Source organism: Olsenella absiana, assembly GCF_036408855.1.
GTDB lineage: Bacteria > Actinomycetota > Coriobacteriia > Coriobacteriales > Atopobiaceae > Olsenella_K > Olsenella_K absiana.
On sequence record NZ_JAZGJQ010000012.1, the window covers coordinates 1 to 56766 of the forward strand.

46 protein-coding genes and 2 pseudogenes (1 of these 48 only partly in view) are annotated in these 56766 nt (G+C 68.0%); 18 read left to right on the forward strand and 30 right to left on the reverse strand.

All coding sequences use genetic code 11. The annotated features are described in order from the left end of the window. Positions 1-627: 627 nt before the first annotated feature. The 4 genes and pseudogenes from VXJ25_RS08620 to VXJ25_RS08635 form a co-directional block, all read right to left on the reverse strand. Positions 628-813, reverse strand: a complete 186-nt coding sequence (locus tag VXJ25_RS08620) for an integrase core domain-containing protein (RefSeq protein ID WP_330958807.1) — start codon at positions 811-813, stop codon at positions 628-630. Continuing rightward, positions 813-1903 (reverse strand): annotated as a pseudogene (locus VXJ25_RS08625) (transposase). Before VXJ25_RS08625 ends, VXJ25_RS08620 begins: the two are co-directional and overlap by 1 nt. A 79-nt stretch (positions 1904-1982) precedes the next feature. Then, positions 1983-2336 carry a DDE-type integrase/transposase/recombinase gene (locus VXJ25_RS08630; protein WP_330958808.1) on the reverse strand — a complete coding sequence of 118 codons (354 nt, stop codon included), beginning with the start codon at positions 2334-2336 and terminating at the stop codon, positions 1983-1985. Between the two features lie 175 nt (positions 2337-2511). Next, positions 2512-2736 (reverse strand): hypothetical protein, encoded by a 225-nt coding sequence (locus VXJ25_RS08635; protein WP_330958809.1) that lies wholly within the window; start codon positions 2734-2736, stop codon positions 2512-2514. A gap of 167 nt (positions 2737-2903) precedes the next feature. On the opposite strand from VXJ25_RS08635, the pseudogene VXJ25_RS09705 reads away from it, so the two are divergent. Continuing rightward, positions 2904-3047: pseudogene (locus VXJ25_RS09705) on the forward strand (hypothetical protein); the annotation flags it as partial. Between the two features lie 343 nt (positions 3048-3390). Here the strand turns inward: VXJ25_RS09705 and VXJ25_RS08645 are convergent. Continuing rightward, the gene (locus VXJ25_RS08645) at positions 3391-5103 is read right to left on the reverse strand and encodes a UDP-glucose--hexose-1-phosphate uridylyltransferase (protein WP_330958810.1); all 1713 of its coding nucleotides are present in this window, start codon (positions 5101-5103) and stop codon (positions 3391-3393) included. A gap of 779 nt (positions 5104-5882) precedes the next feature. Here VXJ25_RS08645 and VXJ25_RS08650 point away from each other — a divergent pair. Continuing rightward, positions 5883-6377 (forward strand): RNA polymerase sigma factor, encoded by a 495-nt coding sequence (locus VXJ25_RS08650; protein WP_330958811.1) that lies wholly within the window; start codon positions 5883-5885, stop codon positions 6375-6377. Beyond that, on the forward strand, positions 6370-7218 hold the full coding sequence (locus VXJ25_RS08655) for a PASTA domain-containing protein (protein ID WP_330958812.1): 849 nt from the start codon (positions 6370-6372) through the stop codon (positions 7216-7218). The genes VXJ25_RS08650 and VXJ25_RS08655 overlap by 8 nt, the downstream gene beginning before the upstream one ends. 95 nt (positions 7219-7313) lie before the next feature. Here the strand turns inward: VXJ25_RS08655 and VXJ25_RS08660 are convergent, their stop codons facing one another. Further along, positions 7314-8828: a hypothetical protein gene (locus VXJ25_RS08660; protein WP_330958813.1), complete on the reverse strand. Its 1515-nt coding sequence runs from the start codon at positions 8826-8828 to the stop codon at positions 7314-7316. Between VXJ25_RS08660 and VXJ25_RS08665 the strand changes: the two genes are divergently transcribed. After that, on the forward strand, positions 8827-8973 hold the full coding sequence (locus VXJ25_RS08665) for a hypothetical protein (protein WP_330958814.1): 147 nt from the start codon (positions 8827-8829) through the stop codon (positions 8971-8973). The two genes, VXJ25_RS08660 and VXJ25_RS08665, sit on opposite strands and share 2 nt — an antisense overlap. A 67-nt stretch (positions 8974-9040) precedes the next feature. Here the strand turns inward: VXJ25_RS08665 and VXJ25_RS08670 are convergent, their stop codons facing one another. The 4 genes from VXJ25_RS08670 to VXJ25_RS08685 form a co-directional block, all read right to left on the reverse strand. After that, entirely contained in the window at positions 9041-10741 is a 1701-nt protein-coding gene (locus VXJ25_RS08670; protein WP_330958815.1) for a hypothetical protein, read from the reverse strand. A 517-nt stretch (positions 10742-11258) separates the two neighbouring features. Beyond that, positions 11259-12107 carry a zinc ribbon domain-containing protein gene (locus VXJ25_RS08675; RefSeq protein WP_330958816.1) on the reverse strand — a complete coding sequence of 283 codons (849 nt, stop codon included), beginning with the start codon at positions 12105-12107 and terminating at the stop codon, positions 11259-11261. Positions 12108-12143: 36 nt separating this feature from the next. Further along, positions 12144-13031 (reverse strand): zinc ribbon domain-containing protein, encoded by an 888-nt coding sequence (locus VXJ25_RS08680; protein ID WP_330958817.1) that lies wholly within the window; start codon positions 13029-13031, stop codon positions 12144-12146. 69 nt (positions 13032-13100) lie between these two features. Further along, positions 13101-14390 (reverse strand): zinc ribbon domain-containing protein, encoded by a 1290-nt coding sequence (locus VXJ25_RS08685; protein ID WP_330958818.1) that lies wholly within the window; start codon positions 14388-14390, stop codon positions 13101-13103. 412 nt (positions 14391-14802) lie between these two features. On the opposite strand from VXJ25_RS08685, the gene VXJ25_RS08690 reads away from it, so the two are divergent. Beyond that, positions 14803-16449 carry a zinc ribbon domain-containing protein gene (locus tag VXJ25_RS08690; protein WP_330958819.1) on the forward strand — a complete coding sequence of 549 codons (1647 nt, stop codon included), beginning with the start codon at positions 14803-14805 and terminating at the stop codon, positions 16447-16449. Then, the gene (locus VXJ25_RS08695; RefSeq protein WP_330958820.1) at positions 16446-16682 is read left to right on the forward strand and encodes a hypothetical protein; all 237 of its coding nucleotides are present in this window, start codon (positions 16446-16448) and stop codon (positions 16680-16682) included. The genes VXJ25_RS08690 and VXJ25_RS08695 overlap by 4 nt, the downstream gene beginning before the upstream one ends. A gap of 172 nt (positions 16683-16854) precedes the next feature. Here the strand turns inward: VXJ25_RS08695 and VXJ25_RS08700 are convergent, their stop codons facing one another. From VXJ25_RS08700 to VXJ25_RS08715, 4 genes are all read right to left on the reverse strand, one after another. Then, a complete protein-coding gene (locus VXJ25_RS08700) occupies positions 16855-17052 on the reverse strand; it encodes a TM2 domain-containing protein (RefSeq protein WP_330958821.1) in 198 nt (65 codons plus the stop codon). A 519-nt stretch (positions 17053-17571) separates the two neighbouring features. Continuing rightward, the gene (locus VXJ25_RS08705) at positions 17572-18480 is read right to left on the reverse strand and encodes a CPBP family intramembrane glutamic endopeptidase (RefSeq protein WP_330958822.1); all 909 of its coding nucleotides are present in this window, start codon (positions 18478-18480) and stop codon (positions 17572-17574) included. 308 nt (positions 18481-18788) lie between these two features. Next, positions 18789-19721 carry an AEC family transporter gene (locus VXJ25_RS08710; RefSeq protein ID WP_330958823.1) on the reverse strand — a complete coding sequence of 311 codons (933 nt, stop codon included), beginning with the start codon at positions 19719-19721 and terminating at the stop codon, positions 18789-18791. Positions 19722-19858: 137 nt separating this feature from the next. Beyond that, on the reverse strand, positions 19859-20104 hold the full coding sequence (locus VXJ25_RS08715) for a Lar family restriction alleviation protein (RefSeq protein ID WP_330958824.1): 246 nt from the start codon (positions 20102-20104) through the stop codon (positions 19859-19861). A gap of 397 nt (positions 20105-20501) precedes the next feature. Between VXJ25_RS08715 and VXJ25_RS08720 the strand changes: the two genes are divergently transcribed. Next, positions 20502-20861 carry a twin-arginine translocase TatA/TatE family subunit gene (locus VXJ25_RS08720; protein WP_330958825.1) on the forward strand — a complete coding sequence of 120 codons (360 nt, stop codon included), beginning with the start codon at positions 20502-20504 and terminating at the stop codon, positions 20859-20861. A gap of 74 nt (positions 20862-20935) precedes the next feature. On the opposite strand, the gene VXJ25_RS08725 is transcribed toward VXJ25_RS08720, so the two are convergent. The 3 genes from VXJ25_RS08725 to VXJ25_RS08735 form a co-directional block, all read right to left on the reverse strand. Beyond that, the gene (locus tag VXJ25_RS08725; protein ID WP_330958826.1) at positions 20936-22774 is read right to left on the reverse strand and encodes a glycoside hydrolase family 36 protein; all 1839 of its coding nucleotides are present in this window, start codon (positions 22772-22774) and stop codon (positions 20936-20938) included. After that, the gene (locus tag VXJ25_RS08730) at positions 22774-24174 is read right to left on the reverse strand and encodes an MFS transporter (protein ID WP_330958827.1); all 1401 of its coding nucleotides are present in this window, start codon (positions 24172-24174) and stop codon (positions 22774-22776) included. Before VXJ25_RS08730 ends, VXJ25_RS08725 begins: the two co-directional genes overlap by 1 nt. 86 nt (positions 24175-24260) lie before the next feature. After that, positions 24261-24992, reverse strand: a complete 732-nt coding sequence (locus tag VXJ25_RS08735) for a TetR/AcrR family transcriptional regulator (RefSeq protein WP_330958828.1) — start codon at positions 24990-24992, stop codon at positions 24261-24263. A 97-nt stretch (positions 24993-25089) separates the two neighbouring features. Here VXJ25_RS08735 and VXJ25_RS08740 point away from each other — a divergent pair, with 97 nt between their 5' ends. Further along, entirely contained in the window at positions 25090-26691 is a 1602-nt protein-coding gene (locus VXJ25_RS08740; protein ID WP_330958829.1) for a DUF6937 domain-containing protein, read from the forward strand. 195 nt (positions 26692-26886) lie between these two features. Here the strand turns inward: VXJ25_RS08740 and VXJ25_RS08745 are convergent, their stop codons facing one another. From VXJ25_RS08745 to VXJ25_RS08780, 8 genes are all read right to left on the reverse strand, one after another. Continuing rightward, on the reverse strand, positions 26887-28212 hold the full coding sequence (locus tag VXJ25_RS08745) for an MFS transporter (protein ID WP_330958830.1): 1326 nt from the start codon (positions 28210-28212) through the stop codon (positions 26887-26889). 460 nt (positions 28213-28672) lie between these two features. Further along, positions 28673-29323 carry a DedA family protein gene (locus VXJ25_RS08750; RefSeq protein ID WP_330958831.1) on the reverse strand — a complete coding sequence of 217 codons (651 nt, stop codon included), beginning with the start codon at positions 29321-29323 and terminating at the stop codon, positions 28673-28675. A gap of 228 nt (positions 29324-29551) precedes the next feature. After that, entirely contained in the window at positions 29552-30259 is a 708-nt protein-coding gene (locus tag VXJ25_RS08755; RefSeq protein ID WP_330958832.1) for a response regulator transcription factor, read from the reverse strand. A gap of 4 nt (positions 30260-30263) precedes the next feature. Beyond that, positions 30264-31760: a sensor histidine kinase gene (locus VXJ25_RS08760; protein WP_330958833.1), complete on the reverse strand. Its 1497-nt coding sequence runs from the start codon at positions 31758-31760 to the stop codon at positions 30264-30266. A gap of 128 nt (positions 31761-31888) precedes the next feature. Further along, positions 31889-33013 carry an ACR3 family arsenite efflux transporter gene (gene arsB, locus VXJ25_RS08765; RefSeq protein ID WP_330958834.1) on the reverse strand — a complete coding sequence of 375 codons (1125 nt, stop codon included), beginning with the start codon at positions 33011-33013 and terminating at the stop codon, positions 31889-31891. 836 nt (positions 33014-33849) lie between these two features. After that, entirely contained in the window at positions 33850-35832 is a 1983-nt protein-coding gene (locus tag VXJ25_RS08770; RefSeq protein WP_330958835.1) for a Cna B-type domain-containing protein, read from the reverse strand. A 392-nt stretch (positions 35833-36224) separates the two neighbouring features. Continuing rightward, on the reverse strand, positions 36225-36764 hold the full coding sequence (locus VXJ25_RS08775) for a DUF1893 domain-containing protein (protein WP_330958836.1): 540 nt from the start codon (positions 36762-36764) through the stop codon (positions 36225-36227). 1 nt (position 36765) lies between these two features. Next, on the reverse strand, positions 36766-37368 hold the full coding sequence (locus VXJ25_RS08780; protein WP_330958838.1) for a hypothetical protein: 603 nt from the start codon (positions 37366-37368) through the stop codon (positions 36766-36768). A gap of 365 nt (positions 37369-37733) precedes the next feature. Here VXJ25_RS08780 and VXJ25_RS08785 point away from each other — a divergent pair, with 365 nt between their 5' ends. From VXJ25_RS08785 to VXJ25_RS08820, 8 genes are read left to right on the forward strand one after another with little or no spacing between them, the layout of a single operon-like run. Continuing rightward, positions 37734-39806 (forward strand): Firmicu-CTERM sorting domain-containing protein, encoded by a 2073-nt coding sequence (locus VXJ25_RS08785; RefSeq protein WP_330958840.1) that lies wholly within the window; start codon positions 37734-37736, stop codon positions 39804-39806. After that, the gene (gene xrtG, locus VXJ25_RS08790; protein ID WP_330958841.1) at positions 39797-40408 is read left to right on the forward strand and encodes an exosortase family protein XrtG; all 612 of its coding nucleotides are present in this window, start codon (positions 39797-39799) and stop codon (positions 40406-40408) included. The genes VXJ25_RS08785 and xrtG overlap by 10 nt, the downstream gene beginning before the upstream one ends. Continuing rightward, positions 40386-41783 (forward strand): TIGR03111 family XrtG-associated glycosyltransferase, encoded by a 1398-nt coding sequence (locus VXJ25_RS08795; RefSeq protein ID WP_330958842.1) that lies wholly within the window; start codon positions 40386-40388, stop codon positions 41781-41783. The genes xrtG and VXJ25_RS08795 overlap by 23 nt, the downstream gene beginning before the upstream one ends. Further along, a complete protein-coding gene (locus VXJ25_RS08800) occupies positions 41780-42892 on the forward strand; it encodes a hypothetical protein (RefSeq protein ID WP_330958843.1) in 1113 nt (370 codons plus the stop codon). The genes VXJ25_RS08795 and VXJ25_RS08800 overlap by 4 nt, the downstream gene beginning before the upstream one ends. Then, a complete protein-coding gene (locus VXJ25_RS08805; protein ID WP_330958844.1) occupies positions 42882-43361 on the forward strand; it encodes a 6-carboxytetrahydropterin synthase in 480 nt (159 codons plus the stop codon). The genes VXJ25_RS08800 and VXJ25_RS08805 overlap by 11 nt, the downstream gene beginning before the upstream one ends. Then, complete coding sequence (locus tag VXJ25_RS08810; RefSeq protein WP_330958845.1) at positions 43358-45853, forward strand: 6-pyruvoyl-tetrahydropterin synthase-related protein; 2496 nt, start codon at positions 43358-43360, stop codon at positions 45851-45853. Before VXJ25_RS08805 ends, VXJ25_RS08810 begins: the two co-directional genes overlap by 4 nt. Continuing rightward, positions 45840-46934, forward strand: coding sequence for a bifunctional glycosyltransferase family 2/GtrA family protein (locus VXJ25_RS08815; protein WP_330958846.1), 1095 nt, complete (start codon positions 45840-45842; stop codon positions 46932-46934). The genes VXJ25_RS08810 and VXJ25_RS08815 overlap by 14 nt, the downstream gene beginning before the upstream one ends. A 2-nt stretch (positions 46935-46936) precedes the next feature. Beyond that, positions 46937-47452: a pyridoxamine 5'-phosphate oxidase family protein gene (locus tag VXJ25_RS08820; protein ID WP_330958847.1), complete on the forward strand. Its 516-nt coding sequence runs from the start codon at positions 46937-46939 to the stop codon at positions 47450-47452. A gap of 315 nt (positions 47453-47767) precedes the next feature. On the opposite strand, the gene VXJ25_RS08825 is transcribed toward VXJ25_RS08820, so the two are convergent. The 5 genes from VXJ25_RS08825 to VXJ25_RS08845 form a co-directional block, all read right to left on the reverse strand. Then, on the reverse strand, positions 47768-48346 hold the full coding sequence (locus VXJ25_RS08825; protein WP_330958848.1) for a GNAT family N-acetyltransferase: 579 nt from the start codon (positions 48344-48346) through the stop codon (positions 47768-47770). 382 nt (positions 48347-48728) lie between these two features. Then, entirely contained in the window at positions 48729-50816 is a 2088-nt protein-coding gene (locus VXJ25_RS08830; RefSeq protein ID WP_330958849.1) for a clostripain-related cysteine peptidase, read from the reverse strand. 102 nt (positions 50817-50918) lie between these two features. Then, positions 50919-51347, reverse strand: a complete 429-nt coding sequence (locus VXJ25_RS08835; RefSeq protein ID WP_330958850.1) for a hypothetical protein — start codon at positions 51345-51347, stop codon at positions 50919-50921. 301 nt (positions 51348-51648) lie between these two features. Then, a complete protein-coding gene (locus tag VXJ25_RS08840) occupies positions 51649-53022 on the reverse strand; it encodes an SPFH domain-containing protein (RefSeq protein WP_330958851.1) in 1374 nt (457 codons plus the stop codon). A 31-nt stretch (positions 53023-53053) separates the two neighbouring features. Then, entirely contained in the window at positions 53054-53632 is a 579-nt protein-coding gene (locus VXJ25_RS08845) for a hypothetical protein (protein ID WP_330958852.1), read from the reverse strand. 235 nt (positions 53633-53867) lie between these two features. Here VXJ25_RS08845 and VXJ25_RS08850 point away from each other — a divergent pair, with 235 nt between their 5' ends. Together VXJ25_RS08850 and VXJ25_RS08855 are read left to right on the forward strand one after the other, a co-directional pair. Then, positions 53868-54242: a hypothetical protein gene (locus VXJ25_RS08850; protein WP_330958853.1), complete on the forward strand. Its 375-nt coding sequence runs from the start codon at positions 53868-53870 to the stop codon at positions 54240-54242. Positions 54243-54438: 196 nt separating this feature from the next. Next, on the forward strand, positions 54439-56766 hold the 5' portion of the coding sequence (locus VXJ25_RS08855) for a LuxR C-terminal-related transcriptional regulator (protein ID WP_330958861.1). Its footprint extends 30 nt past the window's final position; the window shows 2328 of its 2358 coding nt (coding positions 1-2328); the start codon lies at positions 54439-54441; the stop codon falls past the right edge of the window.

A 56766-nucleotide genomic window follows, 5' to 3' on the forward strand; every position in this document is an offset into this window, starting at 1 on the left:
AGGCGAGCTTGGAGCTTGCCGACGAGCTGGAGGCGGCATAGGATAGGCAACTGATCTCAGGTCCAGGACGGCGTCCGCCCCTCAGAGCAATGAGGCCGTTACACCAACATCCCCGACACTACCACGCGGTAGGCTCGGGAGTGGAGTCCAGGCCAACGTCTTAGATGACCGGCTCATCTACGAGGTCGCGCACTTCGACCTCGGCGACTTCAACATGAAGAGGCTGCCGTCAGGAAAGAGACGATACGCAACCCGCGAAACGGGTGATACGGAAACGGCGTGGGCACTGGTACGGAAACCGCGAAACGTGCGGTGCACACGTCGCGAAATACTCACAGGCTCCCGAGCCGAAATTCTCTCCGTCTTGGTCGGGGTGCCCGAACTCAATAGACCGGTGCAAGTTCACGTGCCGTTTGTCGAAGCAAGTCGTGACAGTCTTTCTAATCACACGTTCCAGCAGATACCGTTCACACATCCCAAGGTGGAGGGCCGTCTCCAGTCGATGACCGAGAAGTGGCTCACACTCCCGGACGATGTCCGCCGTGCAGCCTGAAGTGGCAGAGAGTTTGAGACAGAAGGGCCCTCGCTCTTCCGAATCCCTGACCGTCGTTACCCCTTCATCCTAGCCTACGCCGCCTCCGCTATACCGCTGAAGTACCACGACGAGGGCGTCGCGTAGCCGAGGGACTGGTGGGGCCTCCTTGAGTTGTACTCGTCCACGAACCTCCGGATTATGTCCTCGAGCTGCGCTGGCGTCTCGTACTCCTCGTTCCTCAGGCACTCCGACTTCAGCGTCCCGGACCACCTCTCCATCAGGGTACCGTCAAGTTTCTTGCGCACTTTCTGACAGGTGGGTGGCCCGCCGTCCGGTACGGCCACTCGTGCAGCAGTGACACGTCCAGGTAGCGGCGCGACCCCCACTCGCTCTCGGCGACGTACTCGGGTCTGGCGGTCACCTGCATGAGCGCGCTCCTCCCGTCGGGGAAGGTGCCGACCACCCTCGTGCGGCGCCCGGTCTCGCGGTTGATGCGCTCGATGGCGTTGTTGGTGCGGATGCGGCGCCAGTGCTCCTGCGGGAATCTCGTGTACGCGAGCGTCTCCGCGTAGCCCTCGCGCACCACCTTCGCGGCCTCCCCCGGCCCCATCCGTTCCAGCTCGTCCGCCACTGCCAGCGCCTTGGCCTCCGAGGCCTCGCGGGACTCCATCGCGTGGATGGCCCTCGGCATCGCGGCGACCTTCGCGCGCCTCGACTTCGGGACCTTCGACAGGACGTTACGGTAGAAGTGCACGGTGCACCTCTGGTACGCAGCCTCCGGGCGGCGCCTATCACCTCCCCGTGTCCGTCGTCGTCCGCCCCGATGGCCACCATGACGGCCACGTTCTCGTAGGAGCTTCCCCAGCTATGCTTCAGGTAGATGCCGTCCACGCAGGCGTAGAGGCAGGCGCGCTCGAGGGGCCGGCTGCGCCACGCCTCCACCGCCTCGAAGGCCTTCTCGTTGAGGTTGGACGAGGTGGACGCGGACACGCTGAAACCCCAGAGGATCTCGCCCGCGTCCTCGATCCTGCGTGTCGAGACACCCGCTAGGTACATCTCGATCATCGCCTCCTCGACGGAGGTCTCGCGCCTGCGGTAGCGCTCGACGATTGCGGTGGTGAACCGCATGCCCTTCAGCTTGGGCATGTGGAGGGCCGCCTCGCCCGAAGTCGTGGCGAGCCTGCGGTCGTAGTGACCCGCCCGGTAGGCCTCGCGGTCGGCGGTGCGCTCGTACCGCTCCGCGCCGACCAGGTCGTCGGCCTCCTCCTCGAGCAGTCCGTCCGGCGTGTCCTCGACCGTCTGGCGGACCAGCTCTCTCAGATCCCCCTTCAGGCTCTCCTCGTCCGGTGTTACGATTGGCTCGGGCATGGTCTTCCTCCTGCATGCTTCTTGTCTCGACAACTCGAATCATACCGTGACGGGCCATGCCCTCCTTGCTACCTGGGCACTATGCTGCTGTCAAAGTGCGCAAAGAATTGTACGTTACCTCCATCAGCACGTTGTCCCTCCACCTGGCCCTTCCGTCCATGCTCTGCGCCACGTGGCGGGACTCCAGGAGCGTGACGTACTCCTCCGAGCCGAAGACGCTGACCTGGTCGCTGTTCATCACGGACGGCGTGCCGCGGGCCTCGAAGGCGTTCCTGGCGCAGGCGACGACCTCGCGCGCCCTCATCGTGTCCGAGAGCCTCCACGAGACTATGTAGCGGCTGTACCAGTCGATCACGGCGGTGAGGTACATGTGCCGTCCCCCTATCTGCACGTAGGTTACGTCCGTGGACCACACCTGGTTGGGGAACCTCACGACCTTGTCGCGCAGCAGGTACGGGAAGCGCCTTGAGGCCCTCGAGAGCGTCGAGAGCGACTAATGTGGCTGGCGTCTTTGAGACACCGCGTTGACCTCCCCTCCGAATCCCGCGATGATGTGCCGAGAGGGCACGGATTGAGAGGCTCGGTTTGTCAAAGACGACGAGTAAGACCTACCCGCCGAAGTTCAAGATGGCGGTCGCGATCGACGTGGCGAGGGGCGAGAAGACCCTCTCCCAGGTCGCCGCGGAGCACGGCGTGAGCCCGTCCTTGGCCGCGGAGTGGCGCGACGAGCTGCTCGACGGCGCCGACGACGTGTTCGGCAGGACCCAGCAGGAGCGCGAGAGGAAGAGGTCGGAGGAGGCCGCGCGAAGGAGGTGCGACGAGGCGCTGCGCAAGATCGGACAGCCCGCCGTCGAGCGCGACTTCCTCCGCCGGTATTGCGACGACAACGGCTACGACCACCCCGAGGAGGCGCGCGGCGGCAGGCGGGCTGCCCGGGGGGCTGCCGCGCGAAAGGGCATGCGATCTGCTGGGAGTGAGCAGGGCGACCGCCTACCGCGACATGGGGCGCCCCGGGACGGGCGGCGACGACGCGCCCTGGTCGGCCGACGACGAGCGCCTGGCGGCCCTGGTCGACCGCGAGCACGTCGACCACCCCGCCTACGGCGCCAGGAAGATCGCCCACGTGCTGCGCGAGTCCGGCGAGCCGCGCGCCACCAGGTGGCGCGTCACGAGGCTGATGGGGCTCATGGGCATACGCCCCTACTACCCGCTGTTAGCGCCGGGCGACTTTAGCCACAAGGGACTGCGGTGCGCGGGACGCTGGGCGCGTGCGGTGCAGGCGCAGGCCCGCGGCAAGGCTCGTGGGAGCTGCGCACGGCAGGCATCCACAAGACATAATCCCAACAAGGACTCATTCTATTGTTCGCCGCGCCCAAATGCCAATGGCAGTTTGATTTCACGACTCTGGCACAAGGCGCGCGGCACGGCGGGGGCTGGGGCGGGCAGGGGTGCCGATGCCAGCCAGCTGCCAGACGGCCGGCAGCTGGCTACCTGCCGAGCGCAGCCAGGAAGCGACCGAGGGAGCGCCGGCCCTTCTCGTCCCACGCGAAGACGCCGGCGTCCTCGAGGACCGAGGCGAAGACGAGGCCCACCTCGCGGCGCAGGAGCCGGTCGGCCTCGGCCTCCCCCATCCCGAAGAGCTCCGGGTGGCTCGCGGCGAGCCCGCGCGCCCACGTTGCATGCGGCGACGCGAGCGGGTCGGACTCGAGCCCGTCGAGGTCGCCCGAGACGAGGTACTCGCGCACGGCGCGGACCTCCGCCTCAAGGCGGGCGGGCAGGATCGCCAGTCCCATGACCTCGATGAGGCCGATGTTCTCCTTCTTGACGTGCCACTTGTCCTCGTGGGGGCAGAAGAGCCCGAGCGGGTGCGCCTCCGTCGTGACGTTGCAGCGAAGCGCCAGGTAGAGCTCGTAGACGTCCCCCCTCTTGCGGCAGATCGGCGTCACTGTGTTGTGGCGCGTGCCGTCGGGGTCGTGCGAGACGACGCCGGACGCGGGGTCATCCCAGCCGCGCCACAGCTCGAGCACCCGGACAGCCGCAGCAAGGAGCTGGCTGCGGTCTGCGCTGGCGAGCCTGAGGGCGGTTATCGGCCACTCGAGCACCGCGGCAGAGACCCCGGGCGCGTCCGCGATGCGGAAACGCTCCGACTCCCTCGCCCTCATCATCGCGAACTCGTGCCTGCCCCCCTGGAAGTGGTCGTGGGAGAGGATGGAGCCACCCACGAGCGGCAGGTCCGCATTGGAGCCCACGAAGTAGTGCGGAAGGAGGTCGACGAAGTCCAGCAGGCAGCCGAGGGACGCCGCGTCGACGTGCATGGGGCGGTGAACGTCGCTCATCACGATGCAGTGCTCCTCGAAGTAGGCGTAGGGGCTGTACTGCAACCCGTAGCCCTCGCCGCCAAGCCGGATCGGGACGATGCGCAGGTTCTGGCGGGCAGCGTGCCCGCCGGCGTCAGCGGCCGCGCGGCCGCTGTAGCCCTCGTTCTCGCGGCAGAGCGCGCAGGCCGGGTAGCTCGCCGAGACGGAGGCGCCCGCGGCGGCGATGTCGCGCGGGTCCTTCTCGGGCTTGGACTTGTTTATCGTGATCTCGAGCGCGCCCCAGCGCGTGTCTGTCGTCCAGGCGAGGTTGCGCGCGATCGCGGAGCGTCGGACGTAGTCCGCGTCGCAGCAGAGCCGGTAGAACCAGTCCGTCGCCGCCCGGGCGCCCCGCGAGCGGAGAAGGTCGCGGAAGGTCCGCGCAACCTCGGACGGCCGCGGCGTCAGCTCGCCCATGAGCCTCATGGCAAGCCGGTCGCGGCCGGTCGCCGTGTCCTCCGCGAGCCCGCGCGCGACGCCCGCCTCCGCGAGGAGGGCGAGGTCGGCCTCGAAGTCGTAGCCCTCGGCCGCCTCCTGGCCCGCGGCGGAGGGGTCGGGCTCCGGGCCGCTCAGCCCCACGGCCTCGAGCAGGCGGTTGTAGGCCCAACGGGCGTCGTCGCCCTCGATGAGCTGGGTGGCGAGCCCGTAGGCGACGAGCCGCGACGCGGCCTGGCCGAGGGCGGGGCCGGACGCCGGGCCGGGGCCGGACGCCGGGGCGGGCGCGGACGTGGCGGGTGCGGCTGCCGGCGAGGTCACGGAGCCCGGAGCGGTCTCCGTGCCGCCCGCGCCGTGCGATGCCGTGGTGGCGACGCCCTTGCAGGAACCCGCGCTTGCCTCTCGTCCCATACCGAACGCGCCCCCTCTGATCGATCCTCTGGACACCCACCCGGACACTCGATGCGAGCGCCCCTGGCTATCCTACAGCGCTTGCGGCGCAGGCAGGCCCGGCATGCCGCCGAACCCGCCTGCGCCGTCGGCTGGACTGCAGGTTGCTAGAAAAAACCTTTGGCGAGGTGCACGGATTCGGCCCTCCCAATCGTTCTGTAGGTAAAGGCGCCACGGGCGCAGGACCGCGAGGAAGGGAACGGCTATGTCACGCGAACGCGGAACGGCAAGGAGCATCGGCAGGAAGGTCGCCCTGGCACTGGTCGCGGCAGGGATCGTGGGCTCGGTGGTCGCGGGCACCGCGTTCGCAGCAGAGCCTCTGGTCGCCCGCAGCTGCGACGACTCGGGCGTAGTCGCGAGGGTCTGCACCCAGACGAGGGCGAGAGCCATGCTGCGGGACGGCACCTGCGACGGCACCGGCCCATGCGCCAACGGTGGTGCCTGCGACGGAACGGGTCCGGCCGGTCGCATGCGGGGAGACGCGACGCGCGGACAGGCACGCCGGCAGCGGGTCGCGGCACACGACGGCAGCTGCCGTGGCGGCCAGTGCGCATGCCGCGGCGGCGCGTCTGCGTAAGGTAGACTCTACGGACCGGCTCCGCAGGGCGATGGGCGCTGCTCGGTAGCGCCCTGGGGTGCGCCCCGACTTCGCTCGGCGCTGGTGGCCCGAGCGCGCGAGCGCACCCGAACAGGAGCCGCGCAGCCGTCACGTTTACTCACCTCTACCGGAGGGCGGATGGGTGCGACCTCAACAGGACATAGAGGAGGCCTTCGACCGATACGGCGACGCGGTTCTGCGGGCCTGCATCGCCGCCGGCCTCAGCAGGGCCGACGCGGAGGACGCCCTGCAGGAGACGTTCCTCAAGTACGCCACAGGCAGGACGCCGTTCCTCACGGAGTCCCACCGGAAGGCATGGCTCCTGAGGGTCGCGATCAACGGGGCGCGCGACCTACAGAGGCGCGCCTCCAACCAGGACGTGCCCCTCGAATACGCCGACTGTCCCAGGCCATCCCGCCCGGAGGACGAGGTCTCGAGCGGAGTCTGCACACGCATGGACGTGGCGGAGGCGCTCAGGGCACTCTCGGACGATCAGCGGGTCGCGGTCCTTCTCGCCCTGGGCGAGGGCTACACCGCGCCGGAGGTCGCCCGCATCATGCGAAAGCCCACGAACACGGTGTACTCGCTCATCACGCGAGGGAAGCGCAAGCTCAGGGAGGTGCTAGGCGATGAGTGAGGCCCACGACGGCTACGACGGGCGGGACCGCGAGGCCGGAGGCGGCCCAGGCGGGTGCTACGGCGGGAGGAGCCGCGACGACGTCGAGCTCGGCCCAGAGGTGACCCAGGCCGTCAGGGACGCCTGGAAGTCCGAGCGCGTGGGCGCGGACCTTCGCGCGAGGGTGCTCTCGAGCGTCGCGAGGGAGCGAGCCGAGCGGGAGCGCGGGCATGGCCTGCTCCAGGGCCGGCCTGCGCGCATGCGCCTCGCGGTGGCGGTCGCGGCGGTGGCGCTCGTGGCTGCCGTCGCCGTCCCAGCTGGCAGCAACCTGTACTTCACCACGACGGCATACGCGCGCATTGCGTCCGAGAGCCAGATCACCCTGGGCGTGAACCGCTTCGGCCGCGTCGTGAACGCCTCGCAGGAAGCTGGCACGACAAACGTCGTGGGGATGACGTACGAGGAGGCGCTGGAGGCGCTCTCGGCAGAGGGGCTCCTGGGCGACGCGAGCGTGGACGTGGAGGTCTCCTCCCAGGACCCCGACCAGCAGGAGGAGCTCGCGCGGCAGTCGACGGCGTGCCTGGGGCGGGCCGGCCACCACGGGACGTGCAACGGCCACCGCTACGGGCAGGAGGGCTCCGCGACGGGCGAGGACGAAGAGGTCGGGGAAGACGGCGAGCCCGGCTCGACCGCCGAAGCCGCCGGGGACGACGCGGGCGACCACGCACCCGCAGGAGGAGACGGAATGCAGGCGGACACGGCATGCGGGGGCTCCGCGAACGGAGGTGGGGCGCAGCACAGGCACGCAATGGGAGCGGGCTCGCAGGGCGGACATCACGCGAGCGGCGAGGCGCACGACTAGGCGCGCTCGACAGGCGCGCCTGCTCGAAGGGTCGGGCCTGCAGGAGGGAGGCCCGACTGGCGGAGGCACGGGCGACTCTTGGCTCGGGCCCGTCCCTACCAGGAGGTCCTGTGCTCGTCCGTCACGGCGAGCGTCCGGTGGTCCACCAGGTAGAAGCCCAGGAGCTGCACGTCGGACTCCCCGTCGGGATACGCTCGCTCGAGCACGAACTCCTCGGCCGTGCCGGCGGGCTCTCGTGACTCCCCGTTGTCTCGCAGCAGGTACTCGACCCTGACGGTCCTGCCGTCCACGGTCGCGTCCTCGGTGCCCAGGCTCGCATAGGGATGACCCTTCGCGTCGTAGGAGGGCGTGGGGTCATCCGCACCGAGCACGACGCCGCTCTGCCGCAGGTACTGCGCGACGGCGCGCACCTGGTCCTCGAGCGCGGCGTACGCATCGCCGCCTTCGCCCGCGTCGGAGGTCGCTCCGTCGGAAGCGCTGGCAGCCGCGCCCGCGTCGGACGTCGCTTCGTCGGGCGCTTCGACGTCTGCACCCGCGTCGGAGGTCGCCTCGTCGGACGCACCGGCACCCGGACCTCCGTCGCCCGTCGACCCACTGTGGACCGTCTTTGTGTCGAGCGCCCGCGCCGACGGCCATTCCCGCATCACGATGGGGTCGCTCGCGAGCCAGTACGTGGTCAGGGTGCCCCCGGCGTAGTTGCTCATGTCCACCGCGACGCACTCGTACGGGCCGCCCGCGAGGCCGTCCACAGAGTCGCCCCTCACGCCGCGCGCCAGCACGCGCTCCGTCCCGTCCGTCGCGAGCACCGCGCCGAGCGCCACCACGAGCGCGAGGAGGGATACGGCCAACGCCGAGAGGCACGACGCCGCGGCGCACGCGACCCTTCGGCCCCGCGAGGCCGGCTCGCCCCGCCGCCTCCGCCATCGGGCGAGAAGGGCCACGCCCACGACGGCGAGCGCCACCATGGACCCCGACGCCAGCAGGCCGGCCGCGAGCTCGTAGCCCAGCCGTAGGCGCCAGCCGTCCGCGCCGTCGACCCCGGCCGCGACCGAAAGGAAGAACAGACAGTGCGCGAGCATCGCAGAGCAGCCGGCAATGAGGAGCGGCCGGCGCCGACGCGGCGGCAGCGCCTTCGCGCAGGCCTCGCGCATCCCCAAGCCATCGGGGGCGCGGCCCTCCGCCGCGGCGCGCGCCCACCCGCTCACCACGTCCTCGGACGGGAAGCCCGCGTCCTTCTCGCCCGCGATGCCGGCGTAGCGGATAGCGGCTTCGCGGGCGTCCCGTCGCAGCTGAATCGCGGTGACCGCCTGCAGCAGGTACAGGAGCTTGAGGCGGCTCGGGTCGAGGCGGGCCGTGTCCACGTGCGCGAGCGCGCAGGCGGCGAGGAGGGGCTCTCCCCTCCCGACGTCCAGCCGGGCGAGCTCCAGCAGGAGCCTCGGCGTGGCGCCGGCGGCACGCCTCCCCCTGCGGAGCACGCGCAGCACGTAGTCATGGCGGGCTGTGGGGTCGAGGCGGAGCGACGCGCGCCCGAACGCGGCCGACGCCGCGAGGGCGAGGCCGCATCCGAGGACGACGGCGGAGAGCCCCAGGCACAGGGCGCATGCCAGCATGCCTCCGGGCGAGACCGCCGGCAGCCACGTCCTCGCGGACCACAGGAGGGCCGCGATCGCGAGGGCGACGGTCGCCAGGCGCAGGACGGCGCTCGTCTTGAGGGCGGCGTCCGCGAGCCTGCGGCCGCGGGGGTCCCAGGGGTAGTCGCCCGGAAGCGGGGAGCCGAGGTCATAGGGATCCCGCTCAGGGCACGCGTCGCCGCGACCTGCGGCTACCCCACGGCGAGGACCTCCACGCTCGAGCAGCTCGGGCTCTTGCCCAGGGGGTTGGACTGGGAGGCCCAGGCGCTCCGGCTGTTGTCGAAGGCCGCCGTCACGTGCTGGCCGTCGTAGGAGCCCAGGTCGGACCCCAGACTGACGACGTAGGTCTTCCGGCCGTCGGTGCTCAGCCCCTCGCCCGGCTCACCCCACGCGATCTCCTGCGGCTCGTCGAGCACGAAGACCGTGTACGTCTCGGTCAGCGCCTTGGGGTAGGTGGAGGAGAAGAAGCTCCTCGTCGCAGCAGCCTCGGACGAGCTCATGGCGCCGACGCTCTCGCAGAGGTCGATCGCGTCGCTCCCCGACACCGTGCGGACGGTGCCGGCGAGCACGACGAGGCCCCTCGCCTTGGCGTCGGAAATTGCCGCGTCGCTGGCGGCGCCCGCCGACTGTCCCTGCGCGCCCGACGCCTGGCCCTGCGCCTGCGACGGGTCCTGGCCCTTCTCGCCGCTCGGAGCCGCGACCTCCCCGTCCTTGGCGTACGACTCCAGGGGCGAGCGGTCGCTCACGTCGACGAAGGCGAGCTCGACGCTCTCCGCCAGCACCTCGGACGCGAGCTGGGTGGTCGACTGCGACAGGATCGGGTCGCCCTCGGCCACGAGCGCCCCGTCCCTCACGACGTAGCGCTGCGTCGTGGGAATGGCCGCGCCCGAGCCCAGAACCTGGGAGTACAGCAGCCCGTCGCCCACGTTCGACCCGCTGAGGAGGAACTGGAGGGAGCTCGCGTAGCCCTTCCTCGTGACGAGGTCCTCTGGGACCTCAACCTGCGTCACCCCCGAGCCGTCCGGCGAGCCGACCCACGCGCAGTAGTGCTGGATGCCGTCCTTGTCCCCCGAGACCAGGAGGTCGGGAGCCCCGTCGCCGTTGATGTCCTGGAGCGCGTACGCGAAGGCCTGGGGGGCAAAGCCGTCCTTCGCGCCCGAGGAGAAGTCCACGTCCCGGACGTTGTCGAGGATGCCCCCGTAGAGAGCCGCGACCTGCCTCCTCACCACCGTACTCGCGAGGTCCTCGACGCGCCCGGCATCGAAGCCGCTCGCCTGCGCGGCGGCCTTCGCGGCGTCGACGTCCTCCTTGGTGACGTCCTCTGCGGGCTTCACCTCGAAGGCGACCTCCGGTGCGGCCGCGCCGTCGCCGGCGACGGCCTTCGTGTCGAGGGCCACGGGCTCGGGCAGGACGTAGACGTCGCCGGTCGCCAGCAGCGGGCTCGCCGGAAGCGACAGCTCGTAGGTGCCGGCGGGGACCTCGAGCTGGGGCGTTGAGGGCGACACGTAGAACGTCTCGTCGTACTCCGCGTCCGCAGCGGTCCTCCCCCTCACCTCGAGGGGAATCTTGGAGTCCGTGCTCTCGTCGTAGTTGGGCGTCACGAACTTCACGGTGATCGGCTGCGCCTCCGGCTCGGAGGTGGCGGGGGCCTGCCCGGAGCCCCGCGGCATCAGCGCGACCACGGCAAGCACCACGGCGAGCAGGAGGGCGACAAGGACGCCTACCAGCACCCGCGTCCTTCTCCCCTTCTTGCCCGCGTGCGGCTGCCCCTCCGCGGCCGCGTGCGGCTCGGCCACCTGCGGCTCGGCCGCCTGCGGCTCGGCCGCCTGCGACCCGTCGGAGCCCTCGCGCCCCCCGAGCGAGGCGTCGCGCCTGGAGTCTTCGTCTGCCATCTGAGACCCACCCCGTCCTCTCCGCCAAGCGTGGCGCGCGGGGCCAGCCTCCGGGGCGAGCGCCGCGCGCCACGAAAACAGTGCGATCGAAGTCACGAAACCAGTGCTCCCGAATGTACCACAAGCCCGGTCCCGTCCCCTGGGCCGGCTGCCCTACGGGCGGCGAGGGTCGCGACGCACCGCGCGCCCTGCCGGAGGCCTCGGCCGACCGCCCCAGGCCCACGTGCAGCCCTAGGCGCAACTCTTCTTTCGCTTTGTGCATTTCCGCGACTTAGGGACGGGTCGAGGCTTCCTCGAAGGGGAGCCGCACGCTGGAGGAGGCTCTCTGGCGAAGGCGAGGCCCATGGGATCCTGGGCAAACGCGCGCAGGCGAAGACGTGGTGGCCGACGGGCGCGCCCCGACGCCCCTCCGACCCGTCCCTAACCTCTCAAAATGCACAATCCCATGTAGGAAACTGCGTCGGACCCGTCGCAGGACGCGGCGGGCGGGATCGGACGGACCCGGGCCGCGTCGGAGCTATTCGTACGCCTTGAAGGATGCGGTCCCCTGGAGGTTCCCGCTCGCGTCGTATAAGCCAAAGCCCGCGCTGCCGTCGTCGTTGGCGCGCCACGTCATCGTCTGCTGGGCGTCGTCGTCGGACCAGCTGCCGTTGGCGATCGAGTCGAAGATGTCGTTGGGCTCCCCGGACGAGCCGCCGGATGAGTACGAGTTTAAATAGACGTTGCCGTCGTCCCCGAGCCGGAGCCAGACCACCTGGGCAAGGGAATTCGAGCTCTTGGTGCCGCTCATGCGGAAGGCGTAGTCCCCCGCATAGGACCCCTTGTCCAATCCGCTGGGAAGAATCAGGCTGACGCTGAGGTCGCTGACGTCGCTCGCGCTTGTGCCCGGAATCGCAAAGTTCGGGTCGCTCAGCTCGATCACCAGGTGCCCGTTGGACCTCTTGGCCTTGCTCCTGCCCTCGAAGGTTCCCGTCCCGGCTATTGTGACGCCCACGACCCCATCGCCATGCACGGAGAGCATCATCTCCCTGTCGCTGGAGTCCCTCAGGTAGTAGGTGCCGGCCTTCAGCCCGCTACCCGCCAGGCCGAACCAGCGCGTCGCGAGGCCGACCACCAGCACCGCGGCGATCGTCACCACGACGGCAACTACCGGGACCCTCGCCTTGACCCGTGGCTTCTCGGCAGCCTCCTGCGCCGGGCCGGGAGCAGGCGCAGCCCCGGCCAACGGCGACGGGGCGGACGCGGGTGCCGCGCCGGTCACCCCCGCATGCGGACCCGTAGCGGACTGGGCGCCTAGCGGGGCGCCGCACCCCTTGCAGAACTTGGAGCCGTCCGGGTTCTGCGTGCCGCACTTCGGACAGAACATGAGTCTTCCCCTTCCCTCGCGTCTCTTATCACCCATCTACTTGAAGGGCTCGAATGACCCAGACATCCCCTGGCGCCCGCTCGTGTCGTAGATGTCGAAGCCTGCGTCGCCGGAGTCGTCGGCGCGCCAGGTCGCCTTTTTGGCCTGGTCGTCGGACCAGGTACCGTTAGCGATCGAGCCGATGAGGACGTTGGGGTCCTTGTCGCTCAAGGAGTCGCCGTAGGCAATCGCGTTCAAGGCATCGTCAAAGCCATTTCCGCCAGAGGATACGCCGCAGACGTACTGCTTATAGCTCGCGCTGCCGTCGTCTCTGAGCTGGAACCACGACACCTCGCCACGCGATTTGTCCGAACCGGCAAAGACGGCAAGCGCATAGTCCCCGACGTAGGACCCCTCGCCCAGCCCGCTGGGGAGAATCACAGTGACGCCGATGCCGCTAAGATCGGCCCCACCGCCGCTTGAACCGCGCAGGTCGCTCAGCTTCATCACCAAGTGCCCGTTGGAGTTCGTGACCTCGCTCTTGCCCTCGATGGTCATGCTCCCGGCTTCCGAGACGTCCACGATTCCGTCCTTGTGCACGGAGAGCATGAGCGCCGTGCTGCCGTCAGAGTTCCTAAGGTAGTAGGTGCCGGCTTTCAGCCCCTTGCTCCCTGCCAGGCCGAACCAGCTCGTCGCGAGGCCGATCGCCAGCACCGCGACGATCGCGACCACGGCGATCGCCAGCGGCTTGACCTTGGGCCGCGGCTTCCCCGCGCCCATCGGCACGGCACCAGGCATCGTCCCGGGCATTGTCGACGGACTAGGCGTCGCACCGGGCGCGCCCGCATACGGCGCCGTCGCGGGCCGGCTGCCCAACGGGGCGCCGCACCCCTTGCAGAACTTGGCGCCGTCGGGGTTCTGTGCGCCGCACTTCGGACAAAACATGAGGTTCTCCTTTCCTCGTGCTCTTATCGCCTTGGATGCTCGCTGCCAGCTCGTGTGGCAAAGGATCTGCTATTGGCCGTAGCGAGCTGAAATCACGCGGTTGTCATCGTCGAGGGTGATTACGAGGACGGAGGCGTAGTCGCTCCCCGTCGACCAGCCGGTGTTCTGGCTCCACGTGGTGACCTCGTACTCCACGTAATACTTGTCGCCGTCGACCTTCAAGATCCTGGGGTCATGCGCGCGCTGCATGAGCTTCCTGTCGGACGGGCCCATGAAGCCATGCTCGAGCTCGTGCCCCGCGGTCGAGCCGATGAGGGGCTCGACCTTGCCGAACCACTCGCTGTCGGACATCAGGACGGCGTCGTCCGTGGACGTGTAGCTGCCGCTGGGGCTCACGGCGGTGGTCTCGTACGCGACCGCGAAGTCCTTTGCGACCTCCTGGCGCTTGTCCTGCGTCGCCTGCGCCTCCGCCTGGCGCGCCGCCTCCTCGGCCGCCGCCTTCTCCTCCTCGGCAGCCTTCTTGGCGGCCACGGCGTCGTCGCGCCGCGCGACCGCCGACTGCGCCAGCGACTCCGCCCTCCCGTCGTCCTGCGGGTCCGCCTCGGCAGCCGCCTTCGCGGCGGCGATCTGCTCGTCCGTCACGCTCGCCGGGTCGTCCACTGCCGCGAGCTCGATCGTCCCGTCGGCGGTGGCCTCGTCGTCATCCCCGACGGTAACGCCCACCGGGCCCTCCGGCAGCGAGTAGAGCGAGCCGTCCTCGAGGATGGGCGAGGCCGTCACGCGAATCTCGTAGGAACCTTGCTGGAGGGAGATGCTGGGGTCGTCGGCGCCCACGTACTCCGTGCGCGTCACTGCGTCGCCGTCCAGGTCCGTGCCAGTGACCTCGAGCGGGATGCGCGTCGCGGCGGAGGTGTAGCCGGGCGCCACGATCGTGAGGCGGACGCTGCGCTCCGCATGGGCCGCGTCCCACGCCGCCTGCGCTGCCTGCGCCGCGGCCTGCCTGTCCTGCTCGGACTTCCACCACACGACGCCACCGGCGGCCGCGATGGCAGCGACGAGCGCCACCACGACAAGGACCACGGGCCTTCTGCCGCGCCGGCCCGCCTTCCCGGAGCGCGGCGCCGGGCTCGCTCCCTTGTCGGCCGCGGTGGGCGCGGCAGGGGCGGCATCGGGCGCGGGCGCGGGCGCGGCCCCGGGCGCGTCGGCAGGCTTCGGCCCGGGCGCGTCGGCAGCGCCGGTGGGCGCGGCATCGGATGCCGACGGGTCGTCGGGTGGCGCGGCGTCGAGCGGCGCGCCACAGTACGGGCAGAACGACGACCCGTCGCGCTCGATCCTCGCTCCGCAGTTGTTGCAGTACATAGGCATTCCCTTCGCGCATGGAGTGGCGTAATCGGCAGGACGGGACGGGATGCCACCGCCAGCCGCCCCCTCGGGAGCCGGGGCGTCGGCCCCCACCAGCTCACGCGTCGCACGGCCAGCGCACGTCCGAGCCGCAACGCAAATGGTATGCCAGGGTATTTTTATATTGTTGCGCAACAACTGAAGGAGACCTCGGCGCTACCCTGCTGGAAGCTGGGTGCGACCGTGTCGGAAGGCGCCGTCGCACGCTCGCAAAAATGCATAAACCTTCGAATCTGAGGCCATGCTTGCCGAAGCCCCGTGGCCGGCGAAGGACTGGCGTGGCGTGCGAGTTGCTGCCCGCGTGCAGGCCGCTGCCCGCGTGCAGGCCAAGGCCCTCGGCACAGGCCCACGTACGATCTGGAGGACGCCCATGATTTGTCCCAACTGCAACTCCGAGATTCGCGACGACGCGCTCTTCTGCCCCCTGTGCGGCAAGCCGACAGGGCTGGACGCGACTGGGACGGATACGTCGCTGCCAGACGAGTCTCAGGCGGACGCGACTCAGGTGCTCGAGCCGGCGGCAGACGCGACGCAAGCGGATGCGGCACAGGTGGAAGCCGCCAGCGGAGCGCCCGCAGGCGGCAAGGCGCGCAAGCACCGCGGTCCTTCTCGGAAGGCGATCGTCGCGATCGTGGTCGCGGGCGTCGTCGCGGCGGGAGCCGTGGGAGGCGGACTGTACTACCACCAGCAGCAGGTCGAGCTGGCCGAGCGCGAGCGGCAGGAGGAGCTCGAGCGGGAGCAGCAGCGCGCCGCGGCGCTGGACGCGCTGCGCCACCAGGACCACCCCGTGACGTTCACCATCCAAGCGGACGGCTACGAGGCGGAGGACGGCCCCATCCCCGTGCGGATAACTGGCACGGACCTGGACGGCACCTCCGTGGACACGACCTGCTACGTCTCGCAGGACGGCTCAGGCACGACGCTGAAGTCGGGCAGCTACGAGGCGACCGTGGTGGCGTCGCCGCTCACCAAGTCGGGGACGCTGTACGCGACGCCGGACTCCCCCATCTCGTTCGAGATCCCCGTAGCCGAGGAGGCGGACGGCGGGTCGGCAGGTGCCGCCTCGGATTCCGGCGACTCCGCGGACGCGGGCGGATCCGGCGCCGCCGCGACGCCGACCGAGGGCGGCACGATCCAGCTCGCCGCGCTCGACCCGCTCGACCAGACCGACGACGTCATCGACGCGGCCTACCAGGCCGCGCTCGACGGCGGCCTCGACGCCGGCACCGCCGACGCCTACCGCCAGGCCGCGGTCGACGTGCGCACCGCAGCCGAGAAGGCGAAGGAGGAAGCGGAGGCCAAGGCCGCCGCCGAGAGGAGGGCGCAGGACGCGCACGCAGCGTACTCGACCTTCCTCCAGGGCACCTACGACTGGGGCAGCGACAAGGGCACGGACCTCGGCAAGTGCAAGTTCGCCCTCGTCGACCTGGACGGGGACGGGGTCGACGAGCTCTTGGTGCAGAACCCCAACGCGTCCCACGCCACAGGCTACGAGCGCCTCTTCGGGTACAACGGCGGACAGGTGGTCGAGCTCGCGGCCGGGCGCGACGGCTTCAAGATCTTCAGGAGCGGGGCGATCCTGAGCCTGAGCGTCGGCAGGGGGGTCGTGGGAAGGCACCTACCGCACCCTCCAGAACGGCAAGATGTCCGAGGTGGCGAGCTTCAAGACGGGCGACACCCCCGGCTCGTCGGACATCACGCAGACGTTCTCCGACCCCGGCGGAGAGTCCGCACCGTACTGCAGGAGCCTGAAGGTAAACGGCACGGACGCGGACCTCGACACCTACCTCGCAACGGCCCGCAAGCTCGCGGACCAGGAGGTCGCCCCCAACCTGGTGGACAACACCGCCGCCAACCGCAGCCAGCTTCTGGGCTGATGCCGTGCGGGTGGGACCGCGGAGAAGGACCGCGGGTTACGCGTCCAGGGCGCGGGGCGCTGCGCCGGCGGCTGCGCACGGCGACGCGGGCCGTACCGCCGTTGGCCGACGACGCCGCCCGGCGGAGGCGCCCCCTATGAAGCATGGTATCTTTTCGGGAAGGGCAAACCACGTGCGGGAGGTCATCATGGGTCTCTTCTTCGGCAAGAAGAAGCGCAAGCACACCAACCCCAACGTCTGGGTGGACCCCACCTCGGACGAGTTCATGATGAGGTACGTGCTGGACCAGGACAGGAAGAACCGCGACATGAACCGGGCCCAGGTACACGACAACGCCCCGCAGGACAGCTGGGGCGACGGCTGGGACAAGTAGCCGGACGCACGCCCTTCTCGGTGCGGACGCACGCCCTTCTCGGTGCGGGCGCACGCCCTTCTCGCCCGGGGGCATCATGAGTCGCGCCTGCCTCCCAGGGGAGGCAGGCGCGATATTGCTGCCTTGAATGCCCGCCTGCCCGCAGCCGGACGTCGGGGCGGACACGGACGTCCTACTTCGTGTACTTCCCGTCGACGAACGTGAAGTCGTGCTCGTCCTTGTACGAGCTGCCGTACGCCTTCGTCATCGCGACGATCCAGTCGACGAGCGACCACACGCCGATGCCGCCGCAGGTCACGAGCTTCAGAATCCCGAGCCCGATCTGCCTAAGGAGGGGATGGCCCACGAGCGTGCGCGCCGGACGTGCCATCCGGAGGCTGCCGCGGGACGCCCGTGCCCCTTCGCGTGGGCCCCGCCCGCGTATGGGACCCCGCCCGCGTGGAACTCCGCCCACGAAGGTCCCCGCCGCGATGCCCAGCGCGAGGTGGTGCAGATTTTGGAGTTATTCACGGCTCCCGGTCGCTCGGGCGACGGTCAGCTTGCCACGTCGCGTTGGCGGCTTACGCGGCCAACGGCCCCACCAGGCATTCTGTCCACATTGGATTGGCATGGACAGACCCCGGGCGAGGTCCGTACGCGCTTCGACGCGACCGAAGCGTCCATAAGTCTCGGAAATGCACCGTCGTATCGCCAGGGTTGCGCCGGACGCGGCATCTGCGCCCAGGCGAGCACTCCCAAGCGGCAACGGGTCCGTCCGAAGGGAGGCCGGGCCACGGCGGAGCACTTCGGCGGCGGGGACTCATGCCTCTCTCCACGCCCGGCTACGCCCCGCTCAGCCAGGGTCCGAGACGAGCGGGGCCGCCCTACTCCCCGGTCCTACTCCCCGGTCCTACTCCCCGGCACTCCTTGCGCGTCCGCGCCCGCCCGCGGCGATCCAGGCGCACAGCAGCAGGGTGGGGATGCAGCCGATGAGCCCCAGCGGCATGGGCCCGAGGATGCCGACGCCGCCGTGCGAGAACCACACGGGCAGCCCAGCCACGGCGTTGAGGGCGCCGTGCGCGATGGCGCAGGGCCACACGCTCTGGGTGACGTCCCGAAGCAGGCAGAGCAGGGCTCCGAACCCCACGCAGAACACGGTCATCGCAAGGACGCCCACGCCCGGGAAGCCCAGGTACGACGCACCGTAGTTGTATCCCATCGCGATGAGCGGGGCGTGCCACAGTCCCCAGACCGCCCCGGTTGCGAGCATCGCGGCGGGACGGGGGAGCCAGCCGCTGAGGGCCGGGTACAGGAAGCCTCGCCAGCCCGCCTCCTCCCCGATGGCGAAGAGGGCGTTCAGGAACGGGGCGAGAAGGACCGCGGACGCGAACTGTGCGGCCAACAGCATGGGGACCTGGGCGGAGTCTGCGCCCAGCTGCGCCGCGGCGGCCTGGGCGTAGGCGGTGGCCTCGGGGTCGAAGTCGCCCGGCACGAGCGCGAAGTATGCGAGGGCGCCGAGCAGCGTGAGGGCAGTCGGCGCGAGAAGCGCCACCACGTACCAGCGCAGGTTCCCCCTGACGCGCGGACGCCAGCCCCGGGGCACGTCGGCCCCCGGCACGCGCCCCACCACGAGAGCTGCGACGAGCGGGCCGAACATCGTGAGCGGCAGGATGGCCGACCACTCGGCGGTGCCCGCGGCCACGGCCCAGCCGGTCTGCGACCCCGCCCAGAGCCAACACGCCCAGTCGATGGCGACTGCGAGGGCGACGAAGAGCGCCACCCTCCCCCGCGACACCCTGCCAGACATCCTGTCGTCCATGTGAGAGCCTCCCATCACGAGTTCGCAGCGACGCGACGGCGACGCCGACAGCAGCGCGAGCGCCGCCGGACCCCTCCGGCCCGAGGCGGGGGTTACGCACGGGTGAAATCGGCGCTCCTCGCCAGCTGGGACTTTGTTCCCGGAGAGCTCAGCCGTGCGTAACTCCGCTTCGCCGCCCAGGTCGAAAAGGGCGGATTCGTAGTCCGGGGTTTCCGAGTCTGACTTTCGAGCGACGACCGGGCCAAGCTCGTCGCCCGTTCGGATCTCCCCTGCGCCAACCCGCGGGGCGGCGTCGCATGTCGATACCCCTACGCCCAGACCATGTTAGCGAGTCCCACCACCAAGGGCACGGTCACGATCGACAGCAGCACGGACACCACGACGGTCTCGACGGCGTACGCGTAGTCCGCGTCATGAAGCTGCGCGTACACGGCGACGTTTGCGCCCACAGGGCAAGCCGCAGCAATCAGCAGGGCCATGCGCATCTGGTACGGCATGCCCGGGACAACGGAAAGCAGCGCGAGCGAGAGGAGCGGCGAGACCACGATACGCGCCAGTGCCACACGGTAGTTCGCGACGCGCACAAGCATCCGTCGCACGTTCGTCTGCGCGAGGTAGACGCCGATCATGAACATGGCGAGCGGCGTGTTCAGCGCCGCGATATCGTCCAGGCATGTGGTTACGACGTCCGGCAGGGGTGGCTGCGTGCAAAACAGCACGATGCCCAAGAGCGACGCGATCATGAACGGTGCCGTGGCCACGTCGTGCAGCACCTGGCGCGGAGTGGGCGATGGTTCGCCGTTCTGGCGGGTCAAGAGCGACACGCCATACGTCCACTGCCCAATGTTCATGAGCGCGATGAACCCCACGTTATAGAACACGCTCTTCGCGCCGACCGTCGCGACCACGAGCGGTATGCCAAAGAAGCTCGGGTTGCTGAACGTGCCCGCGAAGTTGCCGATGGCGTCTTTGCCGCAGACCACGCGCGCGACGACGGCTGCCAGCACGAGCAACGCCAGCGCGACCGCGGCGCCCAAAGCCAGCGCGACCGCATGCTCTGCCGTGCGCTCCACGATGAAGCTCTTCACGATAACCGCGGGAAGGGAGAGGTAGATGAGCACGTTGCCCAAGACACGGTTGCCCTCCATCGATATCTTGTGCGTCCTGAACATGGCGAACCCTATGCCCACCAGCAAGAACATCACGAGGACCTGCTTCGCGAGCACGATTGACATCTGCATGGGCGATTCCCTCCGCCAGAGCGCGGCACCAGCTCACCAACGGTTACACATGATAGGGGCATCGGTACGAGCAGGGCGTCGAAACCCGGACCCATGCAGATCCAGTCGTGGGGGTCTAGCGGCCACAGACGAAATCTCTACTCGTCCTTGCGGTCGCAGTACCTGCCCCGCTCGCCGCCGTTCCAGGCGTCGATGGCCTCCCACGGGTGCCTGAACCGCCCCGACTCCACGCTCGCCGAGCAGCTCGCGCACCTGACGCCGTAGCGCGTCGCCCTGCCCTCTGCTCTGGTCTCCGCAAGATAGACCTTCCTCCCGCCGCAGAACGGGCACTCCCTCGCGACGTCGTGGAGCGCCGTCGCCTTGCATACCTCGCCGTTTGCCATAGCAAGTCCAATCCGAAATCGTCCTACACGGGCGGCACGAAGGAACTAGCAAGTCCCACTCCTTGCCTGGGACGCTAGCTTCGGCAGAGCGCCCGAGGCCGCCCGGGTTAATTGCCGGGGAAGGGAGCGCCGGCGCTCCCAAGGCCCCAGGACAGCAGGCACTCATCCGTTGGCACGGGGATGGTATCACGCACACCCAGCCCTTCCTGTACCGCAACGAGGACAGCCGAGGGTTTCGGCACCCGGGGATGCGCCGCTTGGATTCTGACTCCTCCAGGTATCCAACAGCTGTATAGGTCACCATGGAAATGTGTATTTTTCTTTTCTTGCACCCGAGTCTACAGTCTCTTGCGGTTGGCATTGCCCCTGGCTTGGGAGGTACATCATGTTTCTTGGAATGGGCGCACCGGAACTCATCGTAATCCTGCTCGTCGCGTTGGTGCTGTTCGGGCCGAAGAACCTGCCGAAGCTCGGCACGGCACTCGGCCAGACCGTCAAGAGCGTGCGCGAGGGCATGGAGGGCGCGGACGAGCCCTCCGGCAGGAAGGAGGCCGAGACGTCCGAGGCCGCCGCGTCGCAGGACGCCACCTCCGACGCCGACGCGGCGAGCCCCGCCGCGGGCGCGGACACCGCCGCATCCGCTGACGACAGCGCTGCCGGCGCCGAGCCGGCGAGGACGAGGGCCTGCCCCGAGTGCGGCGCCATGAACGAGCAGGAGGCCGCGTTCTGCTCGCGCTGCGGCGCCAGGCTCGCGTAAGCGCACGGACCAGGGCGCCCCTGGGTCTGCCACCAGCCCTACTTCTTCCCGCGCGTCCCCACGATCTCGCCGGGTCAGACGGAGTAGCGCGCGGCGCGCGCCTCGAGCTCGGCCAGCGCCCGGCCGAAGGCGGCGCGCTGGCCGGCGTCCCAAGCGCCCATGTCGTCCGACGTGAGGAGCATCCCCGCCAGGTGCGCGTCGGTGAGGAGGAGCTCCTGGCGCTGGTCTGCCGTCAGCCTGACGTCGTCCCTGAGGAAGAAGACGTCGGGGTCGTTGAGGAAGGCCCTCCCGTCGAGGTGCGCGCGGCCGCGGGTGTTGGCGAGCGAGTTGCGCGTGCTCACCCGCTCGCGGCCCGTGATGCGCATGTAGCGCCGGCCGTCCCAGTCCAGCCCCACGTCGCAGCCGACGCGGCAGTACTCGCAGCGCCCCAGCGCGCTCATCACGGGGACCCCGCACAGGTCGAAGAGGGTGCCCTCGGGCACGCTCGCGCGCAGCAGGCCCAGCGCGTCCGCCATCAGCTGCCCGCGGTTCATGCCGCCGTGCGGCAGCAGCGCCGCCGCGTAAAGGAAGTCGAGCTTGAGCAGCCGGAAGCCCCAGGTCTCCGTCGCCATCCGGAGGGACGCGCGCACGTGCTCCCTGACCTCGGGGTTCAGCGTGTCGAGCGCGTAGCCGCCGCTCCAGTGCGACCCGCTCATGACGGGGCGGCCTGAGTCGTCGCGCAGCAGCCAGCCCGGGTGCTCGGAGAAGAGCCGCGAGTCCCGCTCGCACACGAAGGGCGCCATCCAGAGCCCGGGCACGAGGCCGGCAGTGCGGATCGCGTCCGCCATCGCGCCCATGCCCTCGGGGAAGCGCGCGGGGTCGGGCGTCGCCCAGTCGCCGACCCTGGCGTATCCGTCGTCGATCTGGAAGACGGGGACCACGGGCGAGAAGGACGCGCTGGCAGCGGCGCCCCCGTCGGCGAGGATGGCCGAGACTCCCGCCAGGTCGTGCAGGATCTTCTCCGCGTCGATGTCGCCGTAGTGGCGGTACCAGCTCGAGAAGCCGACGAGCGGCCGGGCCGGACGACGGGAGACGCCCATGGCGGAGAGGTAGCGCGAGAAGGCGTCCTCGAGCGTGCCGGTGGCGAAGAAGAGGTCGAGCGCGCATGTCCAGCCGCCTTGCTGCGAGCTGGCGCCGACCTCGCCGGAGCCTTGCCACGAGCTGGGGGCAACCTCGCCCGCGCCCTCCTTCTCGAAGGTCAGGGTGCCCTGGGGCAGGTCCTCCAGGATGGTCGTCACGCCCCCGTCCGGATCGCACTCGCCGAAGAGCGTGACGACGTCGCCCTTCCGCACGTAGCCGTAGCCGATGCCGTGCTGGTGCCCCGGCCGCGGGTCCTGGGGCGCGAAGCGGTAGTCGCCCGACGCGTCGAGCACCCAGTGGGCCACGACCGCGCGGGGCGTGCGGGCCAGGCCCACCATCGCGTCCCGAGGACTGTGCTCGACCGAGTCGGTCCAGGAGTTGTAGCCGTTGAGGTAGAGCCGGTCGGAGCCGGCCAGGTCGACGGCCACGCGCACCCGCGCGCAAAGGACCTCCGCGCGCTCGCGGGCGCGCACGAGGATGCGGCAGCGCCCTCCCCTCGCGTCGAGAAGGACCTCGAGGGGCGCGGTCTCCGAGGCCGTCGGGTCGGGGGCCGCCGGCTCGGGGGCCAACGGGTCGGGGGCCGTCTGTGCGAGCCCGCCGCCTGCGCCGGGCACGAGCGCGGAAGCAAAGCGCTCGCCCGCCTCCCCCGGGAGCCTCCAGGCGACCTCCGCCGCAAGGACCGTGCAGGCACCGGCGCCCGTCGTCCGGTCCGCGCGGCGCCCGGGGCGCAGGTCCTTCTCGCCCGCCGGGTCCTTCTCGCCCGCCGGGTCCTTCTCGCCCGAGGAACGTGCCATCAGCGCTGCCCTCCCTCTCGCGACGAGATGGCGGAGAGCACGTCGCGCTCGCGATAGCGCGTGAACACCAGGCCCGCCACCAGGCAGAACGCCGTCGCGACCACGGCCGTCAGGCGGTAGCCGACGCCGCCGCCCGCCGCAGCGGAGAGCGAGGTGAACAGGATCATCGCAAGCGTCTGTCCCAGCGTCATGCTGAAGGTGCGCGCCGCGTAGAACATGCCCTCGCGGCGCTCGCCCGTCTCAATCGCGTCGGCCTCGGCGATGTCGGCCAGCACCGCCTGCGGGAGGATGCCCAGGATGGCCATGGGCACGGCGGCGAGCACGGCGACGAGGCAACCCCAGACGACGCCGGGCACGCCGAACAGGCCGCAGACGGCCGTCACGGCGAAGGCGAGGCAGAAGGCGAAGAACGCGAACGCCACGAGCCGCTTCTTGCCGAGCCGCTTGGCGAGCAGGTTCACCGGCGCGTAGAACAGCAGCGACACCACGGTCATCGCGGCGAAGAACACGAAGGTCCAGGAGTCGTCGAAGCCCATGAGCTCCGTCACGTAGTACGGCAGCCCCGTCTGGAACATCGTTATCGAGACCCAGTACAGCACGTCGGAGCCCTCGAAGACCTGGAACTGCCGGTTCTTGAAGGTCTTCGCGACCGACCTGCCCATCGGGGTGGAGCTGGGCTGGGTGTCCGCGTAGCGCGTCTCGTCGATGCCGAGGGCGGCCACCAGCATGCAGGCGAGCGCGACCAGCGCGAGGGCGGCGACCGTCACGCGGAAGGCGGCGACCGGGCCGAGCGCGGGCTCGAGGGCGCCGGCGACCGCCGTGACCAGGTAGGCCATGGCCGTGCCGAGGAAGTAGGTCACGGAGATGTAGGTCGAAAGGTTGATCCTCAGCTCCTGCGTGCGCCCCAGCTCGGGAATCAGCGCGTTGAAGGGCGTGCAGTAGAGCGAGAGCGTGACGTAGAACAGCATCAGGCAGACGAAGAGGAGAAGGTCGTTGGCCAGCGCGCTGGACGTGCCGGGCAGGACGAAGACGAGCACGGTCATCGCGGCGAAGGGCAGCGCCGCCGCGCGCATGAAGGGGATGCGGCGGCCGCGCGGGCTCGCGAGGGAGTCCGATCGGGAGGCGATGAAGGGGTCGATGAAGCCGTCGAGCAGCCGGCCGCAGCCGGTGATGACGCCGATCACCGTCAGCCCGGCGAAGACGATGCCCTGGGTGATGAACAGCGGCATGCCGGCGGCGACCTGGGAGTCCGACGGCATGTAGTAGTAGACCAGCCAGTTGCTGATGATGCCGGACAGGATCGCCCAGCCCAGCTGGCCGATCGCGAAGCGCCGGAGCACCCTTCCGTCCGCAAGCTCCTTCTCCCGCACGCGCTTCTCGCCCATGTCCTTCTCGCCCATGTCCTTCTCCCCTCGCCCTCTCCTGCCGATAAGGACCTCTTGCCGCAGGCCGGCCGCCGCGGGCCGGACGCCGCAGGCCGGCCCGCCTATAGCCTGATGTAGCGCACGGCCATGTCCACCAGACAGTCGAGCTCCTTCGACGCCTGCCGGAAGTCGTCGGAGGGTATGACGTCGCCGCGGAAGAGCTTCTCCGCCAGCCCCATGAGGGAGTGCGCCACGCTCCGGTAGAAGGTCCGGAAGTCGCCGATCGCCCGCACGGAGCCGTCGGCCACGCCGAGGCGGTAGGCGTCCTCGAAGATGAGGTAGAACGAGTCGACCTCGCGGCCGTACGCCGCGAGCTGCTCCGGCGTCAGCCCCTCCTTGAGGACCAGGTGGTCGAACTCGTCGACGAAGGAGACGAACGCGCGGTTGGCGACGTAGTGGGCCGCGTACTCCGCGAGCAGCGTCTCGAGCCGCTCGGCGCCGTCCATGGCGAGGAAGCGGTCGGACTCCACGAGGTCCACGATGCGCTCGTTGAACCGGTGCCAGAGGAGGGTAGCCGCCTCCACCGCGATGCGGGTCTTGGTGGAGAAGCGCCGGTAGAGCGTGGCGACGCCCACGCCCGCGGCCTCTGCGATGTCGGTCATGCGCACCGCCTGGAGGCCATAGGAGAGGAAGAGGTCCGCGGCGCAGGCGACCACGCGGGCGTCGCGGGCCGCGGCGGCGTCGGCGGGCGCGGGTGCGGCGGACGCAGCGGCGGGCGCGAGCGCGGCGGCGGGCGCGGGTGCGGCGTCGCCGGCCTCCGGGCCTTGCGCCGCGACTGCACGTTCCTCTCGCATGTCCTTCTCCTTGACTGGGTTGCAAAAGCTGATAGTCTGGCTATCAGTCTGATAGTCAGACTATCAACTACGAAGCTTCCCCGTCAAGGAGGAATCGATGGACAACGGCGAGGACCGGGCGCGCAGCGCCTTCGGCAACGACCAGGGCTCCAGGACCTACCGCAAGGCGGTGCGCACGAAGGAGCGCTACCTCCGGAGGTTCGGCGACGACTCGCGGACGAGCTATCACCTGGCCAGCGCGGACGTGCCCGTAATCTCGCACGCGCTCGGCGTCAGGAACCTGGTGCTCGCCGGGGCCGGGGCGACCGGCGCAGCCGGGGCCGGCGCGGCCGGGGCCGGGGCCGGGGCCCAGGCGGACGCCCGCCCGTTCGACATCCGCGCGGACGCCCGCACGGCACCACGCCCGCCCGCGACCGAGCGCACGGTGCCGGGATCCGACGGCTCGCCGGTCGTCGTCGGCAACATCCGCATGGGGTTCGGCCACTACCGGATCTCGATGGCGATCGCGTCGGCGGCGCACGCGATGGGCTACACCCCCTACTGGTTCGACCTCGCCTCCTTCGCGGGGAGCACCGGCTCCAAGGTGATAGCGCACCAGAACGACCTCTACTCGCTCGGCTCGCGGCTCTCGCAGCGGTTTGCGCCGTTCAACCGCCTCGTCTGGGAGCCGCTCAACAGCGAGGGCTTCCGCAGGCTCAGCTACAACGCCGGCGACCAGAAGGTCTCCGAGCTGTGCGTCCCCCTCTTCGCGGACCTCGACCGCGACGTGCCCTTCGTGGGCACGCACGTCTGGCCGGCCCAGGCCGCCGTGCACGCGGGGATGACCCACGTCGTGAACGCCATCCCGGACAACTGGCCGATGGCGCTCCACCTGGCCGAGGGCGCGATCCATGCGGTCCAGACGCCGAGCGCCTACCTCGGCTACCACCAGCTGCGCGGCATGGACCCCAGCCGGCAGCTCAGGCCGATGCCGGAGGGCTCGCTCGTCTACACCGGCCACTACGTGGACCACGAGCTCGCGAGCAACGTCGGCGCCGACTGCGCCGCCCGCAGGGCGCGCGTCCTCGGCGGCGGGCCCGTCCGCTACCTGCTCTCCGTCGGCGGGGCGGGCGCGCAGCAGGGCCTCTTCGCGGCCATCGTCGCCCACCTCCTCCCCTACGTGCGGCGCGGCGAGGCGGTGGTCTTCCTGAACGTGGGCGACCACCGCGACGTCTGGGAGGGGCTTGCCAGCTCGGTCGACGGGCTCGCCACGCTCGCGCAGACCCACTTCGACGACTTCGCCGACGTGGCGCGCTTCGCCGAGGCCGCGCGCGCCGGCGACGCCAGCGGCGTGCACGCCTTCTGCGACAAGGACATCTTCTCGGCCGTGTACAGCTCGAACGTGCTCATGCGCTGCTCGGACGTGCTCGTCACCAAGCCGAGCGAGTTCTCGTTCTACCCGGTCCCCAAGCTGATGATCCACCGCGTCGGCGGGCACGAGGCGTGGGGGGCGATAAGGGCCGCGGAGGTCGGCGACGGCACCTACGAGATGGGCCGCGACGACGAGGTGCTCGCGATGGTCGACTCGCTGCAGGCGGACCGCGAGCTCGTGGGGTTCATGTGCGACCGGATCGAGGACGCGTGGCGCGCGGGCGTATACGACGGCGCCTACCGCGTCGTGGACCTCGCGGTGCGGGGGATCGCGGCCGCCGGCCGATAGCCCGCAGCGTTCCGCCCCCCCCGCTCGAGGCCGCGTACGAACCTTAGGCCAACCCCATAAAAGAGCGCCCCTCGGCGAAGCCGAGGGGCGACTCATGAAGGATCTCGTTGCGAGCCTTGCCGCGAGCCTTGCCGCGGGCCTTGGCTGCGCTCCCGGGTCGCGAACCGCCGCGCGGGCGGCTCGGATCCGCTGCAACTACGCCTCGAAGCTCACGTCCTTGCCCTCCTTGATGAGGAGCAGGGCGACGAGGGCGACCACGGACATCGCGGCGAGGTACCAGCCCACGCCCTGGATGCCGAAGGCGAGCACGAGCGCCGTGGCGATCGTGGGGGCGAAGGCGCCGCCGAGGATCGAGGCCAGGTTGTACGCCAGGCCGGATCCGGAGTAGCGCACCTTGGCCGGGAAGAGCTCGGGCAGGTAGGCGCCGCACGGCCCGAAGAGGGTGCCCATCAGGCAGAAGCCGACGGAGAGGAAGAGGAAGACGTTGGCCACGTTCTGGGTCGCAAGCAGCTGCGGCGCGAAGAAGCTGAAGACCACGGTGAGCACCGTCGCGAGCAGCACCGTCGGGCGACGACCGTACCTGTCGGCGGCCAGGCACCCCACGACCACGAAGGCGGCGAAGAAGAACACGGCGCCGAGCTCGAGCTTGAGGTAGTCGGTCTGGGCGAACCCGAGGGTCTTCACGCCGTAAGCGAGCGACCAGGTGCCGAGCAGGTAGAAGAGGGTGTAGGTGATGCCCATCGCGCAGGTGCCGAGCACGACCTGCTTCCAGTACTTGGCGAGCTCTCGCAGCGGGCTCTTGACGACGCGGTCCTCCCGGACGGCCTTCTGGAACACGGGCGTCTCGCTCATACGCTCACGGACGAGCAGGCCGACGACCACGAGCACCGCGGAGAGCAGAAACGGGATGCGCCAGCCCCACGCGACCATGGTCTCCTCGGAGAGGTTGGTCTCCAGCAGCAGGTTCACGCCATACGCGAAGAAGAACCCGATGGGTGCGCCCAGGTTGGGGAAGGACCCCCACAGCGCGCGCTTGTCGGCAGGCGCGTTCTCGGTCGCCACGAGCGCGGCGCCGGACCACTCGCCCGCGAGCCCGAGGCCCTGGCAGGCGCGGCAGACGCACAGCAGCACGACGGCCATGGGCCCGAGCACCTCGTAGCCGGGCAGGAGGCCGACGACGAAGGTCGAGATGCCCATCATCAGCAGGGCCGCGACCAGGGTCCTCTTGCGGCCGAGCTTGTCACCGAAGTGGCCGAACAGCAGCGAGCCGAAGGGGCGCGCCAGAAACGAGACGGCGAAGGTCACGAACGAGAGCAGCGTCGCCAGGAAGGGGTTCTGCTTGGCCACGCTCGTGAAGAACACGAGGCCGAAGTAGCTCGCCGCGGCGATGGAGTAGCAGTAGTTGTCGTAGAACTCGATTGCGGTGCCGATCATCGAGGCCGCCATGACCTCGAGCACCGAGTCTCGGTGAGGCGCCTCGGTCGCCGTCGGGGCGGCCAGTGTTGCAGCTTGCGTGGACATTGGGTCTCCTCTCTCCTTCGATGTCCCGCCTCGGTCGGGTCGGCGGCATCGAAACGAGAAGGGCCCGGTGCCGCCAGTCTTGACAGCCCGGGCCCCGAGGGTCCACGGCCGTCCGCGGTGCGGACGGCCCGTTGAGTCAGCCACCCGCACCTACCTAATGCCGGTAATCTCGATTCGTGCGATCTTGGTGGCCTGGAACATCTTGTCTCCCTTGCTTCCTGCGCTTGGGCGTGCCCATGCACGTCGCCGGGGGCGCTTGCGCACGTCCCCTTCGCGCGGCGCCCATGATGCTCCCCAGAAGTTCACCGAGAGCCACAAATTCATGACCCTTAACACGCGAGTAACACTCGACAGACGGCATGTTTTTGTCGGTAGATGCACCATATGCAACGTTAGACGGAGAGATTGCAGCTAGAGGAGAAAAACGCGTCACGACCTTATGCGAGAGGGATGACAGGCCCTACCCCTCGGCACCGCCCTCGACGCCCTGGCCCTTGATGCGCGGCAGAATCCTGCGGCAGAACCACACCAGCGCGGCGACCCCGAGGGCGGCGACCACGGCGTAGGTCGCGAGGTCGATCGCGCTCGCGGCGCCGGAGGCGGCCTCGCGCCAGGCGCCGCCCGCCCAGAAGCCGAGCGAGCAGAGCACCGTGTTCCACGCGAGCGACCCCGCGAAGGTCATGAGGGAGAACCTGCCCAGGCCCATGCGGGACATGCCGGCGGGGACGGAGATCAGGCTCCTCACCACGGGGATGCAGCGGCATATGAGCACCGTCGCCTGCCCCTTGGTCTCGAACCATCCGAACGCCGCGCGCACGTCGGACTCCTCGAAGCCGAGGGCGCGGGCCGGCCTGGATGCGAGCAGGCGCGAGAGCCTCGCCTCGTCGAGTGCGGTGCCGGCCGCGTAGAGCACGTACGCGCCGGCGAGCGACCCCACGGTCGCCGCCAGGACCGCGAGCGGGAGCCACAGGGCGCCCGTGCTGGAGAAGAAGCCGGCGAGCGGCAGGATAAGTTCGCTCGGAATCGGCGGGAAGACGTTCTCGAGGAAGATCAGCGCCCCGACGGCCAGGTAGCCGAACTGCGAGATGAATGCGAAGATCGCGTCCTGCATGGGATACCTCCAGGATGGGTCCGCACCGGCGCGGGCCGGCGCCCTCGTAATAGGTCCCCATCCTAGGAAGCCGCCCTAAAGCCCTCCCAACGGCAGGATAAACTCTGGATAAACTCGAGCGCGCCATCCGGGCGCGGGCGCGGCGGGACGGCCGGCCGCGTACGCGCACCGCCGGGCGCGACGGCCGGACGCCGGGCGCGGCGGCCGGACGCCGGCCGCGGCCCGGCGTCACTCGTCGCGCACGATGTAGCCCGCGCCCCGCACCGTCTGGATGACGGCAGGGTGCCCCGGGTCCTTCTCGACCTTCTCGCGCAGGCGGTTGACGTGGACGGTCACCGTCGCCGAGTCGCCGACGGCGTCGAGCCCCCAGACCCGCTCGTACAGGGCGTCGCGCGAGAAGACCGTGCCCTTGTGCGAGAGCAGGAAGACGAGAAGCCCGTACTCTCGGTTGGTGAGCTCGACCAGCCTGCCGCGAGCCCACACCTCGTGGCTGCTGGTGTCGACGACGAGGCCGTCAGCGCCGAGGAGCCGCCGCGCCTCCCTGTCTGCCGTGCCGGCACCGTCGCGCCCGTGGCGCTCGGCCGTGGCGATCGCGGCCTTGACCTTGGCCACGAGCACCGAGGGCGAGAAGGGCTTGGTCACGTAGTCGTCCGCGCCGAGCCCCAGGCCGCGGATCTGGTCGATGTCCTCGGAGCGCGCGGTCACGAGCAGCACCGGCACCGCGCTGCGCTCCCGCAGGCGGCGCAGCACATCGAAGCCGCTCATGCCCGGCAGCATTACGTCGAGGAGAACGGCCGCGAAGCCGCCGGCGAGCGCGCGGGCGAGGCCGTCGTCGCCACTCGTCGCGATCTGGGTCTCGAAGCCGGAGACCTCGAGGTAGTCCCGCTCCAGGAGGGCGATGTCCTCGTCGTCCTCCACTATCAGGATGCGTTGCATCGGATCACTCCCCTGCCGTGTCGTCCTCCCGAGCCAGCGAGGTCGCGGGGAAGTGCAGGAGGATGGCAAGCCCGCCCGAGGGGGACTCGGCCGCCTCCGCCGTCCCGCCCATCCGCCGCATCGCGCGCGCCACGATCGCAAGCCCGAGCCCGGAGCCCGAGCCGGTGTGCTGGCGTGCGGGGTCGCTCCGGTAGAAGACGTCGAACAGGCGCGCTCGCTCCTCCGCCGGGACCCCCGCCCCATCGTCGCACAGCGAGACCGTGGCGACGCCGTCCTTCTCGCCCACCGAGACGCTGAGGGTGCCGCCGGCCGCGTACTTGGCGGCGTTGGACACGACGTTGGCGATGCAGCGCTGGAGAAGGGCGCGGTCGACCCGGCATCCGACGGCGGGGGCGGCTCCGCTGGCGGCGGGGGCGGCGGGCGTCTCCACGATCCGGATCGCAGGCTCGTCGTAGCTCGGTGACAGGTCCTCGATGATCTGGTGCACGGTGGTCGCAAGGTCGGTCGTGGCGAGGTCGCAGGGATAGTCGTCCAGGTCGAGCTTGGAGAACAGGAAGAGGTCCTCCACCAGGCGCGACAGCTCCTGGGTCTTGCGGCGGATGGTCCTGAGGTAGCGGTCGCGCTGCTCGGGCGTTGATGCGACCCCGTCGAGCAGGCCCTCCACGTAGCCCTGGATCGAGGTGAGCGGCGAGCGCAGGTCGTGGCTGACGCCCGCGACGAGCTCGCGCCGGCGCCGCTCGTCGGCGACGCCGCTCCTCTCGGCCTCCTCGAGGCGCTCGGCCATCTCGTCGAAGTCGTCGCAGATGGGGGCGAACTCGTCCTGGCCCGGGTAGTCGATCCGGTACGCGAGGTCGCCGTCGGCGACGCGGTCGACGCCGTCGGCGAGCAGCGACAGCCCGTCGGTCAGTCGGTCGTAGACGAGGCGGCGGCCCAGCCGGTCCATCGCGAGCGTGGAGACTACGGCTGCCACGAGGATGACCAAGGCGGACATGAGGGCGGCGGTCTTGATCGCGTCTCCCCTGGCCTCGGTGTAGCTACCGAAGAGCGCGACGTGGTAGGCGCCCTCGGCGTGCAGGTAGAGGCTCGTCCCGGCGGCGGACACGAGCGCGCCGTTCTTGTCGTCCAGGGGTCGCGTCGCGGCGAGAAGGGCCTGCTCCTGGCTGGGCTCACCCGAGCCGAAGACGACGTCGCCCGCCTGGTCGTACACCTTGAGGGTCATGCCGCTGCCCTCGACCTGCTGGGCGAGCACCGAGAGGGCGGAGTCGCGCGCAGGCTCGTCCGAGCTTGCCGCCAGGATGCCGCCAGCGGACTCGGAGACGACGCGGCCGAGGGTGGTCATGTCCTCGGCGTCGGATATCCCCAGGTCGAGGCCACCGTGCACCTGCGCGAGGAAGACGCCTACGCAGGCGAGGCCCACCAGGACGCAGACCACGAGGGGCACGACCAGCGTGAGGACGTTGGAGAGGCGGAGGCGCTGCCGGATGGTGGTGAGTCGCGGCATCACGAGCTCCTTTCGCGCGGGGTCGGTCACGCGACGCGGCGGCACCGACGGCCCTGCGTGGGGCCGCTGGCGCCGCTGGCGCCGTGCTGGAGAAGTGACGCTCGCACGAGCCTAGCACGAACGTGCTGCTAGGCGGACTCCCGAGCGAACCAGCCCTTCGTCCGGTTGGCGATCCTGACGAGGGTCAGCATCACGGGAACCTCCGTGAGCACGCCCACCGTGGTGGCAAGCGCCGCCGGACTCGTCGTGCCGAAGAGCGCGATCGCGACGGCGACCGCGAGCTCGAAGAAGTTGGAGGCGCCGATCATGCCCGCGGGCGCGGCGACGTCGAAGGGAAGCCGCACCAGCCTCGCCGCGCCATAGGCGACGAAGAAGATCAGGAAGGTCTGGATGACGAGGGGCACCGCGATGAGCACGATGTGCAGCGGGTTGTCCAGGATGACCTCCGCCTGCGAGCTGAAGATGATCACCAGCGTGGCGAGAAGGCCGACCGTGGTGGCGTTGTCGAACTTGTGCACGAAGACCTCGTCCAGGTAGGCCGCGCCCTTGGAGCGGGTGACGCCCACGCGGGTGAGCACGCCGCCCACGAGCGGGATCACCACGAAGAGGAAGATGCTCACGAAGAGCGTCGCGTAGGGCACGGCCACGTTGGAGACGCCGAGCAGGAACTTCACGATCGGCACGAAGAGCACGAGGATGATCAGGTCGTTGGTGGCGACCTGGACCACGGTGTAGGCGGGGTTGCCGTGCGTCAGCGAGCTCCAGACGAAGACCATCGCCGTGCAGGGAGCCGCGCCCAGCAGCACCGCTCCGGCGAGGTACTGGGTCGCCAGATCAGGCGAGATCAGGCGCCCGAACACCACGAAGAGGAAGAGGTAGGCGATGGCGTACATGGTGAACGGCTTTATCGCCCAGTTGGTGACCCAGGTGACGACGAGCCCGCGCGGGTTCTTGCCCACGTTCCTGATGCTCTGGAAGTCGACCTTGATCATCATCGGGTAGATCATGACCCAGATGAGAACCGCGATGGGGATGGAGATCCCCGCCACCTGCAGCCTGCCGAGGAACTCCGGCACCGCAGGGACGAAGTGCCCCAGGAGCACCCCCGCCACCATGCAGAGGAGCACCCATACGGTCAGGTAGCGCTGGAAGAAGCTGATCGCGCCGCCTTCGGTCGCGCCCCTGCGGACCGCGCCCTCGTCGAGCACGCCCTTGTCGCCCACGCCCTTGTCGCCCACGCCCTTGTCGCCCACGCCGCACCACATCCCTTCGACGACGTCGCAGCCAGCCCCGTGCCAGCCTCGCGTCGCACCCTGATGGAACCTGACGCAGCAGAATCTATCCGTTATATCGATACTTGTCAAATTGTAATTATGTCGATTGGTTGTCGACGTCGCACGAGAGGTTGACCAGCCTTGTCGGCGCTTGTCGGCGCGGCGCAGGGATTGGCCAGACCTCCTTCGGCAATCGAGGTCTCGACGACGCCCAAGGCGACCTCTGCGCCAAGACGACGGCGGCCCCCTTGTGAAGACGGTCACGCGCTCGGAGATGACGAGGCGCTGAGAGGCCGTATGAGCCCTCTGGATTCGCGCCATGACATCTAGCCCATGACACAGAGCGGCTCATAGTGTGTAGGCGCATGAGCAAATCGCTTTTTGCGAACAAAATCTTCGATTTTTGTTCGCAAAACGAATTATGATCACTAGTCATAAAATCTTTTCTCGACAAAATTGGCCGATTTTGTCGAGAAAAAGCGATTTGCTCGTACACCCGGGAGCACAAGGGCTCTAGAGAATCAGCTTTGGACGGCCTCTCACGGTCCGCCGAATGCACGGTCCGCTGACTGCAAGAGCCACGCCGTACGAGCCACGAAAGATAGCAAATAAGGGGCAGGAACAGATATGAGCGCGGGCGCCCAAGGACTGGGCGCCCGCGCGGCAATGCTCACAACCCCGCGCATTAGCTGAGGCGACCGGGGGGGGCGAAAGCTCGGCCGCCAACGGACTCGCGGACAGCAGACCCGCAGCCAGCGGACTCGCTAGTCTAGGCCACCCCGCTGGCGGCCGGCCGCGCGGCCGGCCGCACGTCCTTATCCAAGCTTGCGCCGGACGACGAGGCACGTCCCCGCAGTCACGAACCCGAGCGCAGCAAGGGCGAGGGCGGCCGAGCGGGACGTCGGGTCACTCGTGTCGGGCAGGCCGCCGGGCTGGGCAGGCGTCGCCTTCGTCCGGGTCGGGGCACCGGAGCCTCCGCCAGGGTTGCCGCCGCCGGGCTCGCCAGGGTTGCCGCCGCCGGGCTCGTCAGGGTTACCGCCACCGGGCTCGCCAGGGTTGCCGCCCTCTGGCTCGACCTTGTTCGTGACCGTGAAGCCGGAGGCCTGGTCGCCCGTCACGACGGGTGCGAGGTAGCCCGCGGCCTGGTCCTCCTCCACGCGGTAGGTGATCTTGCGTCCGGCGGGCGTCTTGGTGGGCAGGTTCTCGAAGACGTATCCCCAGCTGCCGTCCTCGCGCACGTCCGCCGCGACCACGCCGGCGCTCGCGTCCGCCTCGGTGCCGATGCGCACCGTCGCGAGCGGCTCCGCCGCGTCGTCGGCGTAGAGCCGGAGCGTGACGTAGGCCGGGCGCGCATCGGACTTCCCGGCGTCGTCCCAGACCTTCGTGACGGACACGTCCTTGCCCGCGCTGCCGATGCTCAACGTTCCGTTGTTGGCGATGGCGCCGCCGACCTCTGCGCTGTTTCCGGTCAAGACCACATCGTAGGCGGAGGGGTCGGTCACGCCGCCCTCGTTTCCGCTCCTGAGCGCGATGCGGTCGCCGCCGTCCGGCTGCAGGGTCACCTCGGAGTCGAGGTACGCGGAGACGTCGCTCGCGGCGCCCATGACCTTCTCCCATGCGCTGTCCGTGCCGTCAGCCGCGCGCGAGCTGATGCGGAAGCTCGGCGCGGCGCCGTAGAGCTCGCTTCCCCAGAACGGCTGCGAGTCCCCGTCGATGGCGATGTCGCTCGCGGTGTTGCCGAAGATCTTGTATCCCTCGTCGACGTCGAGGCTGAGCTCGCTCGTGGGGCAGCTGTAGATTCCTCCCCCGGCGAGGTAGCCTTCGGGGTCGCCGTCGCTCTCCGAGGAGGCGCTGTTGCCGGTGATGAGGGTCGAGCCCATCGTGAGCGTGCCCCTCCCCCTGCTGGTGTCTACGTTGCCGGCCACGTAGATGGCACCGCCGAGCATGGCATTGTTGTTCCTGAAGGTGGCGCTCCTGATGTCGGCGCTCGTGCCGACGTTCAGGCAGATGGCGCCGCCCCCGTCCTTGGAGGCGTTGTCCGCAAACGTCACGGCGCCAGCCCTGCCCGTGACGTTCAGGGTCTGGTGCGCGGACTCGCCCTGCGCGCCGGTGCCGCCGCTCAGCATGATGGCACCACCCATGCTGCCGCCCCGGTTGCCCTCGAAGGTCCCGGCGTCCACGTTCACGGTGGACTCGTAGGAGGCGGCGATGGCCCCTCCGAAGATGGCGACGTTGTTTCTGAAGGTGGCGCCCTCGACGTCGAGCGTCGCACCGTCGCCGTTCAGGACCACCGCGCTGTTGCCATTGTTCTCGAGGACGCAGGAGCCACCCAGGGTTACCGTGGAGCGCGCGCCCTGGACGATGATGAAGCCGCCGCTCGAGCCCGGCTCGTACGTGGCCGCGTCACCCACCACCCCTCCGTCGATCGTGACGTCGTCGAAGGAGACGGTCGCACCGTCGGCCACCCAGAACATGTTGAACTGCTTGTTGCCATCCGCCCTCGTGATGGTCAGCTGGCGAGGGGGATCGACCTCCGTGCTCTCCAGGGTCACGGTCCCGGTGAGCGCGACCCTGTCGACGCCCGTGTTCTCGCGCAGCAGCTCGCTCACCCTGTCCCAGGTCCTGACCGGTGCCGAGGAGTCCAGTCCGGGGTTGGCGTCGTCGCCTGCGTCGCTCCAGTAGATGACGTCGCCGCCGGTCGGCTTGGCTGCCGTGGCGGACCCGGTAGTCGTGGAGGGCTCCGCGAGGGCGGGCGCGGCGGGCGAGAGGATCGCGGCGGTCGCGAGGATCACTGCCACGAGCAGGACCACAGCTACCGCGAGGACCCCGGGGCGCGGGCGGGGCGGACGCACGGACGGCGGGCACGCCGGCGTCGGACGCACAGTCCGCGAGCGCCGCCTTTCGGCTCTTTCTTGCATGTTCTTCTCCTTGTCCGTAGGTGTCGCGGGCCAGGTGCGACCTGGCCGGGCGCGGTTGTCACTCGAACCGGACGCAGCCGAGCCGGCAAGCGATGAACGCCACGACAGCGCAACCCCCGCACAGGTCGAGTACCCTGTGCGGGGGATTGCCCAAGATATGTGTCATTCAGTATAGTTATAACTTTATAATTATTCTGCTAAAGCCGCTCATCCTCCGCCAACGGTAGCGCCGGCGTGCGCTTGCGGAGGAGACAGGCTCCACACCCGCCTACCTAGGCGGCTCCACCGGCCGACGCCGTGCCGCTGGCAGGTGTCCCGCCGGCGGCAGCCCGCGCCGCGGCGAGCTCCCGGAGTCGAGCCCGAATCGCGGCCAGGCCCTCCTCGGGGTCGGACACGTCCGTGACGGAGGCGTCGATCGGGCACTGGCCGGTCTTCGACGCGTTCAGGATCCGGTCGACCTCGACCTCGCACGCAGCCCCGATCCCGTGCGCCTCGAGCACGGTCCTGGCGGCGGAGCTCATCACCGGGGCGGACACCGCCCGCGGCCGGAGGAGGCAGTACAGCAGGGCGGGCGCCTTGCCCACGACCTTGTCCGCCACGGAGAAGCCCTCGAGGCTCGTGCCCGCGGAGACCCACCAGAGCAGGGGGCGCACCCCCCGCTCCTCGCTCGCGAGCACGTCGTCGCCCCTGACGGCTACGACGGTGCGCCCGTCTGCGTCGAGCAGCTCGCGGGCGCGCGCGAGGTCGTCGGCCGGACCGGCGGCCGCACGGGCCACCGAGCCGCCCACCGCGCCGCCCTGCCGCGCGGCCATGCTAGCGCCCGCTGCGCGCGGACTCGGCGCGCGTGACGGCGGCCATCAGCGCAGGCAGCGCGACCCACTGGATCGCGTAGCCGGGCAGCGCGACCCTCGCCACGTTGGCAACCGTACCGAGAAGGACCTGGGCGTCGAAGCCGGTCGCCACAGCGGCGAACAGGCCCGCTGCGACGGCGTAGGCGGCAAGGCCGGCGAGCTGGGCGACGAGGACCTTCGCGACCCACAGCAGCCTCCTGGTGGAGAGGGCGCCGCAGACGAGGCCAAGGACCGCGACCTCCGGGACCATCGCGAAGAGGGGCATCGGCGCGACGGGCATTCCGGTGAGCAGCGAGCTCAGGACCGGCGCCACGACGCCGGCGACGAGGCCGGCAGCCGGACCGGCGAGCAGGCCCACGGCCATCACGGGGAGGAACATCGGCAGCAGGACCTGACCGACAGCCGGGCCGAGGCCGACGGCGGCGCCGAACACGTGCGCGACCTGCGGCAGCGCGACCGCAGCCGCGACCGCGACGCCGGTCGCGAGCGCGCGCGCCGAGGGGGCGCTGATGACGGTAGTGGAGAGGGCTGCCTCCCCGGAGAGTGCGTTCGTTGCGATGTGCATGCTTTCCTCCTCCTTGATACCCCGCGCCGGCAGGCGCGAGGGAGCTTCGGTCTCCCCATTCATAGCATGGAGGCCGCCGGATAATCCGGCGGCCGGTCCCATGTTTACACTTTGTACCACAGAGGTGGGCGCCACAAGCCATCGCGCCCTGCACGCCTCCGCTCTCACCGTGCCCTCCAGCCGTGTGTACTTATCCATCATCGATGCATAAACAAACCTGTCTGCACATAAACAGTGGTAAGGTATTGACGAACGAGACCACAGAGAGTAAGGCCATGGAAGCCACCTGTCCCTCGGCCAGGGCGTTACCCCTGCATCGGGCGGATGACAGGCGGTAGGCTCCACCGGGAAGCGTCGTGCAAGGGATGAAGAAGCAGAGCAGGGTTGCGGGGGTCCTCAGGGCAGGGCTCGTCATCTCGCTCTCGGCGTCCATGGCGACATGGATGCCGGTCCAGTACGCCCAGGCGGCAGCAGTGGCCGCGGAAGGAAGCGCGGCCGGGACGTCGGACGTCGCCGATGCTGCGGCCGGCACGAGCGAGGCCGAGGGAGCGGACGCCACCAGCGAAGCAGGGGGCAACGCCTCCGCCGACGAGGCAAACGGAGCCGCGGCCAGCGGTGCCTCCGCCGAGGCAAGCGGCTCCAAGGCCGACTCCTCCGCCGCCGGGACCGGCGACGCCGCCTCCGCCGAGGCTGCGGCCGGCGGCGCGGCCGCCGCAAAGGCATCGCCCGCCCTCGCGCCCGCGGCCCCAGCGCCTGCCGCCCCCACCGCCGACTCCGCGGCCACCGGCCCCACCGTGACCGGCAACATCACGGTCGACGGCTCGGACGCGGACTGGGGCGGCGTGCCCGCGCAGGCAACGACCACCACCACCAACGGCATCGACTCATGGAAGGTCGCACGCGACGCGAGCGGCAACGTGTACCTCCTGGCCCAGGGCACAGCCCAGAACCAGTGGTACTCCAACTACCAGTGGACCAACGTCGGCATCGTGAGGGACGGTTCCACCGTCAACAACCCCCAGCTGGCGAACCTGCAGTGGAACGGCGGGTCGTTCGCCTCCGTCAACGAGGCCAACGGGACCACCGCCGGCCCCTTCACGGCAGAGGCGCTGATCCCCGCCAGCATGCTTACCGGCTCTGACGCCATCTCGTTCTTGGGTACGACCGTCAGCCTGGCAGACATCCCGGTGCTCGACGGCAACGACTACGTCGCTCCCGACGAGCCGGCGACTTACGACGGGATCACCGTCGACGGCAAGTTCAAGGACTGGAAATACGTCACGAAGACCGATGTCAAGAATCCCAACCCAGACCAACCCAACGCTCTCTCGCAGGTAGCCATGGTCTTCGACGGCGACGTCTACATCTACATCAAGGAGGGCCAGGGCGGAAGCGCGGCGGGCGCGGGTACGCACGCAAACGGGAAGTACTCGATCATCAGCGACCTTGGACGCGAGAACGTCTTCCAGCTCAACCAAGATGGCACGGTTAGCGGCATCGCCGGCGCCGAGGCCAAGCACGTCGGCTCCGAGTGGGAGATCCGCATCCCACGCGAGTCACTCAACTACTACAGCGAGTCCCTCAGCTTTGGCCTCTACCAGTCCGAACCCTTTGTGAAGGACGTCACCGACCTCCAGGGCAAGCCGAGCAACACGGGCACGTTCCAGGGCATCACCTACGACGGCAACTACGACGACTGGAACTCCTATCCCGTGACAACCATCTCGTATGCCACCGCAGGCACGCAGGACAAGAACGAGGACGCGAGCGCGGCACTCCATGCAGACGGTTCAACGCTCTACATGTACGCCGAGACCACCATGCAGGCGCATATTGCCGAACAGCGCCAGCAGGGCACGGCCTTCACCCAAGCAATCACGATCGACCTCACGGGCAAGGCAAGCTCCACGCAGGACATCGACGTCAATGGCGAGAACGACCTCTCCCCGCGCATCATTGCCGTGGACGAGAACGGCAACATCGACTGGAACCCCGACCTCGCCAACCAGCCCGACGGTACAACACGGGAGTACGCGATTGTCGAGACCCACGGTACCTACGATACCAACAGCATGACCAACATCGACAACGCTGCCTTCCAGGAGATGGGCGGTGTCCTCGGCCACGTGATGATCACGGCCAACGGCGACAAGTGCCAGGCGGAGTACAAGATCGACCTGGAGAACGTCGCCAAGATGCACAACTACTACCGCAGCCAGCACGGCAAGGCCGCAGACGACAGCCCGGACAACTACCAGTTCATCAGCGCGAGGTTCGGCCGTCTGGGAGACCAAATCGTCACCACCACGGGCGCGTCGACCGGCCCCTGGCTGGGACTGGGCCTCTCCGGCATCGCCGTCGCGGGCGGGCTGCTCGCCAACAGCCGTCGCGCCAAGCGTAAAAAGGACCTCCCCGCTTCGGAGACCACATGCAGGTAGGAACCATCATCCTGTTCGTCGTCCTCGTCGCTGTCTGGGCATTTGTCGTCCATGTGCTGAGAAAGGCCAACCTCGCGTTCTGGCGCTTCGTCGTGGGCGCCGTTGGCCTCTTCCTTCTCGCCATGGCCTTCGTTCGCCCCTGGGCGACACTCCCCATGGCACAAGGCGTCACGGCGATAGCCGGGCTCGTGGGTTCGCTCACGCACACCTTCGAGGCGTACTTCTTCTACGGGGTCATCTACGTTCCCGCAGGCACGTCCTCCATCACCATGCAGATCGACATGGAGTGCTCGGGCATCATCGAGACCATGGCGTTTCTCTCGCTTCTCGTCTTCTATCCGGTCTACTCGCGCTACGAGAAGGTTGCCGTGGGCCTCCTCGGCTCAGCCATCCTCCTCGTGAGCAACGCCCTGCGCATCGTGATCATCTGCGAGATTGTTCACTTCTTTGGACCGGACGCGTTTGCGCTGGCCCATACCTATATTGGCCGCTTCTTCTTCTACGCCATCACCATCCTTTTGTACTTCTACGTGTTCACCAAGCCGGACGTCATTCAGATGAAGGTTGGTGGCCTGCGCTATGACGCCTCAAAGCGTTCTTAACTCGTTCGTCTTCTGGTCCGCATGGATCATCATCCCGCTCATCGTCGAGATCGTCCCTTCCTTCGCCTCGGTCATCGTGTTGGCACGGCGGCGCTTTCGCGACCGCAAGCCCGCGCCCGACCCCTCGCTCTGGCCCGAGGTCTCGCTGATTGTGCCGGTGTACAACTCGGCAGAGACGCTCGAGGCGTGCCTGGCCTCGATTGCCACGGGCACGTATCCCGCCGAGCAGCTGCGCGTCTTCCTCGTTGACAACGGAAGCACAGACAACAGCTTCGAGGTCTTCGGGCGCTGCCAGGACAGGTTTCCCTCCCTGCGCATGCAGTGGCTCAGCGCCGACCAAGGCAAGTCGAAGGCCCTCAACATGGCGCTCTACAACGCCGAGGGCAAGTACATCGTGAACATCGACAGCGACGGAGTCCTCGAGCCGAATGCCCTCATGAACCTCGTGAGAAAGTTCGAGAATCATCCCGAGACAAACTGCATGACAGGCGCCGTACTCACGAGGCCGCCCGAGATCGAGACAACCCCCACGCACGGCCTGCATCTGCTGCGCAGGCTCGAGTTTGTCGAGTATGCCCAAGCATTTCTCGCCGGCCGCAGTTACTCCTCGGAGCTCAACGCCATCTACACGCTTTCCGGTGCCTTCTCGGCCTTCAGGAAGTCCGCAATCCTCAAGTCCCACATGTACACGACGGATACGGTAAGCGAAGATACCGACCTCACCTTCCAGATGCGCTACATCCAGCACGAGCGCGTCGAGATGTGCGACGATGCCATATTCTTCGTCTCTCCCATCTCGGGCATGAACGAGCTTTACACCCAACGCCAGCGCTGGCAGCGCGGCACGCTCGAGGTTGCCCGCCTGTTCCCCCAAAGCGAGCTCAAGCTACGGCGCGCCTTCACCGACATCAACGTATACACGCTCGTCTTTGACCATACCTTCGCATTCCCGCGCCTCATCTGGTACGTGGCGCTGCTTTTCCTCATGGCAATGAACGTCTCGGCGCAGATCATCCTGTTCTCCGTGCTCATGATTTTTGCCCTCTATGTTGTGGAGTCCTACCTCTACTTTCTCTGCGTGCTGGTGCTCCTGCGTATGGACCCTCCCCTGCGACGCTTCTACCTGCGCCAATGGTGGGTCGTGGCGTTGCTGCCCTTTTACAACACGCTTGTTTTCTTCTTTAGGGTCGCCGGCATCATCAACTCCGTGAACACCTCGGCCGCGTGGCACACGCGCGACCTCGCCGAGGAGTGGAGCGCGTTTCGCCATGCCTTCAAGGCGACCCTGGACTCGGGCAAGGACGCCTACCAACGCGTCTACGGGTTCTTCAACACCAGCGCCCAGACCTCACAAGCAAAGGGAGACGAGTCGTGAGCACCTCCGTTACCTCGCAAAGCGCAGCCGACAAGGACAAGGAGACGTCAGCCGAGCAGAACCCGCATGCCACGCTGCGGCGCGTCACGCTCATCGTGGTGCCAATCTGCATCGTGCTGTCCCTGCTCGGCTGGCTCCAGATGCGCGACCTCGACAACGGCATCGTCGAGACGTACGGCAGGCAGCAGGACTCCTACGTTGGCATCGTGCTCAACGAGATCAACCTCAACGGTGACCGCAGCACCGACGAGATCATCAACGACATCCTGGGCACGCTCCACAACTCCTCCGGCAGCTACTGGGCGTTCTCGCGTGGGCAGACCATGCTCTACGTGAAGGACGTGACCGAGACGAACCGCTACAAGGGCGTGAGCGCCGACACGTACTTCGACTCAGCAGACGCCGGGAGCTTCCTCGAAGGCTTGAGCGAGGGCCAAATCATCCACCAGCGAATCCTTCTTGGCAACGAGGAGTACCTCGCCAGTGGGACCCTCTTTGAGTACGACGGCAGCGAGTACCGGCTCTGCCTGCTCACCAACGTCAACGTGCTCCTTGGAAACAACGCCTACCTGGGCGCACGTGCGCGCATGGGCACCCTCTGGGCATGTGGGATCGTCCTGTTCTGCGTGGGCATGATGGTCACCGCCAACAGCGTGGACCGCCGCCGTCGCGAGCGCGACAGCGAGCGCACCAAGGTGGCCCGTCTCAACGAGAAGCTGGCTCTTCAGGCGGAACGGGACCGGATGATGGACCTCTACAGCGCGCGGGAGGGCGCCTGGAACGCCGGGCTCTTGGTGCGCTTTGCCGAGAGGCTGCGCGCCCGGGGCGTTGAGGGGGGCGCCGTTCTGCGGGTTGGTTGCACCACGCTCGAAGAGGCCCTCGAGCTGCTCGAGCGCTGCAACCAGTCCCTTGGGGGCGGCGTCCTGCGGTTCCACGATGCGGGTGATCGCGGGGTCACGCTCCTCTTTGCCCACGGAACGCCGAATGACGCCGTTGAGGCGGTCAACCCGCTTCTTCAGGGCGATGCCCATATCGTTGCTGCCGAGTCACTCAACGGCTTTCTTGCGAACGCAGACGAATCCGGAAGGGATTCCCACGATGGAGACTAACAGCCTGGAGTACGACCGCTCGTACATTCTCAAGTTCTACCTCAACGCGCGCCACTTCCTCACCGACGGCAGCTATGTGGGAGAGACGCATCCCCATACCTGGGAGTTCACGCTCACCATCAAGGTCTCGGGGTTGCGCTTCGTGCGGTTCAACGTCTTCGAGGAGGGCATCGACGCCTGTCTCGCGCCATACCGGAACAAGGTGCTCAACGAAGAGCCGCCGTTCGACGTGGTCTCGCCCACGCTCGAGAACCTTGTCGAGGAGTTTGCGAAGAACTTCTATGCCGTGATCGAGAAGGCCGGCGGCTCGCTCGTGCGCGTCGAGGGCAGCGAGAGCCCGGCGCGCACCTATGCGGTGGACATTCGGCCCAGGCAAGCGAACAGTGGCCCGACGGACGCCGACGTCGACCGCATCGTGGGGGACGTCGTAGACGAGATGCTCGCCGCAGACGAGGAACGCGCCAAATGACGGGACGAGAAGAGACAACTGCCGAGAAGAACGACCAGCACCTCAGGGGCAAGCGAATCGCCCTGGGGGTTGTCGCCACTGCCGTCTACGTTCTTGCGGCCGTGGTGGTGGTCTGTCTCGTCCACAACAGCGGCACCTATCCCGCCGGCTCTGACACCATGTACCACATCCACCGCGCCGAGCTGGTCTACAGCAGCGTCTGCGCGGGCAACTGGTGGCCGGGCTACGACCCTACCTGGTACAACGGGGTCGAGATTCTGCGCTATTGGCCCCCGCTCGCCCCCTACCTCATGGCCGCATGCCAGGCCATCGCCCAAGGTGACATCTGGGCAGGCTACCTGCTGTTTGTTGGGATCCTCGTCGTGGGGAGCAGCATCCCCTGGCTCTACATCGGCTACAAGATGGATCGCCCGTGGCTGGGCGCCTTTCTCGGCCTTGTGTGGTTCTTCCTGCCCAACAACCTCTACCAGCTCTTTGCCGAGGGGAACGTCCCCCGCGCCCTGAGCATGTGCTTCCTCCCGCTGTACGCCTACAACGTGGCGGCGTTCCTCAGGGGCGAGAAGCGCGTGAACTTTGCGGGAATCTCTGTGTGCTTCTCGCTCATGGTGCTCTGCCACTTGGGGTATGCCGGCATGCTCGCGCTGGCCACACTGCTGTTCGTACTTATATACTGCCTGGTTAACCGCCGCGTGCGCGTTGCCCTCCGCGCGGTTCTCGCCATGCTTCTAGGGTTTCTCCTGGTGGGAGTCTGGCTTGTGCCCTCCCTCTTTGGCGGCATATCGAACATCGACAGCTCCACCACCATGAAGAGCTTCTTCCAGAGCCTGGGCGTCTCTCTCAACCCCCTCGAGCGGCTCCGGACCACCCTTGTTCCCTACATTGGGCTCCCCGGCTTTGTGCTGGCAGTCACAGGCGCGCTCTTCAGCAATCGAAAAGCAGCTCCGGGCTTCATCACCGCCGCGATTACCTGTGTCCTCACCTCGACGGCAGTCATGCCCTTTCTCGCCGCGCTCCCCGGCGGCGGGCTTCTCTGGATGATGCGCTTCATCTCGATTGCACTCTGCCTCATCCTCATCTCTCTCCTGCAGTGGAGGCGCCTCAAGACACCCATCCTCGTGACCTTCTGCGCGCTCATCGTCCTTGACTGCGTTCCGTCGCTGAGCCTCATCTACGGCGATCGGTCGGGCGTACAGCCCGTCGAGCGTCTGAGCCAACAGCAGAAGGGAACGCTGGTCGAGGAGGCAAAGAGCATAACCACGCAGCGCCTGTGCGTTCTTCAAGAGGGATCGGGCGTCATCGACGCGTACGTGCTCACCAACTTGGGCGGCACCACCAACCAGGTCTTTGGCGCGGGCTGGGAGGCCAGCACCACCTCGCGGAACATCCTCCTGCTCAACCGCGCGTCAAACGAGGGAGACTTCCTCTACATGTTCGATCGCGCCAAGGAGCTGGGCGCTGACACCGTGCTCATGAATACCGACGTAGTTGAGAACCCGGAGCCCGACATGGTGGAGCAACTCGACGAATGCGCCGAGAAGACCGGCTACAAACTGGTGAACACCTCTGGGATCTACCGCCTCTACCACCTGAGCGCGGCTCCCGAGACGTTTGGCGTCAAGACGCAGTACCCCGCCATAGCCATCGGGAAGAACTCCGACACCATCGCCCTCTCCTACCCCGCCTTCAAGCAGACTGCAGACCCCAACCTCAACCACTACACCTTTGACGAGCTCTCGCGCTATCACGTCATCTACCTCACGGGGTTCACCTACGACGACCAGCAGGCGGCAGAAGACCTGATCCTTCAGCTTGCCAACAGCGGCGTGCGCGTGGTTGTCTCAGCCGATGGCATCCCCGAGAACAAGAACTCGCACGACCGCATCTTCCTGGGCGTGCGCTGCAACACCGTAAGGTTCAACAACGGCTACCCGGACCTTCACACCAAGGACGGGATCCTGGACACCGATCTGTTCCCATCAGACATGACCACCTGGAACACGGTCTACCTCGAGGGGCTGGACGACCCCTGGGGCTATGCAGACCTTGGAGATGGCACGCACGTCGACTTCATGGGGACCGCAGGCAGTGACAACATCGTCTTTGTGGGGTTCAACCTCACGTACTACTACTCGCTCACACACGATGAGAGTGTGGGAGGCCTGCTCTCCCAGGCAATGGACCTCGATTCCGGCGAGCTGCCGGAGCGCGAGCTCGTGCCGCTCGCGCTGAGCTACGGTCCCAACGCCATCACCGTGACCTCGCCCGAGGACAATGTGAACACCACGCTCGCGTACCACGACCTGTTCGACGACGTGCCGGGGGCACGCGATGACTTCCATCTCACCGTGGTCGACGGTGGCACCACGAGGCTGCCGCTTGCCTACCCCTACCTCTGGCAGGGCGTCGCCGTGTCCGCTCTGGGCGTTGCCGGCCTTGTGGCGTTCTCGCGGGGTCACCGTCACGCTAAGGAGCCCGGCAATGAGCTTGCCTGATTCCAGCGGGCACGCCTTCTGCGTGGTCATCCCGGCATACCAGCCCGATGAACGGCTCGTAACGCTTGTCGGCCAGCTCCACGGGAGCGGTCAGGGCTCAGACGGCGCGGTAGGCGCGGGCGCGGGGCCCTCCCTGCCCGTTGTGGTGGTCGATGACGGGAGCGAAGGCTGCGACCAGGTCTTCTCCCAGGTAGAGGCATGCGGCGTCCCCATAATCCACTTCGAGCGCAATCGGGGCAAGGGCGCGGCGCTTAAGGAAGGGCTGCGCTGGGCTTGGCGCAAGGGCTTCTCGCTTGCCGTGACCGCCGATTCCGACGGCCAGCACACCCGAGACGCCATTCTTGGCGTGGCGCACTGTGCGGAGGACAACCCGGGGTGCCTGGTACTGGGCGTTCGTGACGTACGGCAAATGCCGAGAAGGTCTCGCCTTGGGAACACGCTCACCCGCACGCTCTTTGGCATGCTCTACAACGTGCACCTCACGGACACGCAGACTGGCCTGCGCGGGGTTCCCCTCGACCATATCGACCAGCTGCTGTCGCTTGCTGGCGATCGCTACGAGTATGAGATGAACATGCTTGTGCATGCGGGTGCACTGTTTAGCGGCATCCGAGAGGTGCCCATTCCCACGGTGTACTTCGAGAACAACTCTGGAAGCCACTTCAGCGCGATAAGGGATGGGGCTCGCGTCTACAGGGTCCTTTTTAGCAGCATGCCCAAGTTCCTTGTCGTCTCGCTTACCTCGTTTGTGATTGACTACTCGCTGTTCTCTGCATTCTTCTACGGCGGCGGTTTTTCGACGGTGGCGGCGACGTTTTTCGCACGCGCCATCAGCGCCACGTACAACTACCTCATGAACAGGCACTGGGCGTTCGACAACCCCGGCAAGCACTACACGTTCTGGCGGTACGTGGTTCTCTCCGCGGCACTCGTGACCGTGAACAGCGCCCTCATGCACCTGCTCGTTGATGTTCTGGGCGGCCCAGCGCTGGTGATGAAGGTCTTGGTTGAGTGTCTGCTCTATGTGGTGAGCTTCACGGTGCAGAACAACATGGCCCTTGGTTCCCACGGGAAGGACTGACTATGACACCAGATGAGTTCGACGAGGCGGCGCGCTACTGGACCGAGAAGGAGGCCACCTCTGCCCGCATGCCCCGGGAGGAGCTGCAACAGGCAATCGACGCGTTTCTCGGCACGCGCGGCGTCTGCGCCCTGGCAACGGCATCGAGCGACCTCGTGCGCTGCACCCCGCTCGAGTACGCCTACCGGGACGGAAGGTTCTGGATCTTCTCCGAGGGCGGCCTCAAGTTCCACGCGCTCAAAGAGAGTCGCAACGTGTGCCTTGCGGTCTTCAACCCCTCGTATGAGTTTGGGAAGCTCGAGAGCGTGCAGGTCACAGGCATCGCAGAGATAGTCGACCCCACGGGCGAGGAGTACGAGCGGGCGGCTAAGGCGAGGGGCTTCTCCGGCGCGGTACTTGAGCGCATGCGCACGCGGCTTCACCTGATCGAGGTCACGCCCACCCGCATCGACTACCTCAGCAGCGCCCTGCGCAAGCGCGGGTTCGACGCGCGCCAGTGGGTCGAGCTGAGGCCCTAGGCGCGCCCGGCGGTGCCCTCCGGACGGCGGCCCCTCCCGGCGGCGGTGTGGGCGCGAAATTACGCACGGCTGCGAGTGGAGAAGAGAAAGGCCCAGTTGGCGTGGAGCCAAACGCGCAGCCGTGCGTAACCGCACCCGCGCGCTACCGTGCACGGCCGCGGCTTCCGCCCTGCCCGTGCATGGCCGCGCCTTCCGCCCAACCCGCGTGTGCGTAACCGTGCCCTCCGCCCGGCCCGCGCAGCCGCACCCGACGCGTCACCGATCGCCGTTGTGTGGCGACGTGCCCCACCGGCCGGGGGCCGTTCCGCCACTGGGCTAGAGCTCCAGCTCCCACGCACGGCACCCGGTCTCCTCGCCGCCCTGCCCGATACCCCCGGCGAGGCGGCGAGGCTTCATTCCCAGGTGGGCAAGCACGCGCTCGCTCGCGACGTTCCGCACATCGACCATGGCGGTAAGGCGGACGAAGCCGAGCCTACGAGCAAGCACGACCACCCCCTGGCACATCTCCGTGGCGATGCCCCTCCCCCACCAGCCGGGGTCGACCGTGTAACCCAGCTCGCACGAGCCGTCAGACGTCTCCACGAAGACCATGCCCGCGAGCTCTCCGGCATCCTTGAGGCAGGCGGCCAGCTTGAAGTCGAGCGGCAGGCCACCAGGGCCTTCGTCTCCCGCGTCTGCCCGCTCGTAGGCGGGAAGGAAGAAGCGCTCCAGCTGGCTTCTTGCGTCCTCCTCGGACGCCATCGGGCCAAATGGCAGGTATCGCGTGACCTCCTCGCGGGAGTTTATGCGGTAGATGGCCGCCGCATCCGCAAGCGTGTAGCGGCGCAAGTAGAGCCGCTCCGTATCAAGGGGCAGGTGCTCGATTACGCGCACGATGGAAGCCTCCCAACTCATACGCCAGGGTTCAAGTATCGCATGCGGGACAGGCATGGCAAGGCGAAGGAGACCAGCTCGTCCCTCAGAGACCAGCTCGCCCCTCACGAAGTGTCTTCTTCCCGATGTGGCCACGCTCTTGAACTCAGCGCGGGGCGCCCCTGCCATGCCGATGCCGCCCGCCTGCTCGAGGGCATCATCGATGCCGGGGGCATTGCTGCCGTGGTTCCGGCCGGCTGCCTTAGGGGACGCATATTACATCCTCTGCCGCCATTACCACGACGAGCCGCTGGTACGAGAGCGCATGGACGCCGGCGACTACGTCCGATCGCTGTCCTAGCAGCTCTCGTCCGGACACGCGCCAGGCGTGCCAAACCCGCGTCAACCCTCCGCCGAAGACGCGCTAGCGCGTAGTCAGGACCTCGGTGTCGACCTGGGAGCCATAGGCCGTGGTCAGCGTACCCCAGAACAGCACGTCGGCATCGCCGGCGTCCTCGTAGCGCACCTCGACGTCCGACGGGTCGGACACCCGGATGGAATCGCCTTGGAGTGTCCCCACCCAGTTGCCCTCCGAGTCGAAGTGGTCGAAGAGCGGCGTCAGCGTGTCACCCACACTGAGCTGACCCAGGCCACGACCGAGGACGTAGCTCTGCCCGGACATGCGGAAGCCCTGGACATACCCGATGGTCTCGCCATCGCCGCGCTCGCTCGCCGTGGGCCAGCTCACCACCAGGTCCACCCGCTCCCCGCCGTTGAGGATCGCCGGGATGGTCCCGGAGTAGCGAACCTCGCCGCCCTCGGTCTCCTCAGGTGCGTCACAGTAGAACGAGAAGAGGCTGCCATCGATCGAGAGCCACTCGCCGTCAAAGTCCACCGCGATGTCCCCGCCGTCCGTCACCTGGTAGGCATCGTCGGTGCCCAACATGAGGTAACCGTCGCCATAGTTCTGCATGACCGTGATCTGGAAGTCCGAGAAAGCATCCCACAGGTTGTCATCCATCTCCACAACCCAGTTGGAGCCGTCCCAGGCAAGCTCAAGCTCGTCGGGAAGCTCCTGGTAGGAGAACTCGCTAGCGAGGTCCTCGAACCAACCCTCGGACGAGAAGGACCCGTTTGCATAGCTGTCACTCGATGATGACGCGCTTGCCGCCGTGTCCGGGTTCTGGGCGACCTGCGCGCTCGCCAACGAGCTCACGAGGCCCTGTCCCGGCGTCGTGGGGGAGCTGCCCATGACGCTCAGGAAGTAGTCGTAGAAGGCGACGGGCTCTGTATAGTCGATGTCCTCAAGAACCTGACGCACGTCAGAGTACTGGGAGACCTCGGAGTACGGGAAGTACATCGCAAGCCCGTTGGAGCCCGAAGACGTGTTGCTTCGATACTTGACGCAGCTCGCCACCGCCTCGGACACGTCGCCAGCCCCCTCGAAGCCCGTGCGGCCGACCATGTCGACGAGGTCGACCTGGTCCACAGAGCCCTCCGCATAGGACCTCGCGCGGGAGCGGGCGCCAGATATGGTCGTGAAGAGCCCGTTGTCTGCCCTGATGCTATCGGCGGCCTCGTCGAGGAAGGTTGACAGGCGCTCGTAGACACGGCCCGTCTCGCGCAGGTCGACGAGGGAGAGCGTCGTGCCCTCCTCGCCCGTCTCCGCGTAGTGGGCCGAGAAGTCATCGATGATGGTCTTGCCAAGATCCGTCGTGGCGGTGGAGGGATCAGACCCCAGCTGAGTGAGGAAGCCGGTCCACGACCAGCCGTCGCCAGGCTCGACCTCCTCGGAGGCAACGAGGTAGTCTGCCACGGGCTCCATGGCCCAAGCGCACTCGACCGTGGCCATGAGGCAGGCGTCGAAGCCCACCATATCGAACGTAACGCCGCTCGCCTCGATGGCACGGCGCAGCTGGGAGAGCGTGAGGGCGGGGGCGTCGGGGCAGTTCTCGTCGTAGCCAAAACCGCCGATGGTGCCGCCGCCGTGGTCCCAGAAGACGAGGAGGTAGCGGTCTGCGGGGTACTTCTCGGCCGCCCACGAGCAGAAGTCCGCGACCTCACCCTCGTCGAGCATCGTGCCCTCTCCGGCGTCCTGGACGAGGCTCGCCTCGCCGTCCTCGAGGTCCCAGCGCTGGCGCGTGGAGGGGTCGGCCTCAGGCGAGAAGGACCACTCGGACGCACCGCCCGTCTCCAAGACCACGTTCACGTTGTCGCCGAGGTCGGCCTCGAGCATCTCCTCGATGTCGGCGGATGCCGCACCGTAACCGGACTCCAGGTCCGACCCGCACATGTAGACCATCACCGTGGCGCTCCTTGCCGAGGCGACGTCCACATAGTAATCGCGTAGGCCCGCCGTGCCGAGGTCCGCCCCCGGGATGCCCGCAGGCGCGACTGCGGGCGCGGTCTCGTCGTCCGAGCACCCCGCAAGCCCCAGGCACGAGAGGGAAAGGATGCCTGCCAGGGCGAGTGCGGCCACTCCGCGCATGCCCCACGTCCTGCTCCTCGTCATCTTCCCTCTCTCCTCGCGTTCCTGGGGATGCGTGGTGCCGGTACCTCGTCCGGACGCGTCGCCTTGCGACAGGGGACAAGAGCGCGCCCTTGTCCCCCTGCGCTACGCGATGCCCTTCCTGGTCTGGATGACGCCGTAGAGGTAGAGCGCAGGCAGGATGATGCCGACGAACGCGTTTGCGATGGAGCCACCGTCACCGGTGCTGATGGCGCTCACGATGCCGTAGATGCCGTAGATGACGCTGACGACGCCGAGCACGAAGGCGAGGGTGTTCTTGTCGTTGCGCTTGGACGCGTTGAGGCCGACGACGCCCACGAAGAGGTTGAGGAGGCCGCCGATAAACGCCACGACGCCGATGACCGCCGCGACGCCGGCCGCGACGCCCACCATGTCATCCGCCGAGGCGAAGAAGACGCCCATCATCATGAGCAGGCCAACCACGAGGTTGATGACGGCAAACACGATCATGATGATCGAGGCCACGCGCAGTACGCTGCTGCCGGTAGGCTTGCTGCTGCTGTTCTGATCCATTGATCTCTCCTTTGCGAGTTATCACGGCGAGGGCCCGTTGCCCTTCGCTTTCAGGGATGTTATGGAGTTGCGATTGCCGATGCGTCATACCGAAGTATGACTGGCAGCAGTGAGGCGAAAAATTACTTGGCGCGCCTGAAGACGGGCTGCTTAGGTGCCAAAAGCCGGGCATCATGCGGGAGCGTGATGCGGGTCTCCTCGGCGGCCCATGCGGGCACAGGAAGCACCGCCCCCCTGTGGAAGGGGCTTGGAGGGCGGTGCTATGGGTCTTTGCAACTCCGGCTACGAGGAGCTTGGCGTGCTACTCGACGTCGTTATCATCGAAGCGATCGCCGCACTCGGGGCAGAACTTGGGCGGGTGGGTCTGGTCTTCCGGCACCCACCCACACTTGTCGCAGCGATAGCGCGGTTGGGGCGCCGGCTGCGGCCTGGGCGTACCACACTCCTGGCAGAACTTGCCCTTGTTGGTCGTTCCGCATGCGGGACAGGTCCACCCGTCATCAGCAGTGGCGGCGCCCTGGTGGGCTGCAACGCCGGGCTGTGCCGCAGGCTCTGGTGAGCCGGCACCCACGGAAGCGCTCGCCACGCCACCCTGCGGATAGCCGCCGCCTGGGTAGCCGCCCTGTCCGCCCTGCGGATAGCCGCCGCCGGGGTAGCCGCCCGGGCCCATCTGGAAGAGGTTCTGGGCGTTCATGCCACCCATGCCGCCCGCCATCTGGGCCATGTTCATGCCGGCGAAGCCCACGAAGGCGCCGGCGTCGTTGCCCGCCGCCGTGCGCATAGCGTCGCCCTGGGCCGAGGCAAGGTTCGCGGCCGCCATGCGCGGGTCACGCATGACCGCAGTGCGCTGCAGGTTCTTGATGGCCTTCTCGTCCTCGGGGTCTGCCGCAATGGCGTTGACGCCGAAGGCCACGATCTGGATGCCGCGGGTCTCGCGCCACTTCTTCGAGAGGATGTCCGAAAGCGCCGCGGAGACCTCCTCGGTGTGGGCGGGCACGGCCGAGTACCGCACGCCCATCTCGGAGATGCGCGCGAACGCCGGCTGCAGTGCCGTGAGCAGCTCGCTTCTCAGCTGAGAGGCAATCTGGTCGCGCGTGTACTCGTCCTCGACGTTGCCGCATACGTTCTGGTAGAACAGCAGCGGATCGGCGAGCTTGAACGAGAACTCGCCGTTGCAGCGCACGGCAATGTCCATGTCGAGGCCGATGTTGTTGTCCACCACGCGGAAGGGCACCGGCGTTGGGGTGCCATAGCGGTTGCCCATGATCTCTTTGGTATTGAAGTAGTACACGCGCTGGTCAAGACCAGTGTCGCCACCAAAGGTGAAGCGCTTGCCGATGTTCTTGAACGTATCGACGATGCTCGAGCCGAGATTGCCCGCAAAGACGGAGGGGGCGGCCTTGGAGTCGTAGGTGAACTCGCCCGCCTCGGCGCATAAGTCCACGACCTTGCCCTGCTCGACGATGACCATGCACTGGCCGTCGTTGACTACGACGATCGAGCCGTTCGAGATGACGTTGTCGTCGCCCTTGGTGTTGGAGCTGCGGGACCCCACGCGCTTCTGACCCTTGGCGCACAGGACGTCCGCGTCGAGCGACTCGCAGTAGATCATTTCCTTCCACTGGTCGGCGAGGTTGCCCGTGAGGGCACCAAGGGCCGCCTTAATGAGTGCCATGGGAAAGCCTCCTTACTCGTGGCGCCCCGCGCTACTCCTGCAGGTCGCGCATCACGCGGGCCATGATCTTGGCCTCGTCGTTGGACATGATGAAGGGGTGGCCGCCGATGATGACCTTGCCTCCGTCGCGCTCGATCCTGCACTCGTCGTAGTCGTCCCAGTCGATGAACGCCGAGTCCCCGTCCTCGTCGACCAGGTAGACGCCAGAGACAGTCACGGCGAAGCCCACCTTGCAGCTGCCGAAGATCGTGGTGTCGACGACGCAGTAGACCTCGTCGGCGTCGTCGTCGTCGATGCCGAAGTGCTCGACGGCGGCCCTGACCTTGGAGCGGTTGTCCTCGAGGCGCTCGGCGAAGTACGCGTCGGACAGGTCGGACTCGTCCTCGACGTACTCGTCGTAGGCGTCCTGGAAGAACTGCTCGAAGTCGAAGACCTCCTCCTCGTCCTCGTCGTCGCCGTCGTCATAGTCCTCGGAGCCGGCGGCGGGGCCTGCCTCGCCGTCCTTGAGCTTGAAGACGCTGTCGCAGCTGGTGCAGCGACCATAGACGCCGTTGCCAAACGGAACGACGTCACCCATGCAGTTCGGGCACTTCATCGAGATTGCTTCCATGACCAGTCCTCTCAGGTCGAAGGCGGGTGTTCCGTGCGTCGCCGTGATTCTAGGAAGGCCGGAAGCGTCGCACCTCATACCAAAGTATGAGGGCCAGGCGCCGCAGGTCGATCGCGCGCTGCGGGCGGCACCTCATACTTTGGTATGAGGACATGCGCCGTCCCTCGCGGCAAACTGCGCTCAACCGGGCGGGGCAGGGCGCCGCCTTCGCGACCACAGTGGACAGGAGGTCCTCATGGCATTCGGATTCAAGCTCAAGACCGTCAAGACCAACGAGAGCTTCGAGAACTACCAGCAGCTCTTCGACCGTATCAAGGACGTCGACTTCACCGCAGGCAAGCCGGAGCTCGTGAAGAACGGCTTCGCCGACGTGATCGTGTTCCCGCCCCTCGACCGCCAGAACCAGATCTGGGTCATGCTCCAGGGCAAGAACAAGATCATCATCCAGAAGAACCAGGTCGTGGGCGTAGGCGACCAGGCCATCAACGCCGCGTTCGACGCCGTGACCGGTGGGCTCTTCTCCGTTGGCTCGATCATGGGCAAGAACGCCAAGAAGATCGAGAAGCTCGTCGAGGCCACGGCCTCAGAGCTCGAGGCGCTCGACCTCTAACACCGGGCCTCCGGCAGCTGCCGAAGACTAAGAATCGATATCCTTCGCTCCGTACCCGACCGACGTGGTCTATCTTTGATAGACGGCGGTCGGGTACTTGCCGTCTCGGGGAGAGGGCAGGGCGCGCGTCTCACAAGACCAGTGGCGAGTAAGTCTGCGCCACAGACTCTATAGGTGGTGTTTTACCGTGGTAAGGATGGTTGGCCTCGAGCTTGACGAGTACCTCTGGGCGCAGTGGAGCTGCACGCGCCTGGCGTTCATCTGCGCGCCTTTGGGCTTCGGCAAGACGGAGTTCGCCCGCCGCATGCTCCGCGGCCAGGACACCCTCGAGGTCGACGCCGAGAAGGACGACGTCACCGAGCGCGTGACCACCCGAGACGCCAGCAGGTACGACGCCGTCCTGCTGGACAACATTCACGACGGCCTCTCGACCGAGGCGGGGTCGAGGCTCGCGTCGGTCATCGCGCAGTGCGACGGCACGCGCTTCGTCTTCACGTCCCGCGCGCCCATGCCCGGATGGCTCACCCCGTTCTTCGCAAAGGGCGAGGTTCTCGTGGTGACCTCCGAGGACCTGTACTTCTCGGACACCGACATCGCGCACCTCCTCGCCGCGAACAACCTCGCGGCCGCGCCCGAGCTCATCGACAGGGTCGCCGCCGCGACGTCGCACTACCCCATGGCGATAGCGCTCGCCGTCGCCCACATGCTGCGCGGCGACGGCGACGCCTGGGAGAGCAGCCTCTTCGACGAGGTGATGCGCTACTTCGACGCGGAGTTCAAGCGGCGCTTCAGCCCCAGGGTGCAAGACCTCCTGATGCTCGTCCCCTTCTTCGACCGCATCGACAAGGACGTGGTCATGGGGGTGCTCGGTGAGGAGGACGGCAAGGAGCTCCTCGACGTGCTCCGGCACACCACCTGCTTCGTCACCCCCGACGGCGACGCCTGGGTGGTGAACCCGGGCGTGAGGGCGTTCTTCGAGTGGGAGCGCGCGCACAGTCACGACGACGCCTCGTACCACTCCGTCATCGACCACGCAGTCGACTACTACGTGACGCACGGGAGCTACATCAGGGCCCTCGAGCTGTGCTCGCGCACGAAGAACAACAAGCGCATGCTCGCCATCCTGGAGGAACACGCAAAGCTCAACCCCGGAAACGGCAGCTATTGTGAGCTCGAGCACTACTATCACGCCTTGCCCGAGGACATCGTGCGCACGTCCCCCAGGCTCATGCGCATCATGAGCCTCCTGGACTCCATGCTCATGGACACCATCGGCTCCGAGCGCTGGTACTCGGAGCTCGAGGACTACGCGAAGGCGCCCCAGCGCACGCGCGAGGAGCGCAAGATCGCCAACGCCAACCTCGCATACCTCGACATCGCGCTGCCCCACCGGCGGCTGGCCAGCCTCACCGACGCCGTGGCCGCGCTCGCGAAGGTCAACGCCAGCAACGACCCCGAGCTCACGCCGTCCATGACGAGCGCGATGCCCAGCATCATCAACGGCGGGCGCGACCTCAGCCCCTGGGTCCCCGCGGACGAGAGGACCTGCATCCTCGTCGGCAAGCTCGCCGGGCGGGCGCTCGGCAGGCTCGCCGTAGGCTGCACCGAGGTGGCCCTGTGCGAGAGCAGGTTCGAGAAAGGCGAGGACGTCACGCCGTACATCTCCAAGGTCAACGCCGTCCTCCCCAAGATCAGGCGCGGCGGCGACCCCTCGATCGAGTTCGCGGCCACGGGCATCGAGTGCAGGAACCTCGTCGACAAGGGCGACGCGCGCCAGGCGCTCTCCCTTCTCGACCTCCAGCGCAGGCACCTTTCGCAGACAAGCCCGCGCGAGTGCAGGCGCATCATCGCGAACCTCGATGCCATGTGCTGCCGCATCTGGCTGCGCTTGGACCAGACGGAACGCGCGCACGCATGGCTCGAGGATAACGAGCCCGACCTCTCGAAGCCCCTCGACTTCCTGAACCGCTACATCTACAAGACCGTGAGCCAGGTGCTCATCTCGGAGTGCCGCTACGACGAGGCTCTGCGCCTCATGTCCACGCTCAGCGAGTACGTGCAGTCCCGCGACATCTTCATCGACTTCATCAACTACTGCGTCCTGGCCGCCATCGCCACCTGGCGAAGCAACAAGGGCGACTGGAAGGTGTGGATGGTCCGGGCACTCAACATGGCCAAGCGCTTTGGCTACGTACGCACCATCTCGACCTACGGGGCCGCCGTGCTGCCGCTCCTCATGGAGACCCAGAGGCAGGCCGAGGAGATGGGCGCAGACCCCGGACAGGTGTCGCGCCTCATCAAGGCCGCGCGCGTGCAGGCGACGTTCTACCCCAACTTCATGGCGGGGCCCTCGGGCCCGACCGAGCCCCTCACCGACACGGAGCTCCAGGTGCTGCGCCTCATCTGCCGCGACAAGAGCAACGCGGAGATCGGCGAGATCTTGAGCATCAAGCTCCCCACGGTGAAGACGCACGTGAGCCACATCCTCGCGAAGCTCGACGTGAGCCGTCGCTCGCAGGCCGCC

Bases quoted from the DNA above. Each gene is read 5' to 3' on its own strand.
- VXJ25_RS08685 (WP_330958818.1), bottom strand. From the start codon at position 14,390: ATGTACTGCAACAACTGCGGAGCGAGGATCGAGCGCGACGGGTCGTCG.
- VXJ25_RS08690 (WP_330958819.1), top strand. From the start codon at position 14,803: ATGATTTGTCCCAACTGCAACTCCGAGATTCGCGACGACGCGCTCTTC.
- VXJ25_RS08835 (WP_330958850.1), bottom strand. From the start codon at position 51,347: ATGGATCAGAACAGCAGCAGCAAGCCTACCGGCAGCAGCGTACTGCGC.
- VXJ25_RS08740 (WP_330958829.1), top strand. From the start codon at position 25,090: ATGGACAACGGCGAGGACCGGGCGCGCAGCGCCTTCGGCAACGACCAG.
- xrtG (WP_330958841.1), top strand. From the start codon at position 39,797: ATGCAGGTAGGAACCATCATCCTGTTCGTCGTCCTCGTCGCTGTCTGG.
- VXJ25_RS08840 (WP_330958851.1), bottom strand. From the start codon at position 53,022: ATGGCACTCATTAAGGCGGCCCTTGGTGCCCTCACGGGCAACCTCGCC.
- VXJ25_RS08785 (WP_330958840.1), top strand. From the start codon at position 37,734: ATGAAGAAGCAGAGCAGGGTTGCGGGGGTCCTCAGGGCAGGGCTCGTC.
- VXJ25_RS08760 (WP_330958833.1), bottom strand. From the start codon at position 31,760: ATGCCGCGACTCACCACCATCCGGCAGCGCCTCCGCCTCTCCAACGTC.
- VXJ25_RS08820 (WP_330958847.1), top strand. From the start codon at position 46,937: ATGACACCAGATGAGTTCGACGAGGCGGCGCGCTACTGGACCGAGAAG.
- VXJ25_RS08750 (WP_330958831.1), bottom strand. From the start codon at position 29,323: ATGCAGGACGCGATCTTCGCATTCATCTCGCAGTTCGGCTACCTGGCC.
- VXJ25_RS08655 (WP_330958812.1), top strand. From the start codon at position 6,370: ATGAGTGAGGCCCACGACGGCTACGACGGGCGGGACCGCGAGGCCGGA.
- VXJ25_RS08680 (WP_330958817.1), bottom strand. From the start codon at position 13,031: ATGTTTTGTCCGAAGTGCGGCGCACAGAACCCCGACGGCGCCAAGTTC.
- VXJ25_RS08735 (WP_330958828.1), bottom strand. From the start codon at position 24,992: ATGCGAGAGGAACGTGCAGTCGCGGCGCAAGGCCCGGAGGCCGGCGAC.
- VXJ25_RS08725 (WP_330958826.1), bottom strand. From the start codon at position 22,774: ATGGCACGTTCCTCGGGCGAGAAGGACCCGGCGGGCGAGAAGGACCCG.
- VXJ25_RS08645 (WP_330958810.1), bottom strand. From the start codon at position 5,103: ATGGGACGAGAGGCAAGCGCGGGTTCCTGCAAGGGCGTCGCCACCACG.
- VXJ25_RS08695 (WP_330958820.1), top strand. From the start codon at position 16,446: ATGAAGCATGGTATCTTTTCGGGAAGGGCAAACCACGTGCGGGAGGTC.
- VXJ25_RS08775 (WP_330958836.1), bottom strand. From the start codon at position 36,764: ATGGCCGCGCGGCAGGGCGGCGCGGTGGGCGGCTCGGTGGCCCGTGCG.
- VXJ25_RS08825 (WP_330958848.1), bottom strand. From the start codon at position 48,346: ATGAGTTGGGAGGCTTCCATCGTGCGCGTAATCGAGCACCTGCCCCTT.
- VXJ25_RS08845 (WP_330958852.1), bottom strand. From the start codon at position 53,632: ATGGAAGCAATCTCGATGAAGTGCCCGAACTGCATGGGTGACGTCGTT.
- VXJ25_RS08795 (WP_330958842.1), top strand. From the start codon at position 40,386: ATGACGCCTCAAAGCGTTCTTAACTCGTTCGTCTTCTGGTCCGCATGG.
- VXJ25_RS08705 (WP_330958822.1), bottom strand. From the start codon at position 18,480: ATGGACGACAGGATGTCTGGCAGGGTGTCGCGGGGGAGGGTGGCGCTC.
- VXJ25_RS08810 (WP_330958845.1), top strand. From the start codon at position 43,358: ATGACGGGACGAGAAGAGACAACTGCCGAGAAGAACGACCAGCACCTC.
- VXJ25_RS08675 (WP_330958816.1), bottom strand. From the start codon at position 12,107: ATGTTCTGTCCGAAGTGCGGCACGCAGAACCCGGACGGCTCCAAGTTC.
- VXJ25_RS08720 (WP_330958825.1), top strand. From the start codon at position 20,502: ATGGGCGCACCGGAACTCATCGTAATCCTGCTCGTCGCGTTGGTGCTG.
- VXJ25_RS08710 (WP_330958823.1), bottom strand. From the start codon at position 19,721: ATGCAGATGTCAATCGTGCTCGCGAAGCAGGTCCTCGTGATGTTCTTG.
- VXJ25_RS08780 (WP_330958838.1), bottom strand. From the start codon at position 37,368: ATGCACATCGCAACGAACGCACTCTCCGGGGAGGCAGCCCTCTCCACT.
- VXJ25_RS08670 (WP_330958815.1), bottom strand. From the start codon at position 10,741: ATGGCAGACGAAGACTCCAGGCGCGACGCCTCGCTCGGGGGGCGCGAG.
- VXJ25_RS08815 (WP_330958846.1), top strand. From the start codon at position 45,840: ATGAGCTTGCCTGATTCCAGCGGGCACGCCTTCTGCGTGGTCATCCCG.
- VXJ25_RS08620 (WP_330958807.1), bottom strand. From the start codon at position 813: ATGGAGAGGTGGTCCGGGACGCTGAAGTCGGAGTGCCTGAGGAACGAG.
- VXJ25_RS08730 (WP_330958827.1), bottom strand. From the start codon at position 24,174: ATGGGCGAGAAGGACATGGGCGAGAAGCGCGTGCGGGAGAAGGAGCTT.
- VXJ25_RS08830 (WP_330958849.1), bottom strand. From the start codon at position 50,816: ATGACGAGGAGCAGGACGTGGGGCATGCGCGGAGTGGCCGCACTCGCC.
- VXJ25_RS08700 (WP_330958821.1), bottom strand. From the start codon at position 17,052: ATGGCACGTCCGGCGCGCACGCTCGTGGGCCATCCCCTCCTTAGGCAG.
- VXJ25_RS08805 (WP_330958844.1), top strand. From the start codon at position 42,882: ATGGAGACTAACAGCCTGGAGTACGACCGCTCGTACATTCTCAAGTTC.
- VXJ25_RS08660 (WP_330958813.1), bottom strand. From the start codon at position 8,828: ATGCTGGCATGCGCCCTGTGCCTGGGGCTCTCCGCCGTCGTCCTCGGA.
- VXJ25_RS08850 (WP_330958853.1), top strand. From the start codon at position 53,868: ATGGCATTCGGATTCAAGCTCAAGACCGTCAAGACCAACGAGAGCTTC.
- VXJ25_RS08755 (WP_330958832.1), bottom strand. From the start codon at position 30,259: ATGCAACGCATCCTGATAGTGGAGGACGACGAGGACATCGCCCTCCTG.
- VXJ25_RS08745 (WP_330958830.1), bottom strand. From the start codon at position 28,212: ATGTCCACGCAAGCTGCAACACTGGCCGCCCCGACGGCGACCGAGGCG.
- VXJ25_RS08715 (WP_330958824.1), bottom strand. From the start codon at position 20,104: ATGGCAAACGGCGAGGTATGCAAGGCGACGGCGCTCCACGACGTCGCG.
- VXJ25_RS08665 (WP_330958814.1), top strand. From the start codon at position 8,827: ATGCCTCCGGGCGAGACCGCCGGCAGCCACGTCCTCGCGGACCACAGG.